The sequence below is a fragment of the Streptomyces sp. NPDC090077 genome, assembly GCF_044747545.1.
Taxonomy (GTDB): domain Bacteria; phylum Actinomycetota; class Actinomycetes; order Streptomycetales; family Streptomycetaceae; genus Streptomyces.
Genome location: NZ_JBIVEG010000040.1, coordinates 1 through 55,988, shown reverse-complemented (window position 1 = coordinate 55,988; position 55,988 = coordinate 1). Strand labels below are relative to the sequence as shown.

The 55,988-nt window shown below is 72.7% G+C and carries 55 protein-coding genes (1 of these 55 running past the window's edge); 37 read left to right on the top strand and 18 right to left on the bottom strand.

From position 1 onward, the window contains the following. Together ACIPW5_RS36350 and ACIPW5_RS36345 are read left to right on the top strand one after the other, a co-directional pair. Positions 1 to 1,779: the 3' portion of an FUSC family protein gene (locus ACIPW5_RS36350; RefSeq protein ID WP_401254667.1), read on the top strand. Its footprint begins 267 nt before the window's first position; the window shows 1,779 of its 2,046 coding nt (coding positions 268-2,046); its start codon lies off the left edge, out of view; it ends in the stop codon at positions 1,777 to 1,779. Between the two features lie 151 nt (positions 1,780 to 1,930). Next, positions 1,931 to 2,176, top strand: coding sequence for a DUF397 domain-containing protein (locus tag ACIPW5_RS36345; protein WP_125818357.1), 246 nt, complete (start codon positions 1,931 to 1,933; stop codon positions 2,174 to 2,176). Positions 2,177 to 2,284: 108 nt separating this feature from the next. Here the strand turns inward: ACIPW5_RS36345 and ACIPW5_RS36340 are convergent, their stop codons facing one another. Then, positions 2,285 to 2,770 carry an ATP-binding protein gene (locus ACIPW5_RS36340; RefSeq protein WP_401254664.1) on the bottom strand — a complete coding sequence of 162 codons (486 nt, stop codon included), beginning with the start codon at positions 2,768 to 2,770 and terminating at the stop codon, positions 2,285 to 2,287. A gap of 361 nt (positions 2,771 to 3,131) precedes the next feature. On the opposite strand from ACIPW5_RS36340, the gene ACIPW5_RS36335 reads away from it, so the two are divergent. The 5 genes from ACIPW5_RS36335 (at position 3,132) to ACIPW5_RS36315 (ending at position 7,935) form a co-directional block, all read left to right on the top strand. Continuing rightward, positions 3,132 to 4,010 carry a helix-turn-helix domain-containing protein gene (locus ACIPW5_RS36335; RefSeq protein ID WP_401254661.1) on the top strand — a complete coding sequence of 293 codons (879 nt, stop codon included), beginning with the start codon at positions 3,132 to 3,134 and terminating at the stop codon, positions 4,008 to 4,010. Between the two features lie 92 nt (positions 4,011 to 4,102). Beyond that, a complete protein-coding gene (locus ACIPW5_RS36330) occupies positions 4,103 to 5,560 on the top strand; it encodes an aldehyde dehydrogenase family protein (protein ID WP_401254658.1) in 1,458 nt (485 codons plus the stop codon). A 140-nt stretch (positions 5,561 to 5,700) separates the two neighbouring features. Then, entirely contained in the window at positions 5,701 to 6,213 is a 513-nt protein-coding gene (locus ACIPW5_RS36325) for a DinB family protein (RefSeq protein WP_401254655.1), read from the top strand. A gap of 97 nt (positions 6,214 to 6,310) precedes the next feature. Further along, on the top strand, positions 6,311 to 7,069 hold the full coding sequence (locus tag ACIPW5_RS36320) for a MerR family transcriptional regulator (RefSeq protein ID WP_401254652.1): 759 nt from the start codon (positions 6,311 to 6,313) through the stop codon (positions 7,067 to 7,069). Positions 7,070 to 7,212: 143 nt separating this feature from the next. Continuing rightward, entirely contained in the window at positions 7,213 to 7,935 is a 723-nt protein-coding gene (locus ACIPW5_RS36315; RefSeq protein ID WP_401254649.1) for a DedA family protein, read from the top strand. 96 nt (positions 7,936 to 8,031) lie between these two features. Here ACIPW5_RS36315 and ACIPW5_RS36310 read toward each other — a convergent pair whose 3' ends face one another. Both ACIPW5_RS36310 and ACIPW5_RS36305 read right to left on the bottom strand, forming a co-directional pair. Then, positions 8,032 to 9,669, bottom strand: coding sequence for a threonine/serine exporter family protein (locus ACIPW5_RS36310; protein ID WP_401254647.1), 1,638 nt, complete (start codon positions 9,667 to 9,669; stop codon positions 8,032 to 8,034). Positions 9,670 to 9,850: 181 nt separating this feature from the next. Beyond that, positions 9,851 to 10,345 (bottom strand): inorganic diphosphatase, encoded by a 495-nt coding sequence (locus ACIPW5_RS36305; protein ID WP_045946146.1) that lies wholly within the window; start codon positions 10,343 to 10,345, stop codon positions 9,851 to 9,853. A 152-nt stretch (positions 10,346 to 10,497) separates the two neighbouring features. On the opposite strand from ACIPW5_RS36305, the gene dacB reads away from it, so the two are divergent. The 7 genes from dacB (at position 10,498) to ACIPW5_RS36270 (ending at position 18,338) form a co-directional block, all read left to right on the top strand. Next, positions 10,498 to 11,943: a D-alanyl-D-alanine carboxypeptidase/D-alanyl-D-alanine-endopeptidase gene (gene dacB, locus ACIPW5_RS36300; RefSeq protein WP_401254644.1), complete on the top strand. Its 1,446-nt coding sequence runs from the start codon at positions 10,498 to 10,500 to the stop codon at positions 11,941 to 11,943. 83 nt (positions 11,944 to 12,026) lie between these two features. Continuing rightward, a complete protein-coding gene (locus tag ACIPW5_RS36295; protein ID WP_401254642.1) occupies positions 12,027 to 13,163 on the top strand; it encodes a zinc-dependent metalloprotease in 1,137 nt (378 codons plus the stop codon). A gap of 205 nt (positions 13,164 to 13,368) precedes the next feature. Further along, complete coding sequence (gene tilS / locus ACIPW5_RS36290; protein ID WP_401254639.1) at positions 13,369 to 14,397, top strand: tRNA lysidine(34) synthetase TilS; 1,029 nt, start codon at positions 13,369 to 13,371, stop codon at positions 14,395 to 14,397. A gap of 64 nt (positions 14,398 to 14,461) precedes the next feature. After that, complete coding sequence (gene hpt, locus ACIPW5_RS36285) at positions 14,462 to 15,022, top strand: hypoxanthine phosphoribosyltransferase (protein WP_007264874.1); 561 nt, start codon at positions 14,462 to 14,464, stop codon at positions 15,020 to 15,022. Between the two features lie 193 nt (positions 15,023 to 15,215). After that, the gene (gene ftsH, locus ACIPW5_RS36280) at positions 15,216 to 17,243 is read left to right on the top strand and encodes an ATP-dependent zinc metalloprotease FtsH (RefSeq protein WP_401254635.1); all 2,028 of its coding nucleotides are present in this window, start codon (positions 15,216 to 15,218) and stop codon (positions 17,241 to 17,243) included. A 95-nt stretch (positions 17,244 to 17,338) separates the two neighbouring features. Further along, positions 17,339 to 17,947, top strand: coding sequence for a GTP cyclohydrolase I FolE (gene folE / locus ACIPW5_RS36275; RefSeq protein WP_007264872.1), 609 nt, complete (start codon positions 17,339 to 17,341; stop codon positions 17,945 to 17,947). 4 nt (positions 17,948 to 17,951) lie between these two features. Next, the gene (locus ACIPW5_RS36270; RefSeq protein ID WP_401254632.1) at positions 17,952 to 18,338 is read left to right on the top strand and encodes a hypothetical protein; all 387 of its coding nucleotides are present in this window, start codon (positions 17,952 to 17,954) and stop codon (positions 18,336 to 18,338) included. A 12-nt stretch (positions 18,339 to 18,350) separates the two neighbouring features. Here ACIPW5_RS36270 and ACIPW5_RS36265 read toward each other — a convergent pair whose 3' ends face one another. From ACIPW5_RS36265 to ACIPW5_RS36240, 6 genes are all read right to left on the bottom strand, one after another. Further along, positions 18,351 to 18,836: a DUF3180 domain-containing protein gene (locus tag ACIPW5_RS36265; protein WP_401254629.1), complete on the bottom strand. Its 486-nt coding sequence runs from the start codon at positions 18,834 to 18,836 to the stop codon at positions 18,351 to 18,353. Positions 18,837 to 18,881: 45 nt separating this feature from the next. Continuing rightward, positions 18,882 to 19,490: a 2-amino-4-hydroxy-6-hydroxymethyldihydropteridine diphosphokinase gene (gene folK / locus ACIPW5_RS36260; protein WP_401254626.1), complete on the bottom strand. Its 609-nt coding sequence runs from the start codon at positions 19,488 to 19,490 to the stop codon at positions 18,882 to 18,884. Beyond that, positions 19,487 to 19,846, bottom strand: coding sequence for a dihydroneopterin aldolase (folB, locus tag ACIPW5_RS36255; RefSeq protein ID WP_030010912.1), 360 nt, complete (start codon positions 19,844 to 19,846; stop codon positions 19,487 to 19,489). Before folB ends, folK begins: the two co-directional genes overlap by 4 nt. Positions 19,847 to 19,977: 131 nt before the next feature. After that, on the bottom strand, positions 19,978 to 20,421 hold the full coding sequence (locus ACIPW5_RS36250; protein WP_007264866.1) for a nuclear transport factor 2 family protein: 444 nt from the start codon (positions 20,419 to 20,421) through the stop codon (positions 19,978 to 19,980). 43 nt (positions 20,422 to 20,464) lie between these two features. Then, positions 20,465 to 21,337: a dihydropteroate synthase gene (gene folP / locus ACIPW5_RS36245; protein ID WP_401254622.1), complete on the bottom strand. Its 873-nt coding sequence runs from the start codon at positions 21,335 to 21,337 to the stop codon at positions 20,465 to 20,467. A gap of 449 nt (positions 21,338 to 21,786) precedes the next feature. After that, on the bottom strand, positions 21,787 to 23,640 hold the full coding sequence (locus ACIPW5_RS36240; protein ID WP_401254619.1) for a phosphatidylglycerol lysyltransferase domain-containing protein: 1,854 nt from the start codon (positions 23,638 to 23,640) through the stop codon (positions 21,787 to 21,789). Between the two features lie 152 nt (positions 23,641 to 23,792). Between ACIPW5_RS36240 and ACIPW5_RS36235 the strand changes: the two genes are divergently transcribed. Continuing rightward, positions 23,793 to 24,902, top strand: coding sequence for an alpha/beta hydrolase (locus ACIPW5_RS36235; RefSeq protein WP_401254616.1), 1,110 nt, complete (start codon positions 23,793 to 23,795; stop codon positions 24,900 to 24,902). Between the two features lie 71 nt (positions 24,903 to 24,973). Here the strand turns inward: ACIPW5_RS36235 and ACIPW5_RS36230 are convergent, their stop codons facing one another. Further along, positions 24,974 to 25,939 carry an ABC transporter ATP-binding protein gene (locus ACIPW5_RS36230; RefSeq protein WP_401254614.1) on the bottom strand — a complete coding sequence of 322 codons (966 nt, stop codon included), beginning with the start codon at positions 25,937 to 25,939 and terminating at the stop codon, positions 24,974 to 24,976. A gap of 162 nt (positions 25,940 to 26,101) precedes the next feature. Between ACIPW5_RS36230 and ACIPW5_RS36225 the strand changes: the two genes are divergently transcribed. The 5 genes from ACIPW5_RS36225 (at position 26,102) to ACIPW5_RS36205 (ending at position 29,955) form a co-directional block, all read left to right on the top strand. Continuing rightward, positions 26,102 to 26,830 carry an ABC transporter permease gene (locus ACIPW5_RS36225; RefSeq protein WP_401254611.1) on the top strand — a complete coding sequence of 243 codons (729 nt, stop codon included), beginning with the start codon at positions 26,102 to 26,104 and terminating at the stop codon, positions 26,828 to 26,830. Positions 26,831 to 26,834: 4 nt separating this feature from the next. Next, positions 26,835 to 27,500: an ABC transporter permease gene (locus ACIPW5_RS36220; RefSeq protein ID WP_401254608.1), complete on the top strand. Its 666-nt coding sequence runs from the start codon at positions 26,835 to 26,837 to the stop codon at positions 27,498 to 27,500. 52 nt (positions 27,501 to 27,552) lie between these two features. Then, positions 27,553 to 28,539: an ABC transporter substrate-binding protein gene (locus ACIPW5_RS36215; protein WP_401254605.1), complete on the top strand. Its 987-nt coding sequence runs from the start codon at positions 27,553 to 27,555 to the stop codon at positions 28,537 to 28,539. Between the two features lie 95 nt (positions 28,540 to 28,634). After that, entirely contained in the window at positions 28,635 to 29,621 is a 987-nt protein-coding gene (locus tag ACIPW5_RS36210) for a hypothetical protein (RefSeq protein WP_401254602.1), read from the top strand. A 10-nt stretch (positions 29,622 to 29,631) separates the two neighbouring features. Beyond that, the gene (locus ACIPW5_RS36205; RefSeq protein WP_401254599.1) at positions 29,632 to 29,955 is read left to right on the top strand and encodes a CPCC family cysteine-rich protein; all 324 of its coding nucleotides are present in this window, start codon (positions 29,632 to 29,634) and stop codon (positions 29,953 to 29,955) included. Positions 29,956 to 30,048: 93 nt separating this feature from the next. On the opposite strand, the gene ACIPW5_RS36200 is transcribed toward ACIPW5_RS36205, so the two are convergent. The 4 genes from ACIPW5_RS36200 to ACIPW5_RS36185 all read right to left on the bottom strand — a co-directional run bounded on the left by ACIPW5_RS36200 (position 30,049) and on the right by ACIPW5_RS36185 (position 32,782). Next, the gene (locus ACIPW5_RS36200) at positions 30,049 to 30,366 is read right to left on the bottom strand and encodes a hypothetical protein (RefSeq protein WP_401254596.1); all 318 of its coding nucleotides are present in this window, start codon (positions 30,364 to 30,366) and stop codon (positions 30,049 to 30,051) included. 92 nt (positions 30,367 to 30,458) lie between these two features. Then, positions 30,459 to 30,674 carry a hypothetical protein gene (locus tag ACIPW5_RS36195; protein ID WP_401254593.1) on the bottom strand — a complete coding sequence of 72 codons (216 nt, stop codon included), beginning with the start codon at positions 30,672 to 30,674 and terminating at the stop codon, positions 30,459 to 30,461. A 37-nt stretch (positions 30,675 to 30,711) separates the two neighbouring features. Next, positions 30,712 to 31,560, bottom strand: coding sequence for an arylamine N-acetyltransferase (locus ACIPW5_RS36190; protein WP_401254590.1), 849 nt, complete (start codon positions 31,558 to 31,560; stop codon positions 30,712 to 30,714). A gap of 79 nt (positions 31,561 to 31,639) precedes the next feature. Continuing rightward, on the bottom strand, positions 31,640 to 32,782 hold the full coding sequence (locus ACIPW5_RS36185; protein ID WP_401254587.1) for an NADH-quinone oxidoreductase subunit D: 1,143 nt from the start codon (positions 32,780 to 32,782) through the stop codon (positions 31,640 to 31,642). A 31-nt stretch (positions 32,783 to 32,813) separates the two neighbouring features. Here ACIPW5_RS36185 and ACIPW5_RS36180 point away from each other — a divergent pair, with 31 nt between their 5' ends. From ACIPW5_RS36180 to ACIPW5_RS36110, 15 genes are all read left to right on the top strand, one after another. After that, positions 32,814 to 33,305 (top strand): PH domain-containing protein, encoded by a 492-nt coding sequence (locus tag ACIPW5_RS36180; protein ID WP_401254584.1) that lies wholly within the window; start codon positions 32,814 to 32,816, stop codon positions 33,303 to 33,305. Then, a complete protein-coding gene (locus ACIPW5_RS36175) occupies positions 33,302 to 34,639 on the top strand; it encodes a PH domain-containing protein (protein ID WP_401254581.1) in 1,338 nt (445 codons plus the stop codon). Before ACIPW5_RS36180 ends, ACIPW5_RS36175 begins: the two co-directional genes overlap by 4 nt. Before the next feature lies 1 nt (position 34,640). Next, complete coding sequence (locus tag ACIPW5_RS36170; RefSeq protein WP_401254578.1) at positions 34,641 to 35,450, top strand: hypothetical protein; 810 nt, start codon at positions 34,641 to 34,643, stop codon at positions 35,448 to 35,450. A gap of 80 nt (positions 35,451 to 35,530) precedes the next feature. After that, the gene (locus ACIPW5_RS36165; RefSeq protein ID WP_401254575.1) at positions 35,531 to 35,863 is read left to right on the top strand and encodes a hypothetical protein; all 333 of its coding nucleotides are present in this window, start codon (positions 35,531 to 35,533) and stop codon (positions 35,861 to 35,863) included. A gap of 20 nt (positions 35,864 to 35,883) precedes the next feature. Then, positions 35,884 to 36,192, top strand: a complete 309-nt coding sequence (locus ACIPW5_RS36160) for a pore-forming ESAT-6 family protein (protein ID WP_401254572.1) — start codon at positions 35,884 to 35,886, stop codon at positions 36,190 to 36,192. Positions 36,193 to 36,240: 48 nt separating this feature from the next. After that, entirely contained in the window at positions 36,241 to 36,621 is a 381-nt protein-coding gene (locus ACIPW5_RS36155; protein ID WP_401254568.1) for a DUF6507 family protein, read from the top strand. Then, entirely contained in the window at positions 36,618 to 38,804 is a 2,187-nt protein-coding gene (locus ACIPW5_RS36150; RefSeq protein WP_401254565.1) for a hypothetical protein, read from the top strand. The genes ACIPW5_RS36155 and ACIPW5_RS36150 overlap by 4 nt, the downstream gene beginning before the upstream one ends. A gap of 8 nt (positions 38,805 to 38,812) precedes the next feature. After that, a complete protein-coding gene (locus tag ACIPW5_RS36145) occupies positions 38,813 to 39,307 on the top strand; it encodes a hypothetical protein (RefSeq protein WP_401254562.1) in 495 nt (164 codons plus the stop codon). Between the two features lie 9 nt (positions 39,308 to 39,316). After that, positions 39,317 to 40,306, top strand: coding sequence for a hypothetical protein (locus ACIPW5_RS36140; protein ID WP_401254559.1), 990 nt, complete (start codon positions 39,317 to 39,319; stop codon positions 40,304 to 40,306). 2 nt (positions 40,307 to 40,308) lie between these two features. Beyond that, positions 40,309 to 41,031 (top strand): hypothetical protein, encoded by a 723-nt coding sequence (locus ACIPW5_RS36135; RefSeq protein WP_401254556.1) that lies wholly within the window; start codon positions 40,309 to 40,311, stop codon positions 41,029 to 41,031. Positions 41,032 to 41,235: 204 nt separating this feature from the next. Further along, a complete protein-coding gene (locus ACIPW5_RS36130; RefSeq protein ID WP_050779875.1) occupies positions 41,236 to 41,418 on the top strand; it encodes a hypothetical protein in 183 nt (60 codons plus the stop codon). Between the two features lie 22 nt (positions 41,419 to 41,440). Continuing rightward, entirely contained in the window at positions 41,441 to 42,781 is a 1,341-nt protein-coding gene (eccD, locus tag ACIPW5_RS36125; RefSeq protein WP_401254676.1) for a type VII secretion integral membrane protein EccD, read from the top strand. Positions 42,782 to 42,797: 16 nt separating this feature from the next. After that, positions 42,798 to 43,949 (top strand): MinD/ParA family protein, encoded by a 1,152-nt coding sequence (locus tag ACIPW5_RS36120; RefSeq protein WP_401254553.1) that lies wholly within the window; start codon positions 42,798 to 42,800, stop codon positions 43,947 to 43,949. Next, positions 43,946 to 47,956, top strand: coding sequence for a type VII secretion protein EccCb (gene eccCb / locus ACIPW5_RS36115; protein ID WP_401254550.1), 4,011 nt, complete (start codon positions 43,946 to 43,948; stop codon positions 47,954 to 47,956). Before ACIPW5_RS36120 ends, eccCb begins: the two co-directional genes overlap by 4 nt. Positions 47,957 to 47,960: 4 nt before the next feature. Next, on the top strand, positions 47,961 to 49,373 hold the full coding sequence (locus ACIPW5_RS36110; protein WP_401254547.1) for a DUF6177 family protein: 1,413 nt from the start codon (positions 47,961 to 47,963) through the stop codon (positions 49,371 to 49,373). A 25-nt stretch (positions 49,374 to 49,398) separates the two neighbouring features. Here ACIPW5_RS36110 and ACIPW5_RS36105 read toward each other — a convergent pair whose 3' ends face one another. Both ACIPW5_RS36105 and ACIPW5_RS36100 read right to left on the bottom strand, forming a co-directional pair. After that, positions 49,399 to 50,076 carry a response regulator gene (locus ACIPW5_RS36105; protein ID WP_401254544.1) on the bottom strand — a complete coding sequence of 226 codons (678 nt, stop codon included), beginning with the start codon at positions 50,074 to 50,076 and terminating at the stop codon, positions 49,399 to 49,401. Positions 50,077 to 50,131: 55 nt separating this feature from the next. Beyond that, positions 50,132 to 51,334, bottom strand: coding sequence for a sensor histidine kinase (locus tag ACIPW5_RS36100; protein WP_401254541.1), 1,203 nt, complete (start codon positions 51,332 to 51,334; stop codon positions 50,132 to 50,134). 107 nt (positions 51,335 to 51,441) lie between these two features. Here ACIPW5_RS36100 and ACIPW5_RS36095 point away from each other — a divergent pair, with 107 nt between their 5' ends. Then, entirely contained in the window at positions 51,442 to 52,434 is a 993-nt protein-coding gene (locus tag ACIPW5_RS36095) for an SAM-dependent methyltransferase (protein ID WP_401254538.1), read from the top strand. Between the two features lie 76 nt (positions 52,435 to 52,510). On the opposite strand, the gene ACIPW5_RS36090 is transcribed toward ACIPW5_RS36095, so the two are convergent. Both ACIPW5_RS36090 and ACIPW5_RS36085 read right to left on the bottom strand, forming a co-directional pair. Then, positions 52,511 to 54,061 carry a M28 family metallopeptidase gene (locus ACIPW5_RS36090; RefSeq protein ID WP_401254535.1) on the bottom strand — a complete coding sequence of 517 codons (1,551 nt, stop codon included), beginning with the start codon at positions 54,059 to 54,061 and terminating at the stop codon, positions 52,511 to 52,513. Between the two features lie 171 nt (positions 54,062 to 54,232). Next, positions 54,233 to 55,357, bottom strand: a complete 1,125-nt coding sequence (locus ACIPW5_RS36085) for a DUF5937 family protein (RefSeq protein ID WP_401254532.1) — start codon at positions 55,355 to 55,357, stop codon at positions 54,233 to 54,235. A 196-nt stretch (positions 55,358 to 55,553) separates the two neighbouring features. Between ACIPW5_RS36085 and ACIPW5_RS36080 the strand changes: the two genes are divergently transcribed. After that, positions 55,554 to 55,763 carry a hypothetical protein gene (locus ACIPW5_RS36080; RefSeq protein ID WP_401254529.1) on the top strand — a complete coding sequence of 70 codons (210 nt, stop codon included), beginning with the start codon at positions 55,554 to 55,556 and terminating at the stop codon, positions 55,761 to 55,763. Positions 55,764 to 55,988 lie beyond the last annotated feature (225 nt).

Below are 55,988 nucleotides of genomic sequence, written 5' to 3'. Positions count from 1 at the left end.
GGGTACCTGGTCGGGTCCGCCCACATCGGGCTGTTCCTGCCGATGCTCGCCGTCTGGACCTTCGCGGCGGGGCTGATGTGGGCGGCCGGGCCCACCGCCGGGATCATCGCCTCCGGCAACGTCGCGATCATGCTGGTCACCGTGACCCTGCCGACCTCCGTGGCGCAGGCGGCCGGGCACGCCGCGATGATCGCCGCCGGCGGGGTGGTGCAGGCGCTGCTCATCGTGCTGTTCCCGGTCCGCCGCTGGGGTGCCCAGCGCGACGCCCTGGCCGACGCCCTCGCCGCCGAGGCCGACTACGCCCGGCGGCTGCGGCACGACCCCGTCAGCGCCTTCGACCCCGCGCCGCTGATGAAGGCCCGGGACGCCGCCACCGTCACCGTCCGGCAGGCCCGGCGGCGGCCCGCCGAGCTGCACGGGGCGCGGGGGCTCGCGGAGCGGGTCCGGCCGGTGCTGGCCTCGCTGGCCGACCCCGCCGTCGGGGCCCCGGCCGAGGGGCCGGCCCGCGAACGGGTCCGGGGGCTGCTGGACGCCGCCGGGGCGGTGCTGGACGCGGCCGCGCACGCCATCCGCCACGGGGACCCCGTACGCCTGCCCGCGCCGGCGCTGGCCGTGCTGAAGGCGCCCGACCTGCCGGAGGTCTTCACCGGCGCGCCGCTGCGGGCCGCGCGCCGGCTCGCCGCCCTGCTGGACGACGTACTGGAGACGGCCGAGCCGGGCTCCGGGCGCACCGCGGACCCCGCCGAGGCCATGCTGCGGCCCACCGTGCCCGCCCTGGTGCCGCTGGTGCTGAAGTCCGTACGGGCCGAGCTGCGGCCCGGTACGCCCGTGCTGCGGCACGCCGTCCGGGTGACGGCGGCGGCCTGCGCGGGCTACCTGATCGGGCAGGTCCTGCCGTTCGGACACGGCTACTGGGCGCCGATGACCTCGGTGATGGTGATGCGGCCCGACTTCACCCAGACCTGGTCCCGGGCCTTCGCCCGCTTCGCCGGCACCCTGGTCGGGGTGGGGGTCGCCACCGCGGTCGTGCAGCTGGCGCAGCCGGGGATGTACCTGTCGGGGCTGCTGGCCGTGGTCAGCGCGGGCCTGATGTACGTGCTGATGCGCACCGGGTACGCCGTCGCGCAGCTCTTCGTCTCCGCCTACGTGGTCTTCCTGCTCGGCATGGGCGGCGTCCGCTGGGACCAGACGGTGCCCGACCGGATCGCCCTCACCCTCGTCGGCGGGGTCCTCGCGATGCTCGCCTACGCCGTCTACCCGGCCTGGGAGACCCCGCGGCTGCGCACCCGGCTCGCCGACTGGCTCGCCGCCGACGGGCGGTACGCGGCCGCCGTGCTGGGGCAGTACGCCGACCCGGCCGGGGCCCGGCGCGCGGACGTGCGGGAGGCGCTGCTCGCGGCCCGGGACGCGCGGATCGCCTGGCACGAGGCCCTCGCGCGGGCGGAGGGGGAGCCGGTGCGCCACCGGGGGCTGTCCCGGGCGGCCGCCGCGGGCGCGGGGGACGCGCTGGCGGCGCTGGGCCGCAACGCGATGCTGCTGGAGGCCCACCTGCCCGAACGCCACCGTGACCCGGTGCCGGGGGCCGCGGAGCTGGCGGCGGCGCTGCGGGAGGCGACCGGGGCGGGCGCGCGGGCGGTCCGGGAGCGGCGGGTCCCGCGGTGGGACGGGGTCCGGGAGCTCCTGGCGGACTGGGACGCGCCCGAGCGGGGCGTGCTGCGCGGGGCGGCCGAGCAGCTGCTGGAGTCGCTGGACGAGGTGTCGGAGGCGCTGCGGCCCTGAACGCCGCCCGTGGTACCGCCCGCGGCCCCGCCCGTGGTGATCAACAGTGATGGGTGGAACACCGCGCGTGCACGTGCATCTGCCCATGCATGCGGTGGTGAACACAGCTATGATCCGGTGGAGTTGACATCTGCACTATCGGGGGCTTCCTGTGGACCACGCGTACAACGGGATGGCAGCTGCAGAACTCACTTCCCTGTACCAGCTGACCTGGCAGAAGAGCAGACACAGCAACTCGCAGGGATCCTGCGTGGAGTTCGCCAGACTGCCCGGCGGCGACGTCGCCATGCGCAATTCGCGCTTTCCCGACGGACCGGCGCTCGTCTACACGCCGGCCGAGATAGAGGCGCTGCTGGCGGGCGTCAAGGACGGCGAGTTCGACCACCTGGTCGGCTGACGGAACGGCGCAAAGATCACGCCATGCACGTGCACCGGCCGGGACCGATCGCAGTGATCGGGCCCGGCCGGTCGTCCGAGGACGCGGTGCACGTGCGGCGGCGGCAGGTCAGTCCGTGAGCATGAACAGCGCCCAGACCACCTTGCCGGTGAGCCGCCCCGCGAGCGGGTGCCAGCCCCAGCTGTCGCTGTAGGCGTCCACCAGGAACAGCCCCCGCCCCGACTCCAGGTCGCAGTTCTCGTCCGTGCGCTCCGGCGCGAAAGATCCGCCCGGCCGGTCCTCGCTGGGGTCCCGCACCGCGCACACCAGCCGCGTGCTCCACCGCATCAGGTGCAGCCGCACCGCCGCCTCCGGCTCGCCGGACGGCCGCGCCTCGTCCGGCAGGGCGTGGCGCAGGGCGTTGGTGACGAGTTCGGAGACGACGAGGGAGACGTCGTCGAAGCGGTCGTCCAGGCCCCACTGGGAAAGGGTCGACCGGGTGAAGGAGCGGGCGCCGCGCACCGCGTCGAAGCGGGCCGGCAGGGCGCAGGAGGCGGATCCGGAGACAGCCGTGGGATCGACCGGGGGCAGACCCTGCCGTAACGGCTCGAGCATGACCGATCCATTCGTCCCCATGCGAGGCACTCCCGGGATTCGCGGACGAAGCGGGCGGCTTCGTCCAAAGAGAACTGCGGGGTGGGTCCCGCGCCGGCGCGAAGAGCACGCAGGTGCGCGGCACCATCGTTCCGAATGCCGAAGCCGTATGCAAGGGCAGATGCACGTGCACGCGCCCGACCCGTCCACTCCCGTGACGGTTCTTGCTCATTTCTTCCTACGCATACTTACGGACTTCTTTTCCGGGACGCCGGATTCCGTTACAGAACGAGTACGGGCCGATGCGTTTTGGTGGCAGACTGCGGCACCGGGGTACGGGGGCTCCGACGAGGCACGCGCACACCACGCGCACACCATTGCGATGGGGAGGGCAGGACTAGTGACCGCAGAAGCCAGCGGTTCTGTGGTGCGCCGCATCCTCCTGGGCTCACAGCTCAGGCGACTCCGAGAATCCCGCGGCATCACCCGTGAGGCGGCCGGCTACTCGATCCGCGCATCCGAATCGAAGATCAGCCGCTTGGAGTTGGGAAGGGTGAGCTTCAAGGCCAGGGACGTGGAGGACCTCCTCACGCTCTACGGGGTCACCGACGGCACCGAGCGGGAGTCCCTGCTCGGCCTGGTCCGCGAAGCCAATGCGGCGGGCTGGTGGCACAGCTACGGCGACGTGCTGCCCGGGTGGTTCCAGACGTACGTCGGACTGGAGGGGGCGGCGTCCCTCATCCGCATCTACGAGGTGCAGTTCGTCCACGGACTGCTCCAGACCGAGGCGTACGCCCAGGCCGTCGTGCGCCGCGGCATGCCCGGCGCCACCGCCGCCGAGATCGACCGCCGCGTCGCGCTGCGCCTGGAGCGCCAGAAGGTCCTGGTGTCGGAGAACGCGCCGGTCTTCCACGCCGTCCTCGACGAGGCCGCGCTGCGCCGCCCGTACGGCGACCGGGACGTGATGCGCGGCCAGCTCGAGCACCTCATCGAGATCAGCCAGCGGCCCAACGTGCGGCTCCAGGTGATGCCCTTCTCCTTCGGCGGCCACGCGGGCGAGAGCGGAGCCTTCACCCTGCTGCGCTTCCCCGAGTCCGACCTCCAGGACATCGTCTATCTGGAACAGCTGACCAGCGCCCTCTACCTGGACAAGGAAGAGGAAGTGGCCCAGTACGCGCGGGCGATGGAACGGCTCCAGGCGGACTGCCCCGATCCCGACCGGACCCGCGATCTCCTGCGCGGACTCCTCCAACTGTCTTGAAGCACACGTACTATGACGTCTGATCAGTGCATGAAGATGACCGATCGGTCTCCGGTGCAGCGCAAGGGTGCGCGCTCGCAGTAAGGGATGGCATGTCCATATTCACCGACCTGGCTCACCAGTACATCGACGGCGAATGGCTGGCCGGCACCGGTTCGTGGGACATCATCGACGTCAACCCGTACAACGGGGAGAAGCTCGCGGCCATCACCGTGGCCACCGTCGAGCAGGTCGACCGTGCCTACCGTGCCGCCGAGCGGGCCCAGCGCGACTGGGCGGCCACCGGCCCCTACGCGAGACGCACGGTCCTGGAGCGCGCCCTGCGGATCACCGAGGAGCGCCACAAGGAGATCGTCGAGGCGATGATCGACGAGCTCGGCGGGACCCGCCCCAAGGCCGAGTACGAGGTCCACCTCGCGATGGAGTTCCTGCGCGAGGCGATCCAGCTGGCCGTCCGCCCCGAGGGCCGCATCCTGCCCTCGCCGGTCGCGGGCAAGGAGAACCGGGTCCAGCGCCTGCCGGTCGGCGTGGTGGCCGTGATCAGCCCCTTCAACTTCCCCTTCCTGGTGACGCTGAAGTCGGTCGCCCCGGCGCTGGCCCTGGGCAACGCGGTCGTGATCAAGCCGAACCAGAACGCCCCGGTGGCCGGCGGCGGGATCATCGCCAAGATCTTCGAGGACGCGGGCCTGCCGGCCGGACTGCTGAACGTGCTGGTCACGGACATCGCGGAGATAGGCGACGCGATCCTCACCCACCCCGTCCCCAAGGTCATCTCCTTCGCCGGCTCCGACCGCACCGGCCGGCACGTCGGCTCGGTCGCCGCCCGCCACTTCAAGCGGACCGTCCTCGAACTGAGCGGCAACAGCGCCCTGGTCGTCCTCGACGACGCCGACGTCGACTACGCGGTGGACGCGGCCGTCTTCAGCCGCTTCGTCTTCCAGGGCCAGGTCTGCATGGCCGCCAACCGGATCCTCGTCGACGCGAGCGTGGCCGAGGAGTTCACCGAGAAGTTCACCGCCCGCGTGCGCGCCCTGAAGACCGGCGACCCCCGCGAGGCCGACACCCACATCGGCCCGCTGATCAACTCCTTCCAGGCGGACGCGCTCACCGCGCTCGTGGACCGGGCCGTGGAGTCCGGGGCCCGGGCCCTCGTACGGGGATCTACGCGCGGCAACCTGGTCGAGCCGACCGTCCTCACCGACCTCCCCGCGGACTCCCCGCTGCTGGGGCAGGAGATCTTCGGGCCGGTCGCCCTGCTGGTGGTCTTCGACGGGGAGGAGGAGGCCGTGCGCCTGGCCAACGCCACCCCCTACGGGCTCAGCGGCGCGGTGCACACCCGCGACGTGGAGCGCGGGGTGCGCTTCGCCCGGCGCATCGAGACCGGCATGATCCACGTCAACGACTCCACCATCGGGGACGAGCCCCTCGCGGCCTTCGGCGGCGAGAAGGCCTCCGGGCTGGGCCGCCTCGGCGGCGAGGCCACCGTGGAGGCCTTCACCACCCAGAAGTGGATCTCGGTCCAGCACGGCCGCACCCAGTTCCCCTTCTGACCTTCCGGTTCCGACCTTCCGACCTTCCGACCTTCCGGCCTTCCCGCGGAGTTGCGGACAGCACCTGACCGCAAGCCTCCGTAGCGTGGTCCTTGTCAGCGGGGGAGGGCCCCGCTGAGGGGACGAAGAGGTGGTTGGTCATGGCGGAGATTTCCGGTGAGGTCCTGGGCGACGAGCGCGGCACCCTGCTCGCCTTCATCGAGTCGCAGCGCGCCGCGGTCCGCGAGGCGGTGGCCGGGCTGACCGAGGAGCAGGCCGCGAGCCGCCCGAGCGCCAGCGAGCTGTCCCTGTCCGGCCTGCTCAAGCACGTGGCCGAGGTGGAGCTGGGCTGGCTGCGGATGGCGCAGCAGCGGGACAACGAGGTCACCGCCGGCCGGGAGGACTACAAGGAGGGCTTCCGGCTGACCGGCGGGGAGACCGTTCCGGCCGTCCAGGCCTTCTGGGACGGGGTGAGCGGGGAGCTGGCCGCCTTCGTCGCGGACCTGCCCAGCCTGGACGAGACCTTCCCGCTGCCGCCGGCCCCCTGGTTCCCCGAGAACCACAAGGTCTCCATGCGCTGGATGCTCCTGCACCTGATCGAGGAGTTCGCCCGGCACGCGGGCCACGCGGACGTCATCCGGGAGTCCCTGGACGGCACGAAGGCGATGGGCTGACCCCCGCCCGCCCGCTCCCCCGGAGAATGGGGCTTGCACCTCACGCGGCGTGAGGAACCACAGTGGAGGGCGTACCCAACCGAAGGAGCGGAAGGCAATGGGCTACTCCGTGGGCCAGGTCGCCGGTTTCGCCGGAGTCACGGTGCGCACCCTGCACCACTACGACGAGATCGGGCTGCTCTCCCCGAGCGGCCGCAGCGGTGCGGGGCACCGGCGTTACGACGACGCCGACCTCGACCGGCTGCAGCAGATCCTGTTCTACCGGGAGCTCGGCTTCCCGCTCGACGAGGTCGCGGTCCTGCTGGACGATCCGCAATCGGACCCGAGGGAGCACCTGCGCCGGCAGCACGCCCTCCTGTCCGAGCGGATCGCCCGGCTCCAGCAGATGGCCAAGGCCGTTGAGCACGCCATGGAGGCGAAGAAGATGGGCATCAACCTCACGCCCGAGGAGCGGTTCGAGGTCTTCGGGGACAAGGACCCCGAGCAGTACGCGGAGGAGGCCGAGCAGCGCTGGGGTGGCACGGAGGCCTACGCGGAGTCGCAGCGCAGGGCCGCGACCTACACGAAGGACGACTGGAAGCGGATCCAGGACGAGACGGCCGACTGGGGCACCCGTTACGCGGCCCTGGTGGCGGCCGGCGAGCCCGCGGAGGGCGAGGCGGCCATGGACATGGCGGAGGAGCACCGGCTGCACATCGGCAGGTGGTTCTACGACTGCCCGTACGAGATGCACACCTGCCTCGGTGACATGTACGTCGCGGACGAGCGCTTCAAGGCCTTCTACGACGCGATGGGTCCCGGGGTCGCCGAGCACCTGCGGGACGCGATCACGGCGAACGCCGTGCGCAAGGTGTAGCGCCGCGTAGCGGAACCCTCACCCGTACCGCCCCCTCCGGTCCCTGGAACCCGGTGGGGGCGGTGTGCGTTCATAATTGAGACCGCCTGCCAAGTCGCGTCCCCCACCGCAGACGTCCCCCTGATCCAGGAGAGCCCGGAAACGTGGAACCCCTCTACACGCTTGCCCTCGGCCCCGAGTGGCTGTCCCCGGAGTACCTGATCGGGCACTTCGGCCTGATCGGCATCCTGGTCATCGTCTTCGCGGAATCGGGCTTCTTCGCGTTCCTGCCCGGCGACTCCCTGCTGTTCACGGCGGGTCTCTTCGTCGCCAGCGGCGACATCAGCCAGCCCCTGTGGGCGGTCTGCACGATGATCGCGGCCGCCGCGATCATCGGTGACCAGGTCGGCTACCTGCTCGGCAAGTTCTTCGGCCCCAAGCTGTTCAACCGGCCGAACAGCAAGGTCTTCAAGAAGGAGAACCTGGACGCCGCGCACGACTTCATGGAGAAGCACGGCCCCAAGGCGATCGTGCTGGCCCGTTTCGTGCCGATCATCCGCACGTTCGCGCCGATGGTCGCCGGCGCCAGCGCGATGAAGTACCGCACCTTCCTGACCTTCAACATCGTCGGCGGCATCCTCTGGGGCGCGGGCGTCACGGTCCTCGGCTACCAGCTGGGCCAGTTCGAGGTCATCAAGAAGAACGTCGAGCCGATCTTCATCGGCATCGTGCTGATCTCCGTGATCCCGGTGGTCTTCGAGGTGCTGAAGGCCCGCAAGGCCAAGAAGGCCGAGGCGCCCGCCGCCCCGGCGCAGCCCGGCCACCCGCAGCAGGACCAGCAGCAGCCCCCGGCCCCCGGCCAGCGCGGCCGCCACGCCAAGCGCTGACCGCCGGGCGCCCAGGCGCCGCGCGCAGCCCCGTACGCCCCGGAGACGGCCCGTCTCCGGGGTGTACGCGTACCCGGGACGGGCGCCCCCGGGGCCTCAGAAGCCTCGGGTCCGCTTCGCCGCGGCCCGCTTGGCCGCGCTGCGGGACCCCGGGATCCGCATGAAGAGCCGTGAGCCCTCGGAGCCGAGGTTCACTCCGATCGCGATCGCGAGCGCGATGGCGGCGGCGTTGACGAGCGAGGCGAGCCCCGCGTCGAGCCGGTTCTCGGCGATCGAGAGCAGCCCGTAGTACGTGGCCGAACCCGGCAGCAGCGGGCCGATCGCGGCCGTTACGTACGGCAGTGCGGAGGCGAACCGGTAGCGCGAGAAGAGCTGGCCGAACAGGCCGACCAGGCCGGCCGCGATGGCCGTGGACGGCACCGGCGGCAGCTCGGCGGCGCGCAGCGCGCCGAAGGTCGCCCAGGCGACCCCGCCGTTGAGGGTCACGATCCACACCGTGGAGCGCTCCTGCTGGAGCAGGATCGCGAACGTGAACACCAGGACCATGGAGGCGAGGATCTGGAGCACGGGGCGGTGCGGGATCTGGAGGACCTCGTCCGGGTTGGGCGAGGCGCCGAACTGGAGGCCCACGTAGATCACCACCAGGACGCCGACGATGATGCCGATGAAGAGGTACATGACCTCCAGCAGGCGGGCCGAGGCGGTGATGTAGTAGCCGGTGAGCCCGTCCTGCACGGCCGCGACCAGGGCCCGTCCGGGCAGCAGGGCGAAGAGCCCGCCGGTGATCACGGCGGAGGCGCGGACGTCGAACTCGGCGAGCTTCAGGGCCACGCCGATGGCGGCCGGCGGCATCGCGGCCACGACGAACTGGTAGAACTCGGGCAGCCCGCGGTCGGCGAAGTACCAGGCGAGGCGGTCGCCGAGGACGGCTCCGAGGGCGGCGCAGAAGAAGACCGTGACCCCGCCGCCGACCAGGGTGGAGGCGGCCCCGGCGAGCAGCCCGGCGGCGGCGGTGAGCACCCAGGTGGGGTACGGGTGGCGGTTGCGCCGGATCACGGCGAGGCGGCGGTAGGCCTCCTCCAGGGAGACCTCGACCTCGTGGGCGCTGATGTCGTCGACCAGCCGGAAGACGGCGGCGAGGCGGGTGTAGTCGGTGCCGCGGCGGCGCACGGTGCGGTTCGCCGAGACCGGGTTGCCGACCAGGGAGGGCTGGTGGGTGATCGACAGCAGGGTGAAGGTGACGGTGGGCTCGCAGCGGTCGAGCCCGTAGGAGCGGGCCACCGCGAACATCGCGGCCTCCACGTCCTCGGCGCCCTCGCCGCCCGCGAGCAGCAGCTCGCCGATGCGCAGGGTGAGGTCGAGGACGCGGCCCACGGCGGGGCCGGACTCGCTCTGGCGCTGGAGCGCCTCGGGGACCGGCCGGACGTCCACCGGCATGCGCAGCATCGTGCGCATCCGGTCCTGCCAGGGGGAGGAGGCGGGGAAGGCGGGCGCCGGGAGGGGGGTGTAGGCGGGCGGGGACTGGCTGGCGCTGTAGGTGGCCGGGGCGGCGAAGGCGGAGCCCTCGGCTTCGGCGGGGGGCGGGGCGGTGCCCTCCGGCAGGGCGAACTCGGACGTGGCCTGGTCCTCGACCGGAACCTCAGGCTCCATCCCGGGGGGCGGGGTGAAGGCGCTGCGCGCCTCGTCGGACTTCGGCTTCCGGTCTTCGGGACCGGGCCCTTCGGCCTCCGCCACGCATCCTCCCACCCTTGATCACTTGGCGGTATCAGTATGCGGAATCGTTTCGTCCGTGGCGAAGCGAGGCGGTGCCGGCCCCGTGCAGCGGCCCGCGCCGCGCGGCCCGGGAACGCCGCAGCGGGCGGCACCCCGGCATGGGGGTGCCGCCCGCTGCGGTTCAGGCGTTACCGAGCGGAGCTCAGTGGTGGCCGCCCTGGGCCTCCAGGCGCTTGAACGAGGCCTCGATCTCGGCCTCGGCCTCGGCGCGGCCGACCCAGTTCGCGCCCTCGACGGACTTGCCCGGCTCCAGGTCCTTGTAGACCTCGAAGAAGTGCTGGATCTCCAGGCGGTCGAACTCGGAGATGTGGTGGATGTCGCGCAGGTGCTCGACGCGCGGGTCCGAGGCCGGCACGCACAGCAGCTTGGCGTCGCCGCCCGCCTCGTCGGTCATGTTGAACATGCCGATCGCGCGGCACTTGATCAGGCAGCCCGGGAAGGTCGGCTCGTCCAGGATGACCAGCGCGTCCAGCGGGTCGCCGTCCTCGCCGAGGGTGTTCTCGACGAAGCCGTAGTCCGTCGGGTAGCTGGTCGAGGTGAAGAGGCGACGGTCCAGACGGATCCGGCCGGTCTCGTGGTCCACCTCGTACTTGTTCCGCGAACCCTTGGGGATCTCGATGGTGACGTCGAACTCCACGTCCTGCTCCTCCATGATCAGCTCCGGCCCTGTGCCGAAGCTTGTCTGCTTCGAGACGGCATTCGATTCAAATGCGCGCGCGTCCGGCCCCGCCCTACGGGTGGGGTGCCATGCTCGCGGCAAGACGCAGTGGTTAAGTGTCCCTCACGCATATGTGTGATCGCGAAAGGGGCTGGTCCGAGGTGCCATTGGTCAAGACGTGGCAGCTCATCGCGGGGTCGGCCGTCGCCGGCCTCGCCCTCTCGGCTGCGGTGGTGGCCACCAGCGGTCCTTGGGACTCCGGCCAGCGTAAGGCCGAGCGGGACAGGGCCGCCTCCTGGACCCGGACGGGTGGCGCAGATCACGCCGCCGGCGGGCTCCCGCAGGCCGCACCCAGCGCCCCCGGAGTGCTGGGCGTGCTCGCCCCGCGGCCGGACGCCGGCGCCGGCGCGCTCGCCGGGGCCCTGGCGCCGCTGCTGGCGGACCCCGCGCTGGGCACCGCACGGGGGGCCTCCGTGATCGACGTCGCGACGGGCCGGGTGCTCTACGAGTCCGGGGCGGCCGACCCCATGAAGCCGGCCTCCACCGTCAAGATCGTCACCGCGAGCGCCGCCCTGGCCGCGCTCGGCCCCGAACACCGCATCCGGACCACCGTGGCCCCCGGAGCCGGCCCCGGGGAGATCGTCCTGGTCGGCGGCGGCGACCCCTCCCTCACCGCCAAGAAGAAGAGCCCCGCCGGCTCCGGCGGCAGCCTCGTCGCCCTCGCCGCCGACACCGCCCAGGCCCTCAAGGCGGCCGGGACCGACACCGTGACCCTCGGCTACGACGACTCCCTCTACACCGGGCCCGTCCTCCACCCCAACGACGTCGGCCGCGCCGGCAACATCGCACCCGTCACCGCCCTCACCGCCGACGAGGGCCGCCGCGACGACTCCACCGCCGGGACCGCCGCGCGCACCGATGACCCCTCCGGGGACACCGCCCGGGCCTTCGCCGCCCTGCTGCGCGACCGCGGCATCAAGGTCAACGGGGAACCCGGGAAGGCGAAGGCCCCCGCCGGCGCCCAGCCGCTGGCCACCACCCTCTCCACCCCCCTCGCCGGGCTCGTCGAGCGGATGCTGACCAACAGCGACAACGACATCGCCGAGGCCCTCGCCCGCCAGACCGCCCTCGCCGCCGGCAAGCCCGCCAGCTTCGAGGGCGGCGAGCAGGCCGTCACCGAGAAGCTGGCCTCCCTCGGCGTCGACCTCAAGGGCACCCGCTTCCTCGACGGCAGCGGCCTCAACCACGAGGACCGGGTCACCACCCGCCTCCTGACCGCCCTCCTGGCCAAGGCCGCCGACCCCGCCCGCCCCGAGCTGCGGCCCGTCCTCACCGGGCTGCCCGTCGCCGGCTTCACCGGCACCCTGAGCGGCCGCAACTCCGGCACCTCGCCGGCCGCCGGCCTGCTCCGGGCCAAGACCGGCACCCTCACCGGGGCGAACGGCCTCGCCGGGACCGTCGTCGACCCGTCCGGGCGCCTGCTCGCCTTCGCCTTCCTGGCCGGGAACGCCCCCGTCAAGGAGAGCGCGGAGAAGGGCCTCGACAAACTGGCCGCCGCCGTCGCCGCCACTTCGTAGCGCATCGGGCCGCAGAGGGGGATCCTCCCCCAAACTCCGTCCGGGGGGACCCCCAGCGGCGCGGGTCCACGTACGGTTGACGCATGACGAGCATCGGTGGTGCGGAGATGGTCGACTGGAACCTCGCGGTGGCCACCGCGACCCGGCTGGTGAGGCCGGGTCCGGAGGTCAGCCGCGACGAGGCCCGGGCCGTGGTGGCGGAACTCCGCCGGCACGCCAGGACCTCCGAGGAGCACGTGCGCGCGTTCACCCGGATGATCCCCGAGGGCTCCCCCCTCCCCGACACCCCCGTCCTCGTCGTCGACCGGGCCGGCTGGGTCAAGGCCAACGTCGCGGGCTTCCGCGAACTGCTGGGCCCACTGCTCGGCAAGATGCAGGACCGCCGCTCCGCCGCCCCCGGCGGAGCCGTCATCGGCGCCGTCGGCGGCAAGGTCACCGGCGTCGAGCTGGGCATGCTGCTCAGCTTCCTGGCCTCCCGGGTGCTCGGCCAGTACGAGACCTTCGCGCCCGCCGGCCCCGACCTGCCCGGCGGCCGCGCCGCCGGCGGCAGGCTGCTGCTCGTCGCGCCGAACATCGTGCACGTGGAGCGCGAGCTGGAGGTGCACCCGCACGACTTCCGGCTCTGGGTCTGCCTGCACGAGGAGGCCCACCGCACCCAGTTCACCGCCGTCCCCTGGCTGCGCGCCCACCTGGAGGGCGAGATCCAGACCTTCCTCGGCGCCACCGAGATGGAGCCCGGAGCCGTCCTGGAGCGGCTGCGCGAGGCCGTCCAGTCCTTCGCCGGAGCCCGCGCCGAGGGCGAACGCGGCGACGAGGGCCCCTCCCTGGTCGAGCTCGTCCAGACCCCCGAACAGCGCGAGGTCCTCGCCCGCCTCACCGCCGTCATGTCCCTGCTGGAGGGCCACGCCGACTTCGTCATGGACGGTGTCGGACCCGAGGTCGTGCCCTCCGTCGCCGAGATCCGCGAGAAGTTCCAGCAGCGCCGGGCCAGCGGCGCGGGCCGCCTCGACGCCGCCCTGCGCAAGCTGCTCGGCCTCGACGCCAAGCTGCGCCAGTACCGCGACGGCGAGCGCTTCGTACGGGCCGTCGTCGGCCAGGTCGGCATGGACGGCTTCAACCGGGTGTGGACCTCGCCCAACACCCTGCCGACCAAGAGCGAGATCGCCCGCCCCGCGGACTGGGTGGCCCGGGTCCACCGCAAGGGGGGCCCGCAGGCCTGAGAAAGGTGAAGCAGGAGGCGTAAACATGTCCCACTGGGGGAAGCAGCATCACCCTTCCGAGGGACCGTGAGCCGTGGAAGGGCGTGCGATGCTCGGGGAACGGCTCGGTTCTGTCACCATCGACGCACTCTGAGTGACATTCCGCATCTCCCCCGCGCAACACCCGAAGCCTCCGAGCATCCGAACTCCACGAAGGGCACCGGACATGGGTCCCCATCCTGCGGTCGCGGCGATACGCCTGGCGGTCCGCCGCGTACTCCACGACGTCCTCACCGACCTCACCGACATCCCCCGCCCCCGCGCGGCCGGCGGCCGGCCCCTCGTCCTCGTCGCCTGCTCCGGCGGCGCGGACTCCATGGCCCTCGCCTCCGCCCTCGCCTTCGAGGCCCCCAAGCTCGGCATCCGGGCGGGCGGCATCACCGTCGACCACGGCCTCCAGGTCGGCTCCGACCTGCGCGCCGCGGAGGTCGTGACCCGCATGACCGCACTCCGCCTCGACCCGGTGGAGTCCATCGCCGTGCGCGTCGGCCGCGAGGGCGGACCCGAGGCGGCCGCCCGCGACGCCCGCTACGCCGCCCTGGACGAGGCCGCGGACCGGCTCGGAGCATGCGCCGTGCTGCTCGGCCACACCCGCGACGACCAGGCCGAAACCGTCCTGCTCGGCCTCGCCCGCGGCTCCGGCACCCGCTCGCTCTCCGGCATGGCCGAAGTCTCCGGCGGCCCCGGGCGCACCAACCGCTACCGGCGGCCCTTCCTCCAGGTCGACCGGCAGACCGCCCGCAAGGCCTGCATGGTCCAGTCCCTGCCCGTCTGGGACGACCCGCACAACCTCGACCCCGCCTACACCCGCTCCCGGCTGCGCCACGAGGGCCTGCCCGCCCTGGAGAAGGCGCTCGGCAAGGGGGTCGTGGAAGCGCTCGCCCGCACCGCCCAGCTCTCCCGCGACGACGCCGACGCCCTCGACGCCTGGGCCGCCGACGCCGAGGCCGGGGTGCGCGACGAGGACGGCCGCCTGGAGTGCGCCAAGCTGTACGCGCTGCCGCCCGCCGTCCGCCGCCGGGTGCTGCGCCGGGCCGTGGTGGCGGCGGGCTCCCCCGCCGGTTCGCTCTTCGCCCGCCACATCGAGGAAGTCGACCGCCTCATCACCGGATGGCGGGGCCAGGGCGCCATCAACCTGCCCGGCCGCGTCGAGGCCCAGCGGCAGGGTGGCAGACTTGTCATCCGGCAGGGCTGATTGGTGCTCAAACACGGCTGAGTCCTCCGGGGAACCCCCGGAGCCCCGGCCGACAACGAAAGTGATGCGGGTGGACGAGAAGGACATGGGCAACGACCTCCAGTCGGTGCTCATCACCAAGGAAGAGATCGACGCGAAGCTGGCCGAGCTGGCCGCGAAGATCGACGCGGAGTACGCGGGCAAGGACCTGCTCATCGTCGGTGTGCTCAAGGGCGCCGTGATGGTGATGGCGGACCTGGCGCGCGCCTTGTCCACCCCGCTCACCATGGACTGGATGGCGGTGTCCTCGTACGGCGCCGGGACCCAGTCCTCGGGCGTGGTGCGGATCCTCAAGGACCTCGACACCGACATCAAGGACAAGCACGTCCTGATCGTCGAGGACATCATCGACTCGGGCCTGACCCTGTCCTGGCTGCTGTCGAACCTCGGCTCCCGCCAGCCGGCCTCCCTCAAGGTCGTCACGCTGCTGCGCAAGCCCGAGGCCGCGAAGGTCGCGATCGACGTCGAGTGGGTCGGCTTCGACATCCCGAACGAGTTCGTCGTCGGCTACGGCCTCGACTACGCGGAGAAGTACCGCAACCTGCCGTTCGTCGGCACGCTCGCCCCGCACGTGTACGGCGGCTGAACCCCGGTCGTCACCGCGATCGCCCCCAGGGGAACCTGGGGGCGATTCCCGCCGTTGGAGGAGAAGGCGGGTCTGTCAGCCGTCCCACGGGGCCGCGGGTGACAATACAGGGGTACATTCCGAAGAACAGTCTTTACTCACAGCAGCATTTACCTACGGGCAGGAGGGACGGGGTGCCTGGCACCCCGTATGGATGGACGTGAAGCGATACTTCCGTGGGCCGGTCATGTGGATCGTGCTGGCCGTCCTCGCCGTGGTCGTGTTGATGAACGTCGTCGGCTCCGGCGGCGGCTACAAGTCGGTGGAGACCAGCGAGGTCATCAAGGCGATCAACAGTGGCCAGGTGGACAGCGCCAAGCTGACCACCGGTGACAGCCAGATGATCAAGATCGAGCTGAAGAAGGGCCAGAAGCTCGGCAACAACAGCGGCACCAAGTTCCAGGCCAACTACATCGGGGACCAGGGCGTCCAGCTCGCCCAGAACCTCCAGAACAAGTACGAAGCCGGTCAGATCCCGGACGGCTACTCCGTCACGCCGGACAAGACCAGCCCGTTCCTGAGCGTGCTGCTCTCGCTCCTGCCCTTCGTGCTCATCGTCGTCGTCTTCCTGTTCCTGATGAACCAGATGCAGGGCGGCGGCTCCCGGGTCATGAACTTCGGCAAGTCCAAGGCGAAGCTCATCACCAAGGACACCCCGAAGACGACGTTCGCCGACGTCGCGGGCTCGGACGAGGCCGTCGAGGAGCTCCACGAGATCAAGGAGTTCCTCCAGGAGCCGGCGAAGTTCCAGGCCGTCGGTGCCAAGATCCCCAAGGGCGTGCTGCTCTACGGCCCGCCCGGCACCGGCAAGACCCTGCTCGCGCGTGCCGTCGCGGGCGAGGCCGGCGTTCCCTTCTACTCGATCTCCGGTTCCGACTTCGTCGAGATGTTCGTCGGCGTCGGCGCCTCGCGCGTCCGTGACCTGTTCGAGCAGGCCAAGGCCAACGCGCCGGCGATCGTCTTCGTCGACGAGATCGACGCCGTCGGCCGGCACCGCGGTGCGGGCCTCGGCGGCGGCCACGACGAGCGCGAGCAGACCCTCAACCAGCTCCTGGTCGAGATGGACGGCTTCGACGTGAAGGGCGGCGTCATCCTGATCGCCGCCACGAACCGCCCCGACATCCTCGACCCGGCACTGCTGCGCCCGGGCCGCTTCGACCGGCAGATCGCGGTCGACCGTCCCGACATGCAGGGCCGTCTGGAGATCCTCAAGGTCCACCAGAAGGGCAAGCCGGTCGCTCCGGACGTCGACCTCTCGGCCGTCGCCCGCCGCACCCCCGGCTTCACCGGTGCCGATCTCTCCAACGTCCTGAACGAGGCCGCGCTCCTCACGGCCCGCTCGGACAAGAAGCTGATCGACAACCACATGCTGGACGAGGCGATCGACCGCGTCGTGGCGGGCCCGCAGAAGCGGACCCGGATCATGTCGGACAAGGAAAAGAAGATCACCGCGTACCACGAGGGCGGACACGCCCTGGTCGCGGCGGCCTCCCCGAACTCCGACCCGGTCCACAAGATCACGATCCTGTCCCGCGGACGGGCCCTGGGCTACACCATGGTCCTGCCCGACGAGGACAAGTACTCGACCACGCGCAACGAGATGCTCGACCAGCTCGCCTACATGCTGGGCGGGCGCGCGGCGGAGGAACTGGTCTTCCACGACCCGACCACCGGCGCGGCGAACGACATCGAGAAGGCCACGGCGACGGCCCGCGCGATGGTCACCCAGTACGGCATGACCGAGCGCCTCGGCGCGATCAAGTTCGGCGGGGACAACACCGAGCCGTTCCTGGGCCGCGAGATGTCGCACCCGCGGGACTACTCGGAAGAGGTCGCGGCGCTGGTCGACGAAGAGGTCAAGAAGCTCATCGAGACCGCGCACAACGAGGCCTGGGAGATCCTGGTCGAGAACCGGGACGTCCTGGACAACCTCGTCCTCGCGCTCCTGGAGAAGGAGACGCTGGGCAAGGAGGAGATCGCCGAGATCTTCTCCACGATCGTGAAGCGCCCGGCCCGCCCGGCGTGGACCGGTTCCTCCCGCCGTACCCCCTCCACCCGCCCGCCGGTGCTCTCTCCCAAGGAGCTCCAGCTGACGAACTCCGCGAACGGCACCTCGGCCCCGGCCGCCGTGTCTGTGGAGAAGGCCCCGGAGCCCTCCCCGGAGGAGCGTCCGGAGGCCTGAGCAGGTCCGGAATGGATGCCGCGCCCCCCAGGTTCTAGCCTGGGGGGCGCGGCACATTTGTACGAGCCGCGTGCGCACACAGGAACGAGGATGAGATGACCGACCCAGTGACCCTGACCGGTGGCGAGGGCACGATCGGCGAGTTCGACGAGAAGCGCGCCGAGGCGGCCGTCCGCGAGCTCCTGATCGCGGTCGGCGAGGACCCGGACCGCGAAGGCCTCCTGGAGACCCCGGCGCGCGTGGCGCGGGCGTACAAGGAGATATTCGCCGGCCTGTACCAGAAGCCCGAAGAGGTCCTCACCACGACGTTCGACCTCGGCCACGACGAGATGGTCCTCGTGAAGGACATCGAAGTCATGTCGAGCTGTGAACACCATCTGGTCCCGTTCCACGGCGTGGCCCACGTCGGCTACATCCCGTCGACCGACGGGAAGATCACCGGCCTGTCCAAGCTGGCCCGCCTGGTGGACGTCTTCGCCCGCCGCCCCCAGGTCCAGGAGCGCCTGACCACGCAGATCGCGGACTCCCTGATGGAGATCCTGGACCCGCGGGGCTGCATCGTGGTCATCGAGTGCGAGCACATGTGCATGACCATGCGCGGCGTCCGCAAGCCCGGTGCCAAGACCATCACCTCGGCGGTCCGCGGCCAGCTCCGCGACCCCGCCACCCGCAACGAGGCCATGAGCCTGATCATGGCGCGCTGACCCCGTGCCGGAGGGGGCGGCCGGGGAGGCCGCCTGGGAGCCGCTGAGCGAGGACGTCAGGCGCACCCTCGAGCTGCTGCTCGGAGGCGCGTCCGACGTCCACCGCGCCCTGCGGGCGCAGATCCCGTACGCCGAGATGCGCGACAGCGGCTGCTCCTGCCCCTGCGTGTACCTGCGGGTGGACATGGACGCCGTGGCGGCCGCGCCGACGGGCCGGCGCCTCGGCCCCGTGGCGGGGGCCTCCCTGATCGGCCCGGACGGCGGCTACGACGGCGAGGCGACGCTGTTCGCGTACGACGGCGTCCTGGAGGACCTCCAGTTCTGCGACTGGGAGGACCGGGGCCCCGGCCGGCGCCCGCTCTGGGAGTGGCTGGGGCACCTCTACACGTAGCCCCGGGCGGGCTCAGGCCGTGGCGCGGGCCTTGCCCGGGTCGTCGTCCTCGGGGAGCTTCAGGACGCGCTCCAGGAACAGGGCGGCGGCGACCACGGCCGCCCCGGCGAGGACCGAGGCGCCCGCGTACCAGGCCTGGTCGCGGCGGGCGGGGACGTCCAGGGCGTCGGTCAGCAGGAAGACGCCGACGCCCCCGTACATGCCCGCCACCAGGGCCGCGACCAGGGCGCTCGCCTGGCCGAAGACCACCGCCCGGGCCGCCATCAGCGGCTCCACGCCCTTCGCCCCCGGGCGGCGCTCCCGCTGGGCCTTGAGGCGGGCGCGCATCGACAGGGCCGTCGCCAGCAGGACGACGGCGATCACCGCCAGCACGATCGGCGCGGCCAGCGGAACGCCCGGCAGGGTGCCGTACGCGTTCCACAGGCGGGCGCCCGCCCAGGACAGCACCCCGGCGATCGCGAAGATGCCCGCCAGGACCGCCGGCCTCAGTTGCTTCACTTGCCCGTCCCCTGTTCAGTGACTGCTACCTGAACACGCTAACGGCTACTCCGGCAGGCGGAGTTCCAGGTCGGGGCGCGCCGTGACACCGGTGAGGCCGATCGCGGCCAGCAGTTCGGCGACGGGGCCGCGGCCGGGCAGCTGGGCCGCGGGGTCGATGTCGTGCCAGGGGGCCAGCACGAAGGACCGCAGGTGCGCCCGGGGGTGCGGGAGGGTGAGGACGGGGTCGTCGGAGACCACGTCGGCGTACGTCACGATGTCGACGTCGATCGTGCGCGGCCCCCAGCGCTCCTCGCGGACGCGGTCGAAGGCCTCCTCGATCGCGTGGGCCCGCTCCAGCAGGGAGGAGGGCGGCAGCGTGGTCTTCAGCGCGACGACGGCGTTCAGGTACGAGGGCTGCGAGCCGGGCTCGACGCCCCACGGCTCCGTCTCGTAGACCGGGGAGACGGCCTTGACCCGCAGCCCCGGGGTGTCGCCGAGGGCGTCGATGGCGCCCTGGAGGGTGTCCAGGCGGTTGCCGAGGTTCGCGCCGAGCGCGACGACGGCCCACTTGGGGTTGGACAGGGTGGTGTCCGCCGCGTCGACCGCCTCGACGACGGAGGCGGGTACCGGCTGGACGGTGGGGTCGCTCTGGGCGCTCAGTCCGTTGTTCATGCGCGGCTCCGGGTGATCGTGATGGTCACGTCGTCGAAGGGGACGGTGATCGGCGCGTCCGGCTTGTGGACGACGACCTCCACCTGTGCGACCGCCTCGTGCTTGAGGCACTGCTGGGCGATCCGCTCGGCGAGGGTCTCGATCAGGTCCACGGGCTCGCCCTGGACCACGTCCACGACCTCCTCGGCCACGACCCCGTAGTGCACGGTCTTGGCCAGGTCGTCCCCGGCGGCGGCCGGGCGGGTGTCCAGGTGCAGCACGAGGTCGACGATGAAGGTCTGGCCCTCTTCGCGTTCCCGGGGGAAGACGCCGTGGTGCCCGCGAGCCTTGAGGCCGCGCAGCGCGACACGATCCACGCGAATCACTCCTGCTTTCGTAGGTGCTTCCGGTCCCGGGGCTCCCCGGGGCCATGGGCCCACGCCGAGTGCGGTCGGCGTCGTCCGCCTTCGAATTTACCTGCGATATACCCCGGGCCCCGCCCTTGGGGTCAGCCGGAGCCCTCTTCTTCCTCGTCATCGGAGTCCGTGAGCACCGGAGAACCGTGGTGGGACCAGAGGCGCCAGCCCTCCGGTGTGCGTCGGAACACATTCGTGGCGACGACCAGCTGGCCGACCAGCGGGCCCAGCTCCCCGGCCTCGGGGGAGGGGCCCCCGCTGAGGATGTTCTCCGTGCAGGTGACCAGGGCGGTGTCACCTATGAGGGCCACCTTGGTGTCGGTCAGGAAGAACTGGATGTACTCCGTGTGGGACATGATCAGCGCGTACGAGCGCAGGACCTCGCCCCGCCCCGAGAGCACCGGCCACCCGGGGTGGACGCAGGAGATCTCGTCCTCGAGCCAGAGCGCCGACAGCGTGTCGAAGTCCCCCTGCTCCATGGCCGCGTAGAACGCCGTGTTGGCCTCTTCGACGGCTTCGATGTCGGTACGGCTCACCGTGCCCCTTCCCTGTACGTCCGGCGGGTGTGCGTCGGGCGGGTCACAGAGCCCCTTCCACGGCACGGGCCACCCGAACCGCGTCGGCGGTCGCCCGTACCTCGTGCACCCGTACGGCCCAGGCGCCCTGGTGCGCGGCGATGGCCGAGACGGCGGCCGTGGCGGCGTCCCGCTCGCGGGCCGGCGGCGGGGCGGTGTCGGCGGTGCCGGCCAGGACCCGGCCGAGGAAGCGCTTGCGGGAGGCGGCGACGAGCAGCGGGAAGCCGAGGGCGCGCAGCTCGGGGAGGCGGGCGACGAGGGCGAGGTCGTGCTCGGCGTTCTTGGCGAAGCCGAGGCCGGGGTCGACGACGATCCGCTCGGGGGCGATGCCGCCGGAGACGACGGCGTCGATGCGGGTGCGGAGCTCGGCGGCGACCTCGCCGAGGACGTCGTCGTAGACGGCGAGGCTGTTCATGTTGTCGCTGAAGCCGCGCCAGTGCATGACCACGAAGGGGACCTCGGCGGCGGCGACGGCCGGGATCATCCCGGGGTCGGCGAGGCCGCCGCTGACGTCGTTGACGAGGCGGGCGCCGGCGGCGACGGCCTGCGCGGCGACGGCCGCGCGCATGGTGTCCACGGAGACGGTGACGCCCTCGGAGGCCAGGCCCCGGACGACCGGCACGACCCGGCGGAGCTCTTCCTCGGCGTCGACGCGGGTGGCTCCGGGGCGGGTGGACTCGCCGCCGACGTCGACGAGGTCGGCGCCCTGGGCGACGAGCTCGAGGCCGCGCTTGACGGCCGCGGTGGTGTCGAACCACCGGCCGCCGTCGGAGAAGGAGTCCGGGGTGACGTTGACGACGCCCATGACCGCGCAGCGGTCCCAGTCGGGCAGCCCTGCGACGTTGCCCCTGGGGGCCGGCCCGAGGTTGCTGTTCATGGGCCCAGGGTAGAGCCCCTGCCCTGGCCGGGCGGTTCTGAGGCTTGGCCGCTGCCCTGGCCGGGCCGTCTGCGGGTGGTCGGCCGCTGCGCGGGCTGGGTCCCCTACCCGCCCTTCCACCGTTCCCAGGGGCTCCGCCCCTGACCCCGGTACCGGACGCTCCGCGCCCGGTGCGCTCAAACGCCGCGCGGGCTGGATTGCCCGCAGGGCAATTCCAGCCCCGCCGGCGTTTGAGGCGCGGGGGTCTGGGGGCGGAGCCCCCAGGGAACGGTGGAAGGGCGGGTAGGGGACCCCGGCTCCGCGCAGCGGCATCGCACCCGCACCCGACCCACCGGCCCCGCAACGCGAACCGGCCCCGCCCCGCATCCGACAGCCGGAGGCTGTCGCAGCGGCGCGAAGCCGGGGAGGCCCCCAGGGGCCGAGCCGCGCGAGCGGCGCGTCAAGAAGGGCTACGCGGCCTGGACCTCGCGGTCCTGCTGGGACGGGACCTTGGCCGGGTGGACCGCATGCGTGCAGGTGCGCACCGGCTTCGGCCGTCGCCGGCTGGCGAAGAGGCGGGGGAGGGCCAGGGTGACGAAGCCCTCCGCCTGCATCACGGCGAAGCCGATGCGCGGCAGGTCGCGGTGGTGCCGGTAGACCATGAAGCGCGGCTCCCAGCGGGGGCGGAACTTCTCGTTGAACTTGTACAGCGACTCGATCTGGAACCAGCGCGAGAGGAAGACGAGCAGGCCGCGCCAGGCCCGCAGCACCGGTCCGGCGCCGATCTTCTCGCCGCGGGCCAGGGCCGCGCGGAACATCGCGAAGTTCAGGGAGACCTTCTCGATCTTCAGCTCGGGGGCCTGCTGGAGGGAGGCGACGATCAGCAGCTCGTTCATGCCGGGGTCGGCCCCGCGGTCGCGGCGCATCATCTCCAGCGACATGCCGTCCTTGCCCCACGGCACGAAGTGCTGGATGGCCTTGAGGTCGCCGAAGGGGCTGGTGTCGCCCTCCTCCACGCGGTGCGCGGTGGCGATGATGCAGTCGCCGTCGCCCGGGTCGCCGACGCGGCCCAGGGCCATGGAGAAGCCGCGCTCGGTGTCGGTGCCGCGCCAGGCCTCGGCGGCGCCGCGCACGGCGGTCAGCTCTTCCTCGGTGAGCTCGCTGACCCGGCGGACCTTGGTGGTGTAGCCGTTGCGCTCGATGCGCTTGACCATCTGGCGGACGTTGCGCATCGGGCGGCCCGCGAGGGAGAAGTCTTTGACGTCGACGATGGCCTCGTCACCGAGTTCCAGGGCGTCCAGGCCGGTCTCACGGGTCCAGACCTCGCCGCCGGTCTCGCTGCAGCCGACGACGGCGGGGGTCCAGGAGTGGGCCTTGGCCTCTTCCATGAACCGCTCGATGGCGCCGGGCCAGGCCTCGACGTCGCCGACCGGGTCGCCGGAGGCGAGCATCACGCCGGAGACCACGCGGTAGGTGACGGCGGCCTTGCCGCTGGGGGAGAAGACGACGGCCTTGTCGCGGCGGAGCGCGAAGTGGCCGAGGGAGTCGCGGCCGCCGTGCCGGGCGAGCAGCTCGCGCAGCTTGTCCTCGTCGTCGGAGGTGAGCTGCGCGGCCGGGTGCTCGGGGCGGAAGGCCAGGTAGATGGTGGTGACGGCGGTCAGCATGCCGAGGGCGCCGAGGGAGTAGCCGACGGTCCAGGAGACCCGCCCGGCGTAGTCGACGGGGCCCTCGAAGCCGAAGAGGCCGTAGACGACGTGGGTGATCTGCTCGTACAGGCTGGGGCGGCCGACGACCTTGCCCGGGTGCACGTTGACGATGACGAGGCCGAGGCCGATGGAGCCGGCGCTCATCAGGACGAAGTTGGCGAGGGCCTTCCAGCGGCTGCGCGGGTCCGGCAGGGCCTTGAATTCGGCCTGGTGGCGGATGAGCAGGGCGAGGAGGACGGCCGAGATGACCACGCCGATGACCGAGTGGCGGTACGCGAACTGCGCGACGGCGCCGGCGGGCAGCAGGACCACGGCGGCCCGCCAGGCGCGGCGCTTGCGGCGCTTGAGACCGTGCGCGAGCAGCAGGATGAGCACGCCCGCGCTGATGGAGAGGGCCGCGGCGAAGGGGCCCAGGGAGCCGGGCAGCACCTCGGTGACCGCGTGGATCCGGCTGTGGCGGAATCGCGGGAAGACGCCCGCCGCGATGTCCAGAAGGCCGACGATCATGACGGCCGTACCTACGAGACCGGGCACCGACTCCGGTCGTGGTCCGCGGAAGATTCGCCGGACCGTACTCGGAACCTGTCCCGACTTATCGCCATCTATCCTGCTAGACATCGCTTCCCGTTGCTCCGCGAGAGATCATGTGGCCGAAGGCCGCGACAGCCTCCGGAGTGTGGTGCGTCCACTAGGACGACATCGGCGGGTGGCGGGTTCACTCTTCCGTCGGAAAAATCCAGTCCTGCCATCAGAAAGTCGACTGACTGCTCATGGGTCTCACCAGTAATACGGTTCTGGTCCTGGCCATCATCGCGGGCGTGGCCCTGTTCGCGGTCACGGTCTGGGCCTGGCCGAAGCTCTCGGGGCGCGGTGTGCGCGCGGTCCTCGGCCGGATCGGCCTGCTGCTCGCGACCCAGCTGGCGCTGTTCTCGGCAGTCGGTCTCGCGGCGAACAAGTCGTTCCTCTTCTACGGATCGTGGGCCGACCTGTTCGGGCAGGAGACGGCCGTCGGCAAGGTCGTCGACCACTCGATGAGCAGCAAGGACATCAAGGTCGTCGACAAGCAGCACCTGGACGTGCCGGGCGGGTCCAAGCCGCAGGTCGGCGGGCAGATCCTGAAAGTGGCCATAACCGGGCAGAAGTCGAAGATAACGAGCCCCGGCTACGTGTGGCTGCCGCCGGAGTACTTCCAGCCGCAGCACAAGGACCAGAACTTTCCGGCTTCGATCGTCCTGACGGGCTACCCGGGCACCGCCGAGAACCTGATCAAAGGGCTGAACTACCCGATGACGGCCTTCAAGCAGGCCAAGGCGGGCAAGATGAAGCCGATGATCCTGGTCATGCTGCGGCCGACCATCGCGCCGCCGCGCGACACCGAGTGCGTGGACATACCCGATGGCCCGCAGACCGAGACCTTCTTCGCGCAGGACCTGCCGCAGGCCATCCAGTCCACCTTCCGGGTGGGCAAGAAGCCGCAGAACATGGGCTTCATCGGCAACTCCACGGGCGGCTACTGCGCCCTGAAGATCGCCGCGCACCACCCGCAGACCTTCGGTGCGGGCGTGGGCCTGTCCGCCTACTACAAGGCGGCGGACGACGCGACGACCGGTGACCTGTTCCACGGAGACGCCAAGCTGAAGGCCCGCGCGGACGTCCTGCAGAGCATGCAGGACAAGAAGCCGGCCGGCACGTCCTTCCTGGTCACGACCAGTGAGAAGGGCGAGGACAACCTGAACGACACGAAGAAGTTCATCAAGCTGGTCAAGGGCCCGGACCGGGTCTCCTCGATCGTGCTCGACAGCGGCGGCCACAACTTCAACACCTGGCGCCGCGAGATCCCGCCGATGCTGGTGTGGCTGAGCGGCCGCATCCAGGCCTGATCCCCCGCGGGGGCGGTACGTACGCGAAGGGCCCGGCTCCGGCCAGGCCCTTCCTGCGTGTCCGGGGCCGCTCAGGCGTCCGGGAGGCCGGCCCGGCGCAGGGCCCGGTGCACGTCCGTGGGGGTCAGTACGCCGGCCAGCGCGCCGGAGTCCGGGTCGGTGACCCCGATCCGGCCGGAGTCCTCCTGGAGGAGGGCGGCGAGGGCCTCGCGCAGGGAGGCGCCCAGGGGCACCGTCGCGGCGGGGGCCGGGCCGCCGTCGGGGGCGGTCAGGTCGGCCGCCGCGACGGGGGTGACCGCGAGCCGCCTGAGCCCGCGGTCGGCGCCGACGAAGGAGGCGACGTACTCGGTGGCGGGCGCGGCGAGCACGGCGGCCGGGCGGGCGAACTGCTCGATGGTGCCGTGTCCGTAGACCGCGATCCGGTCGCCGAGCCGGACGGCCTCCTCCAGGTCGTGCGTGACCAGCAGGATCGTCTTGCGGACGGTCTTCTGGAGGGTGAGGAACTCGTTCTGGAGCCGCTCGCGCACCACCGGGTCCACCGCGCCGAACGGCTCGTCCATCAGCAGCACCGGCGGGTCGGCGGCGAGCGCGCGGGCCACGCCGACGCGCTGGCGCTGCCCGCCCGACAGCTGCTGCGGGTACCGGCCCCCGTAGACGGCCGGATCCAGCCCCACGAGTTCGAGGAGTTCGGCGGCCCGGGCGCGGGCCTTCGCCTTGGGGGTGCCGATCAGCTGGGGCACGGTCGCCGTGTTCTCCAGGACCGTCTTGTGGGGGAACAGCCCGACCTGCTGGATGACGTACCCGATGCGGCGGCGCAGTTCGACCGGGTCGGCGGCGGCGATGTCCTCGCCGTCCAGCAGGATCCGCCCGGAGGTCGGCTCGATCAGCCGGTTGACCATCTTCATAGTGGTCGTCTTGCCGCAGCCGGACGGGCCCACCAGCGTGACCAGCTCGCCCTCCGCGACCTCGAAGGACAGCTCCTCGACGGCCGTCGTCCCGTCGGGGTAGCGCTTGGTCACTCGCTCGAATCGGATCACCCGGCCATCCTCCCCCAACGGTCTGCCCGGATGGGCGAAGGGTTTGTCAGGGGAGTGTTGCAGCTGTGCGAATGAATCCGGCCATCACGGGCACCGGGGGTTATGGTCGCTCGGAGGCCGGTCTGCGGCACGCGCGTGCGAGTGGGGGAAGGGGTGGGCGGGATGGCCGGGCAGGGCTGCCTGGTGGCGAACGACTGGATCTGCTGGGAGTACGTCACCTCCCGCTCCGCCGAACTCGCCGACGCCACCGTCGAACACGTCTGGATCACCGCCGCGTCGGTGCTGATCGGCGTGGCCGTGGCCGTGCCGCTGGCCCTGCTGGCCCGCCGCGGCCGCCGCTGGGCGGCGCCCGTGCTGGGCCTGACCACCCTGCTCTACACGATCCCCTCGCTCGCCATGTTCTCCCTGCTGCTGCCCTTCTTCGGGCTGTCGGCGGCGCTCGTGGTGACCGGTCTGGTGCTGTACTCGCTGACCATCCTGGTCCGCAACGTGCTGGCCGGTCTGGAGGCCGTCCCCGAGGACGTGCGGGAGGCCGCGCGCGGCATGGGTTACGGCCCGGCCCGGCTGCTGTGGCAGGTCGAACTCCCGCTGGCGCTGCCCGCGCTGCTCGCCGGGGTGCGGATCGCCACCGTGTCGACGGTGGCGCTGACCACCGTCGGATCGATCGTCGGCAAGGGCGGGCTGGGCAACCTGATCGCCCCCGCCGTGAACAGCTCCTTCAAGGCCCAGGTGCTCACGGCCTCCGTGCTGTGCGTGCTGCTCGCGCTCGTCGCCGACCTGCTGCTGCTCGGCGTGCAGCGGCTGCTGACCCCGTGGACGCGGCCCGGCCGCCGTTCCACGGGGGCGAAGGCGGCGCCGGTGGCGGCCACCGCGACGGCGAAGGGGGCGTGAGGGCGTGGGCGTGATGACGCAGGCCTGGGACTGGCTGGCCGACGGGGCCAACTGGTCCGGCGAGGCGGGCGTGTGGCACCGGCTCGGCGAGCACGTCTACGTCAGCGGGATCGCCCTGGCCGTCGCCTGCGCGGTGGCCCTGCCGGTCGGGCTGTGGCTCGGCCACCTCGGCAAGGGCGGCACCCTCGCGGTGAACGTCTCCAACGCCGGGCGGGCCGTGCCGGTGTTCGCGGTGCTGGCCCTGTTCATGGTCTCGCCGCTGCGCAGCGCGGGCTACCTGCCCACCATCGTCGCGCTGGTGCTGTTCGCGGTGCCCCCGCTGCTGACCAACGCGTACGTGGGCATGCGCGAGGTGGACCGCTCGGTGGTCGAGGCGGCCCGGGGCATGGGCATGTCCGGGCGCCAGCTGTTCCTGCGCGTGGAACTGCCCCTCGCGCGCCCGCTGGTGATGACCGGGCTGCGCTCGGCCGCCGTGCAGGTCGTCGCCACCGCCACGATCGCGGCGATGGTCGGCCAGGGCGGCCTGGGCCGGATCATCACCGCCGGATTCAACACGTACAACACCCCGCAGGTGGTGGCGGGCGCCGTGCTGGTGGCGCTGCTGGCCCTGGTGGTGGAGGGCGCGCTGGTGGCGGCGGACCGGCTGCTGCCGGGGGCCCCGTCGCGCTGAGGCGCGGCGGGCCGCGGGCCGTCCTCCTTCTCGTCGATCCCTAAGGAGCATCATGAGCAAGTCCACGCGCGTCCTCGGCGCGACCCTGGGCGCGGTGGCCCTGACCGTCTCGCTCGCCGCGTGCGGCGGCGAGAGCCTGGAGAAGGCGAAGGACGGCGGCTCCGCCTCGGCCCCCGCCGGGGGCGGCGGCAAGGGGAAGCTGGTGGTCGGCGCGGCGGGCTTCACCGAGTCCAACGTGCTGGCGGAGCTGTACGCGCAGGTCCTGCGCGGGGCCGGCTACGACACCTCGATCACCACCGTCAACAACCGCGAGCTGTACGAGCCGTCGCTGGAGAAGGGCGAGATCGACGTCGTCCCGGAGTACGCGGCCACGCTCGCGGAGTTCCTGAACGCCAAGGTGAACGGTCCGAACGCGCCCAAGGAGAAGCCGGTCGCCTCCAGCGACGCGGCGGCGACCGTCGCGGCGCTGGAGAAGCTCGCGGCGCCGCTCGGGCTGAAGGCCCTCCCGGCGGGCTCGGCGGTCGACCAGAACGCCTTCGCGGTCAGCAGGGAATTCGCGCAGAAGAACAACCTCAAGTCCCTTTCCGATCTTGGAAAGTCGGGGCTGAAGGTGAAGATCGCGGCGGGTGACGAATGCGCCGTCCGCCCCTTCTGCGCACCGGGGCTGGAGAAGGCGTACGGAATCTCCGTTTCCGGTATTGATCCCAAGGGCGTCGGCACCCCGCAGGCCAAGCAGGCCGTCAAGGACGGGGTCGACCAGCTGGTGCTGACCACCACCACCGACGCCACCCTCGACGCCTACGGCCTGGTCCTGCTGGAGGACGACAAGAAGCTCCAGAACGCGGACAACGTGCTGCCCGTCGTCAACGCCAAGGACGCCGGGGCCCCGGAGGTCGCCGCCGCCCTCGACGGGCTCACCAAGGTGCTGACGACCGCCGACCTCGTCGAGCTGAACCGCAAGGTGGACGCGGAGCGGGCCAAGCCCGCCGACGTCGCGAAGGCCTATCTGGACTCCAAGGGCCTTCTGAAGAAGCAGTAGTTACGTGTTTGATGGCCAATTGTGGGGTAACTGCCCGGGAACAGATTGCCGGGCGGGTACCCCACGCGCCGCCCACGCCCTGTAAATTTCAGGCCATGCCCCGTGGACGCCACCGCAATCCCGAGCCCCTGCACCGACTTCTCACGCCGACGGCCGTCGCCGGGGTTTCCGTGGCCAGCGCCGGTGCGGCCTGGTTCCTCGCGGAACCCCTCGCGCTGCGCCTGCTCGTGGCCCTCACGGCGGCCGCGGGCGTGGGCGGTGCCGTCCTCATGCGCTCCTGGGACCGGGCGGCCGGCCGCCGGGTCGCGGAGCTGGCCCGCGAGCGGGTCAAGGACGAGTGGAAGACGGACGAGCGGATAGCCGAGCTCGAATCCGACATCGAGGAAGCCCGCCTGCTGCGCGCCCGCCTCGACGCCAAGCTGCGCGCCAAGCGCGTCGAACTGGCGGGCCTGCGCGGGGAGCACGCCGCGCTCCTGCGCCGGTACGCGACCGCCGAGACCGAGCGCGCCACCGCCCTGGAGAAGCGCCGGCTGCTGGCCCTCGAAGCCGCCGCGGCCCCGGCGTCCGGCCCCAAGGAGCTGCCCGCCGTCTCCGAGGAGCGCACCGGCGCCGGAGCGCCCACCCCGGTCGGCTACGCCCGGGCCCACGCCGCGATGTCCGCCCTGGCGCGCAAGGCGCAGGAGCAGTCCGCCGCGGCGGCCGAGCACGCCCGCCCGGCCGCCCCCGCCCCCGCCCCCGCGCAGGTGGCGGTCCCGGCCCGCCGGCCGGCCGCGCCGGTGTCCCCGTACGCGGCCCAGCGCCGCACCGCCTCCCGGGTCGAGGGCGGCTTCGACTTCTTCGGCACCAAGAACGCCGCGCAGGCCCGCGCCGTGATCGAGTCCGTGCAGAACGAGGACCTCGCGGACGTGGTCGGCGCCGAGGCCCTGGCCGTCCACAAGGCGGAGACCGCGGGCGGCGCGGCCGAGCCGGAGTTCAAGGCCCCCACCCCCGAACAGGAGGCGGTGGGCCAGGTCATCGACCTGACGGCCCACGACGAGACCGAGCCCATCGACGTGGTCCGGCTCCGCACGGCCATCTCCTAGGCGGGGCCCGGTGCGCGAGCGCCGCACGGGCGGCCCCGGCGAGGTCTTCGACTGCCCGTGCTGCTTCCTGCCGACCCTGGAGTCGAGCGCCTGCTTCGAGATCTGCGGCGAGTGCGGCTGGGAGGACGACGGCCAGGACGACGGGGACGCCGACCGGGTCTGGGGCGGCCCCAACGGCGACCAGAGCCTCACCGACGCCCGGCGCGAGTACCGGGAGTGGGCGGCCGAGGACCCGGACGAGAGCTCGGTGGGCCGGGGCGGGGACGGGGCGTGGCGGACCGCGGCCCGTGAAGTCCTGCGGGAGCGCGGCGGGGACCCAGAGGGTCCGGCGTAGCGGTCGCCGGTCGTCCACAGCCTGTGCACGAGCGGTGCGCGGCGGGTTCAGGTCCAGGGGCTCAAGGGCTCAAGGGCTCAGGGGCCCGAGGGCTCAGGGGAAGACGAGCACCAGGCCCACCGCGAGCAGCTCCAGCAGCAGCTGGGCCGTCAGAGCCTTGCCGCGGAGCCTCTCCGGCGCGGCCAGAGCCGCCACCAGCGCCAGTGCCGCCGCACCGCACAACACCAGGAAGAAGACCCCGGGGAAGGGTGCGCAGCCGCCCTTCACCAGGCAGCGGGAGCCCTCCTCGGTGGTCAGGACCAGGATCTTCGCCGCCACCAGCGCGGGCACGAACAGCCCGGCGGCGATCAGCGCGCGCACGTGCGCGCGGGAGCCGGTGGTGGCGGTCGGGGGCTGCGGGGTCCAGGTCATGCGGCCATCCTGGCCCGGCGGGCCGGCCCGGGGATCCGTACGCGTACTCAGGCCGTCCGGCCCCCGTACCCAGGGGGCGTGGACCGGGCGGCTCAGAACAGCGGCAGCTGGCCCGGGTTCGGGCCGAGGACGAAGCCGTCCAGGGTCGGCGCGGAGGCGCCCAGCACCACCCGGGCCCGGGAGCCGGGGCAGGACACCATGTCGGCCCGGCCGCGCCCGGCGGGAGGGTCGTGGCGGGCGATCCGGCCGGCCGTCACCGCGCAGTCGCGGCCGCAGGCGGGGCAGGCCCGGCGGGGGGAGTGGGACATGCCCCCAGTCTGCCCTGCCGCACCGACAGCGAAGCCGTCAGGCCCGGGACGCCCGCCACCGCCGGTGCGCCTCGTCCACGCGGGCCCACAGGGCGTCCCGGTCGGCGGCCGTCAGATCGGCGAGGCTCCGTCGGAACACGCGCTCCATGACCTCGAAGAACTCCTGCTGCCCGGCCACTTCCCGCTTCTCGGCCGTCTTCCCGGCGGAGACCCGGCTCAGGACGCGGCCGCGCATGACGTCGATGCCGTCGGCGTCCCGCCGGAGCAGCGCGAGGGTCCGTACGAAGGGGGAGTCGGGGGAGGTCGTCAGCCAGGTGTGCATCTCCTCGAAGTCGGCCGTCGTGGCGGGCGCGTCGCGGAAGTTGACCCGCGGCGTGCTGCTGCCGGGGGAGAGGTAGCTCCAGCCCGGGCCCTCGCCCTCCAGGGGGTCCAGCCGCTCCAGCGCGCAGTGGAAGCCGCCCTGCTCGTACGGGCCCTCGCGCAGCGGCAGCGGCTCGTAAGGGCCGTCCCCGAGACCGGCGTCCACCCAGTACGCCGCCCCGTCCACGCGGACCGTCAGGGTCAGGTGCTGGCCGTTGACCACGCGCGAGGCGGCGTCGTCCTCGACACCACCGAGGTGGCGGGTCACGTCGTACCCCAGGTGCTCCAGGAGCGCGGCGAAGGCGCCGTTGAGGTGGAAGCAGTAACCGCCGAACCCCGCGCCCAGCCGCCGCACCGACAGCGCGGGGTCGATCCCGGGCGGCCGGCCCACATGGATGTCGACGTTGTCGTAGGCGATGCGCTCCAGGTGGGCGCGCTGGAGCGCGAACAGCCCCTCGGCGGAGGGGGCGCCGGGGTCGGCCAGGCCGAGGCGGCGCAGGTAGTCCGGGTACGTGCCAGTGGTCATGGGGGCACCCTAGGAGGCCCCACGGACAGGCCGGGGCGGATTCCCGCCGGCCTGTCAGGTCGCCCCGCCCGCCGCCGTCCTACTTGTCGATGTCGCCGACCACGAAGAAGAGCGACCCGAGGATCGACACCATGTCCGCTACCAGCTGCCCCGGCAGCAGCACGGCCAGCGCCTGGATGTTGTTGAAGGAGGCGCTGCGCAGCTTCAGCCGGTACGGGGTCTTCTCGCCCTTCGAGACCAGGTAGTAGCCGTTGATGCCGAGCGGGTTCTCCGTCCAGGCGTACGTGGCCCCCTCGGGCGCCTTCAGCACCTTCGGCAGCCGCTGGTTGACCGGCCCCGGCGGCAGCTCCGCCATCCGGTCCAGGCAGGCCACGGCCAGGTCGAGGGCGTTGTGCGTCTGGTCGAGCAGCACCTCGAAGCGGGCCAGGCAGTCGCCCTCGGTACGGGTGACGACCTTCAGCACGTCGGCCAGCTCGCCGTACGCCAGGTACGGCTCGTCGCGGCGCAGGTCGAAGTCCACGCCGGAGGCGCGGGCGATCGGGCCGGACACCCCGTACGCGTGCACCGCCTCGGCGGACAGGACGCCCACCCCGCGGGTGCGGGCCCGGAAGATCTCGTTGCCGTGGACCAGCTTGTCGTAGACGTCCATGCGGGTGCGGACGTCGGCGATGGCCGCACGGGCCCGGCCCAGCCAGCCGGCCGGGAGGTCCTCCTTGAGGCCGCCGACCCGGTTGAACATGTAGTGCATGCGGCCGCCGGAGATCTCCTCCATCACGGCCTGGAGCTCCTCGCGCTCGCGGAACGCGTGGAAGATCGGGGTGATGCCGCCCAGCTCCAGGGGGTAGGACCCGAGGAACATCAGGTGGTTCAGGACCCGGTTCAGCTCGGCCAGCAGCGTCCGCATCCACACCGCGCGCTCGGGGACCTCCATGCCGAGCATCCGCTCGACGGCCATGACCACGCCGAGCTCGTTGGAGAACGCCGACAGCCAGTCGTGGCGGTTCGCGAGCATCACGATCTGGCGGTAGTCGCGCGCCTCGAAGAGCTTCTCGGCACCCCGGTGCATGTAGCCGACCACCGGCTCGGCGCTGGCGATCCGCTCGCCGTCCAGGACGAGCCGCAGGCGCAGCACGCCGTGGGTGGAAGGGTGCTGGGGTCCGATGTTGAGCACCATGTCGGTGCTCTCCGCCGCACCGCCGATGCCGACCGTGGTCTCCGTCATGGGCGCATTGTCTCAGTCCTAGGCTGGGCGCATGGATACGGGGACGAAGGGTGAGACGGGCCGCCCGGAGTGGGTGGGCCTGCCGGAGGGGCTGCGCGGGGTCCGCAGGCTGCTGCTGGTGATCTGGATGGCGGTGCTCACGGTGGCGACCGGCGTGTCGCTGGGGCTGGCGTTCGGTCCGGGCTGGGCGGCCCTCGCCGCGTTCTGGCCCGCCGTGCTGGTCTGGGGATGGGTGCTGATCGGACGGAACTGGCGGTCCTGGCGGTACGCGGAGCGCGCGGACGACCTGCTGATCAGCCGGGGCGTGCTGTGGCGGGAGGAGACCGTGGTCCCGTACGGGCGGATGCAGCTGGTGGAGGTCACCTCGGGCCCGCTGGAGCGCCGCTTCGGCCTGGCCTCGGTCCAGCTCCACACGGCGGCCGCGGCGACCGACGCCAAGATCCCGGGCCTGGCCCCCGCCGAGGCCGAACGCCTCCGTGACCGGCTGACCGCCCTGGGCGAAGCCAGGTCGGCGGGGCTGTGACGCCGAACCCCTCCGTGGAGGACCCCGGAACCGCGCCCCCGGCCGGCGGCGAGCGGCGGCTGCACGTGCTGACCCCGCTGCGCCGGGCCTGGGTGCCGATCGCCGCCCTCGGCGGGGCCGTCGTCCAGCAGGGCGAGCGGGCCCAGGAATGGGTCACCGGCCTCACCCCCGGCGTACGCCTGCTCGTACTGGCCGGGGTGGTGCTCTTCTTCGGCACGTACGGCTTCCTCAGCTGGTGGTTCACCCGCTACGCCGTCACCGACACCGAGCTCCGCATCCGCACCGGCCTGATCTTCCGCCGCACCGCCCACATCCGCCTCGACCGCATCCAGGCCGTGGACGTCACCCGCCCGATGCTGGCCCGGATCGCCGGGGTCGCCAAACTCCGGCTCGACGTCATCGGCACCGCGGACAAGGACGAGCTGGCCTTCCTCGACGAACGCGAAGCCGTCGCCCTGCGCGCCGAGCTGCTGGCCCGCGCGGCCGGATTCGCGCCCGCCGACGCCGTCACCGTCGGCCAGGCCCCCGCGCGGGAGCTGCTGCGGGTGTCCGTACGGGACCTGGTGGTCTCGCTGCTGCTCGGCCTCGACACCTGGGCGGCGCTCGTCGGCGGGATCGTCGCCCCGCTGGTCGTGTGGCGGGTCAGCGACAACCTCTGGGCGGCCGCGGTCATCCTGCTGCCGATGCTCGGCGCGGCCTGGAGCGGCACCGTCGGCCGCTTCCTCACCGGGTACGACTGGACCGTCGCCGAGTCCCCCGACGGGCTGCGCCTGGACCACGGACTGCTGGACCGGGCCCACGAGACGGTCCCGCCGGGGCGCGTGCAGGCCGTACGGATCGTGGAGCCGCTGCTGTGGCGGCGGCGCGGCTGGGTCCGGGTGGAGCTGGCCGTGGCCGGCTCCAAGAACGGGGTGCTGGTCCCGGTGGCCACCCGGGCCGCCGCCCACGCCCTGATCGCCCGCGTCCTGCCGGGCGCGGACCCGGCCGGCCTGGAGTTCAGCCCCTCCCCGCGCACCGGCTCGCGCTGGGTGGTCCCGGTGTGGTGGAAGGGGTACGGCCTGGCCGTCTCGGAGCAGGTCTTCGCCGCCCGGCGGGGCCGCCTGTGCCGGCGCACGGAGATCGTTCCGCATGCGAAGGTACAGAGCGTGCGCCGCTCCCAGGGCCCCTGGGAGCGCGCCCGGGGGGTGGCCGACGTCCACGTGGACACCGGCGCGAACACCACCGTCACCGCCCGGCTGCGCCCCGCCGCCGAGGCCGACCGGCTGCTGCACGACCAGGCGGTCCGCTCCCGCACCTCCCGCGCCGCGGCCCGCCCCGACCGATGGATGACCTGACATGACGACGGCCTACGAGCGGCTGCTCGGCACCGACTTCGAGGGCGCGCCCACCGGCGACCCGTACGAGGTGATCTGGGAGGGTGAGGACCACCCCGCCCACCGTGACCGGGTACCCGGCCTCACCGCCCTCCTCGACGATCCGGACGCGGGCTGCGGCGAACGCCTCATGGCCCTGATCGCCCTGGTCCACTGGGCCGAACCCGCCGGATACGGAGCGGTCCTGGAGGCCGCCGCCACCGACCCCCGGGCCGCCTTCTGGTACGGCTGGGAGACCGACCGGTGGTTCTCGGCGGACCGCAGCTACGGCCTCTTCTGCGAAGCCGCCGTCCGCAGTGCGGAGTTGGCGGCGGAGAAGGGCACTTCGGAGCTGCGTGCCGCCACCCTGCGCGCCCTGGTCGGCCTCGCCGACCGGGAGGGCTTCGACGACCGGCTCGGCGACTGCCTCGACACCGCATCCGTACGCGACTGCCTGCCCGGGATCCGCGCGGCCGTCGACCGGGGCCTCGCCGGGATGCGGGCCGGCGAGCGCTACCACTTCGACGTGGAGACCCAACTCGTCGGCCTGGCCGGAGCGGTGACCCTCGTCGACGAGGAACTCGCCGTGGAACTGCTGCGGACGCTGCTCGACAACGCCCCCTCCGGCCGGGCCCTCCGGCATGCCGCGGGCCCCGTCTCCCGGTGCCAGGGCCCGTCCGGCCGGGCCCTGGCGGACCGGCTGCGGGACGCCGGGGACGACTACGTACGGGAGGTCCTGGGGGACCGGGAACCCGCGGGGGGTGTTTTTCGGACAGACGTTCAGGCTGAATGAAACCGTGTTTGTGTTCGCAACGTCCCTTCGGTAGACAGGTACGCACGCAAGTGACGGAACAACACGTCAGGGGTGGGTGAATGAAGTTCGACATGGGCAGCACGACGCTGTCCGAGCTGGGCAAGGCCACGAGCGGCTCCAGTGACGACCTCGGCACGCTGATCAAGCTGCTGATCGCCGCGGCGGACCCGCTGGAGGGCAAGTTCAACGGCGTCGGCCGGGCCGCGTTCGACTCGTTCAAGCAGCGCTCCGACGCGATCACCGGCGAGCTGAACGCCTCGCTGCGCGCCATCCTCGGCGGTCAGGCGGGGATGGACACCTCGTTCACGACCGGTGACCAGGAACAGGGCGACAACGCCCACCAGAACATGGGCTCCGCGAACTTCGACGCCGCTCGCTTCGGCGCGCGCTGACACCCGGGGGACTGACAGACATGGCGAACCAGGACCGCACCTCGTACGACATCGCCGCCTCCGTGGAGGTCCAGGGCGGACTCGACGGGATCATCGGCCGGCTGGAGCAGGTGCTCGGCGACCGCGAGAACGCGGTGAAGGCCGCGATGCTCGAGTTCCAGGCCGACGGCGTCTCCGACGAGTACCACGGCAAGGAACTCCGCTGGAACAAGGCGGCGAACGAGGTGCGCAACATCATCCGCCTCGTCCGCACCACGCTGGACCAGAACGACGCGACCGCACAGGCCACGCTGCAGAAGGCCAAGACGGCGGTCGCCAACATCGGCTGACGCCGGGACGCACGCCGGACGAGGGACGCGAGGACACGGGGGTAGGGCATGGACTGGGACATCAAGCCGTCCGGCGTGCAGGGGGTCGTCAACAAGACGATCACGGCCGCCGAGGGCTTCCAGAAGGCGGGCAAGTCGCTCCAGACGGAGCTGCCGGAGGCCGCGAAGCACGCGGGCACCATCACGCCGGGCGGCGGCAGCTCCGGCGAGGGCGGCGGCATGGGCCCGATCGCCGGCGCGCTGGGTGAGCTCATGCAGTCCCACGACTACCGGCTCGCGTACATCGGCAAGCGCACGGAGGCCTCCATCAACGGGGCGATCAATGCCACGACGGCCTACGTGCAGGGCAACATCGAGCAGGCGCAGAACGCGCAGAACGAAGCCCTGAAGGAGCCCAAGATCGACCTTCCGGGGGCTGGTCAGAAGTGACCGACCACGTACCGATCAATCCGTGCACGATCCCGCAGTTCACGGGTGACCTGGACGCGTTGGAGCAGGACCACGCGGCGATCACGGCGGCCGCGGGGACGTTCCGCGACGCGGGGTCGAACGTGGACTCCGAGTTCCAGGGCCTCTCGGCCTTCTACGCCGCCCCGGAAGCGGCCCAGCTGTTCGCGACGACCAAGCCGGTGAAGACGGACAGCGACTTCTTCGCCGACCAGCTCGAATCCGCGGCCAAAGCGCTGGGCGAGTACGTCACCGAGGCCCGTCCGATCGTCGCCCGCCTGAAGGAGCTCCAGGCGAAGGCGACGACCTTCACGAGCAAGATCGCCGGGGACGAGCACTGGAAGGACGACGGGAAGAAGATCGACGAGAACAACGATCTGATCCACGACGTCAACGCGGCCGCCGAAGCCTTCTGGGCGGCCGAGCGGACCTGCGCGAACAAGATCCGCGCCCTGTACTGCGCCCCGCCCCTGACCGTCAACGACGGGTCCAACGGCGCGAACATGTACGGCTACAAGGCCGATGACCTGAACAAGGTCCAGGACCTGCCGTGGGGTTCGCAGCTGGAGGAAACGCACCGCTGGTACGAGATCGGACACTGGGCGAAGTCGTTCGTGTGGGACGGGCTCATCGTCGACGGGATCTGGGGCACGATCCGCGGCCTCGGCACCCTCGTCGGCGTCGACGGCTGGGACGCCGCCGGCCAGGCCTGGACCGGCCTGGCGAAACTCGCCACCGGCCTCGCCATCACGTCGATGCCGGGTGTGGGTGCGGCGTTCTGGGCGGCGGACGACAAGCAGCTGCCCGGCTGGCTGAAGGACTCCCGCACGGCGATGAAGGAGACCGGCAAGGCCCTGGTGGCGTGGGACGAGTGGGGCAAGAACCCCGCCCGCGCGGCGGGTGCGGTCACGTTCAACGTCCTGACGACCGTCTTCACCGGCGGCGCCGGCACCGCCGCCAAGACCGGCGCGGTCGCCAAGGTCCTCAGCGTGGCCGGCAAGGCCGGCCGCCTGATCGACCCGATCACCTACATCGGCAAGGCCGGCTCCCTCGCGAAGCTGAAGATCGGCGACCTGTTCGCGAACCTCGGCAAGGCCGACGGGGCGTTCCCGAAGGTCGACGACGTCATCTGGCGAGACCTCCCGAAGGCCGACGCGCCGGGGGTGAAGTTCCCGCACCCGGACGACACCGTGCAGCTCACCGACGACGCCCTCGGGCGGCCGCAGTACTTCGACAAGGTCACCAACCAGCTCCTGGACCACAAGGGCCTCCCGAAGCAGGACCTCACCTCGGTCCCCAAGGGCCCCGACCACCCCCTCGCCGAAGTCCCGGTACGTCAGGAAGTTCCGGTCGGCGTCGGCGCCCACACCGCGGACGTCACCTCCCACACCCCCGCCGGCACCGCCACCCACACCCCGGGCGGAGCCGCGTCCCACACCCCGGGCGGCACCGCCGACAACCTGCCGCACAACAGCCACACCGAACCCGGCGGCAACGGCGGCACGGGCGGCCACGGCAACACCGACACCACCCCCACCGGCGGCCACACGGACACCCCCTCCACCGGCGGCCACGGCGACGGCCCCACCACGGGCGGCGGCGGCCACGGCGACGGCCCCACCATCCCGCACCAGGGCGAGGGCCCCGGTGGCGGCACTCCAGGGCACGGCGGCGATGAGGGTGTCGGCAACGGCGGCGGGCACGAGAACCCGGTCAACGAGCATCCTCTGGGCAGCCCCGAGAACCCGCACCCGATCAGCGACACCCAGCAAGCCGACTTCATGAAGAGCCAGGCCGAACTGGACGCGCTCAGCAGGAAGAAGCAAGTCGACCTGGTCGGCCGTGGCGTCGAGTTCAACGGTCAGAAGTTCAAGCCGGAGGCACCGCTGCTGAAGGGTGCGAAGCATGGAATTGACTGGACCGAGGGTCCGGCGCGTGCGAGTAAGGAAATGAAGCCGCAAGGAAAGTTCGGGACTCCTGCGGATGTCCACTACGCTACGGTGCGCGCCGCTGAACTGGGGCCCGGAAAGACCGGATTCTTCAAGCTTCCGGAGGGTCACGGCTGCATCGAGTACATGCCCGACGGTACGACGCGAACGCCGAATGCTCTCTTTGTCAAGGTGTACCCGAATGGCAAGGTGCACGCTTACCCGACCATGCGATAGGAACGACGATGAGTTTCTCGATCCAGGCAGGCTGCCCCGCTATTCGGAGGTGTGAGTCCGCAGCAGACATGGCCGACGCGGTCGGTGAGCTGTATTCCTCCGAGGTGGAGGACGCCATCCTGGTATGGAACCTGGTGCCGATCCGGGTTCCCTACGGATACGACCTCGCCGCTCTCGTCGATGACCTGGTCCCCCTCCTGGAGGATGTCAGGCGGCCGGAATTTTCGGAGACCGATGTCTTCTGGGGGTCCGACACGTTCTCGGCCGAATGGCGAATCGTCCGCGAGGGGGATTCCCTCAGGATCGGGGCGCGCTGGCACAGCACGCTCGGGAACTATGAGTCGCTGCTGGCCGAGCGCGGCGATTCGGTGGTCCCTGTGGAGGAGTTCGTCAGCGAGTGGGCGAAGGTGCTGCGGCGGATCGTGGCCGATATCGAGGCGGAATCGGTGGAGTTGGAGGATGACGACATCTTTCTCCGCGCCAAGGCGCTGCTGGCGGCCTGAGCTACAGCGGTGATCACGACCGAGCCGGTCGGGGAGTGGTTCTGGGAGCCCTCCCCCGTGCTCGATGCTGCCGGGAGCGGGGCTTCGCGGGCGGTCGCGCTGGTGGGGGAGGTCAGGGACGTCCTGGCTTCCCTCGGGCTGGTCGGTGACGGCGGGACGGGCTCGATCGAGCTCTGTGAGCTGTCGGCCATGGGCCGGCCGCTGTTCGGGCGGTGCGATGTGCCGCTCGACGTGCTGGCCGGGCAGGCGGCCGCCGTGCGGCTGCTGCCCGACCAACTCCTGACGGTGGTCCTCCGGCTCCCCGGCGAGTGGGTGGAGGCCGGGGTGCGACGGCGGGCCGAGGAGCTGTTCGTCGTACGGGTCCACCTGTGGGGCCAGGGGGGCGTGGTGCTCGGGATGGGCGTCTACGCCGACCCGTGGCTCACCCAGGACCTCCGGGAGCGGCCGCAGCCCGAGGTGGCCGCCGACAACGCGCCCCGGCTCGCCGCCGCGCTGAGGCGGATCTCCGCGCTGACGCGGTCGGAGGTCGACCCGGGCGACGAGACCCGGCACGCCCGCCCCACGCCGGACGGGTTCGCCGACCTGCTGGCGGAGGGAGCGGCGTACGCGGACTCCTGGGGCACGTTCGAGGTGCCCGCGCGCTGGCAGCGGCTCATGAAGCTCCTCCCCGGCGGATACGGGGAAGGGGACTACGAAGCCACCACCGAGGAACCCGTCCGGTACGCCGAAGTGCGGTGCGGGGAGCGGCTGCTCGGGTTCCTCTGGGCGTCCGCCGACGGCGCGGCCGGCTACGAGCCGCGCAGTGCGGCGGGGGACGCGGCCTTCGGGGCGGGCGTGCCCTGGCTGTTGCGGTTCCGCGCCGCGCGCAGGGGTGGGGCCCGGGCGTCGGAGGCGCTGGACGGCTGCCTCGGCCGGACCGAGGCGGGAGTCACCGTCGGAGCGGTCGTACACCGGGCGCCGTCGCCGGACGCGCTCGCGGAGCTTTCGGGGAGGGGCTGAGGATGTCGGCGTCGCGGATGCTGGAGCGGCTGCGGGCCGTGGACTGGGACATGCGGTGGGACCTGGCGTACGAGCGCTGCGGGTCCCGGCAGGTGCTGATGTGGGAGTACCTGCGGCGGGCCGCCGTGTGGGCGAAGGCCTGCGGGGCGGAGGCGGCGTGGCCGTTCTACGACGTCACGCCCTACGTGGATGCCGAGTTCGAGCTGCCGTCCGCGCAGGCGGCCGAACTGGAGGAACTCCAGCGCACGGTCTTCTGGGAGGAGCTCCGCAAGACCTGTGCCGGGGCCGTGCGTCTGGCGGGCCTGCGGGAGCGGGATCCGGACGCGGTGGCCGGGCTTCCCGACCCGTACGAGCCGCTCGTGCTGTTCTTCGAGCGCGGCGGGTCCTTCAGCCGTGACTGCTCCGGGGTGTTCATCGACCTCGTCGGGGTGATGTGCCGGCCCGGGAAGCCGGCCGGGTACCTCGGCAGCCGGCCCGTCGACGTGCTCGACGGGGCCGTGCTCGACGCGCTGGAGGGCGAGGGGCGCATCACGTACCACCAGGACGAGTACGCAGCGGGGCCGTTGTTCCGGAGTCGAGTGCAGCAGGACGTGCGGGCCGACGAGGTGCTGGGGCCCGATCTGCGCTGGGAGCCGGCGGAACTGCCGGGCGGGACGGCGGGTCTGGTCGAGGTGTCGCAGCTGGAGGCCGCCCGGCGGATCGGGCGGCTCGGCGCGGCCCGGTGATCCGGGCCGGGGTGGCTCGACGGCTTCGTCGAGTGCCCGGTGCGACGGGGACGTGGCAGGAACATGGCGGAACCGACGCCACCGGTTTCGGCGTCGTGAGGGGGCGTACTAGCGTCTGGGGCGACAGGGAGAAGGGAGGCCGGGGTGGCGGCTGAGGACTACGACAGCCAGTTGCTGGAGTCCGTCGCGGTGCGGCGGCGGCGGATGCGCGACGCCGTGCTGTTCGGTGCGCAGCGCGGACGGCGGGTGGCCGACGAGCGGATCGGGAAGGCCGTCGCCGGGCTGGTCATCGCGGCGGTGCTGTGCGCCGGCTGCGTCGGCTGGTCGTTCATCTCCCACCGCCTCATCGGCAAGGTCGGGACGCCCGGGCAGGTCAGTACTCGGTGATAGGTTCGAGCGCGTGGTGAGCATGGGGGCAGTGAGCGGTACGGCCTTGAGCCGGGTCACCCTGGTCGGTGAGCGGCGGCGGATGGATCTCGTACTGCCCTCCCGGGAGCCCGTCGGGCGGCTGCTGCCCGACGTCATACGGATGCTGGACGACCGGGTGGCCGCGCAGCCGATGCTGCGTCATCTGGTCACCGCCGACGGGTCCGTGATCGAGCACGGCGTCTCCCTGGAGGACGCCGGCATCGCCGACGGGGCCGTACTGAGGCTCGTGCGGGTCCAGGACGTGCCGTCCGCGCCCGTGGTGCACGACGTCACCGACGAGGCCGCCGAGGACCTGGACGTACGCGCCTGGCGCTGGCGTCCCTCCGCGCGGCGGGTCACCGCCGGTGCGGGGCTCGTGCTGTGGGCGCTGGTCGCCGGCTGGTTCGCCCGGCGGGAGTTCGCGCCGGGTGCCGTGGCCGGGGTGCTGCTCGGGACCGCCGCCCTGAGCGGGGTCGTCGGCGCGCTGGCCGGCCGGCTCAAGCGGTCCGGGCTGGCGGCGGCGCTGCTGGCCTGTGCCGCCGCGGTCGGGGTGCTCGGGGCGTGGACCCTGGGCGACGCGCAGCGCTGGGGCGCCATGGGCCGGCTCGCCGCCGTCGCGGGTGCGCTGGCCGTCGGGCTCGCGCTGCTGGGGTGGTTCACGCCGCTCGGGCGGGGCGGGCTGGTGGGCGCCGCCGCCGTGCTGGGCCTGACGGTGGCCTGGGAGGCGACCGCGCTGGCGCAGGGCCAGGCGGGCGCCCGTACCGGGGCCGTCCTCGCCGTGTTCTCGGTGGTCCTGCTCGGGCTGCTGCCGCGCCTCGCGCTGGCGGCGGCCGGACTGACCGGCCTGGACGACCGGCGGGCGCTCGGGGCTTCGGTCAGCCGGTACAAGGTCGCCACCGCCCTCGGCGCCACCCACCGGGGCATGGCGCTGGCCACCCTCGCCACCGCCGTCTCGGCGGGCGCGGCCGGCGTGGTCGCCCTGCGGGAGCCCGACGTCTGGACGGTGTCCCTCGCCTCGGCCGTCGCCGTCGTGCTGTGGCTGCGCGCGCGGGCGTTCCCGCTCGTCGCGGAGGTCGTCGCGCTGCTGCTGGCCGGGGCCGCCGTCACCGTGGCGGCGCTGCTGGTGTGGGCCGGCCGGTCCGGTGCGGCCGGGCCGCTGGCGGTCCTGCTGGTGCTCGCCCTCGCGGCGCTCGGCGTCCTCGCCGTCCAGCCGCCCGAGCACGTCCGGGTCCGGCTGCGCCGGGTCGGGGACACCGCCGAGTCGATCGGCGTCATCGTGCTGTTCCCGCTGCTCATCGGGGTGTTCGGCGTGTACGGGCGGCTGCTCGGCACCTTCGCTTAAGGGTTGCTACTCAGACATGTCAGACATGAGCATGAACCAGCGGCGTGACGACTGGCAGGCCGGGGTCCTCGGCGATCTGACCGGTACCCCGCAGACCGGTACCCCGCAGCCGCAGCACGCCCCCCAGGGGCCCCTGCCGGTCCAGCCGCACGCCCCCCTCCCGCAGCAGCCGGCCCCCGCACCCCCGCAGCAGGCGCCCGCCCGGCCGTACGCCCCGCAGGCGGCGCAGGCCCGCGCGCCCGAGACCGTCCCGGTCCCCGGCGCGGACGCCCCCGCCGGCCGCCCCCGCCACGGCGACCCGCTGACCCGCCGCACCCTGCGCACCCTGCGCGGAGCGCTCGGCTCCTCCGTCGCCAAGGCCGTCGCCGCCGAGACGGAACTCGCCACCCAGGTCCAGCAGCCCGTCACCACCGGCCGCCAGATCGTCGTCACCAGCATCCGCGGCGGCTCCGGCAAGACCACCGTCACCGCCCTCCTCAGCCGCACCTACAACCACTTCCGCCACGACCCGGTGCTCACCCTGGAGGCCGACGCCGCCCTCGGCACCCTCCCGGTCCGGCTCGGCGTGCCGTCCCTGCGGTGGACCTGCGCGGACCTCGCACAGATCCTCCGCCCCTCCATGCAGCTCACCGACGTCACGGGCTACCTCGTCCCGCTCGCCGACGGCGGCTGGCTGCTGCCCGGCAGCCAGGGCCGCATCGGCGCCCAGGTCGACGTCGCCACCTACCGGACCGTGATGGTCGCGCTGCGCCGCTACTTCGGCGTCACCGTCGTCGACTGCGAGACCCTCCCCGGCGAGGTCGCCCGCACCGCCCTCGACACCGCCCACGCCCGCGTGCTCACCGCCCCCGCCACCGCCGAGGGGCTCGTCTCCACCCACGCCGTCCTGGACTGGCTCGGCTCCCTCCCGGTGCCCGTGCTGCCCCGGACCGTGGTCGTGCTCACCGTCCAGTCCCCGAACCCCGCCGTCGACCTCGGCAGGGCCGCCGAGAAGCTGCGCGCCACCGGCGCGGGGGTCGTCGTCCTGCCCTACGACCGCCACCTCGCCTCCGGCGGCGCCGTCAGGTCCGAACTCCTCGGCTTCCAGACCCGGGAGGCGGCCATGCGGCTCGCCGCCGACGTGCTCCAGCGGGCCGTCGCCCTCCCCGCCTCCGGTGCCGCCCGGTGACCCAGCAGCTGATCCACCGCCCGGCCCGCGGCACCCTGCCCCCGGCCCCCGCCCGGCCCCACTCCGTCGAAGCCCCGCCCAACTTGCCCGAGGGCAAGATCGGCAGCCCGGCCACCGCGCTGCTGCCGATGGCCGGCGTCATGGGCTCGGTCGTGATGATGACCGTCATCCGCAACAGCCAGTTCGCCGCCGTCGGCGCGATCGTGCTGGTCTTCGCACTGATCGGCGCCATCGCCCTCTTCTGGTCCCAGCGCGGCAAGGCCCAGCGCACCCGCCGCGCCCAGCGCGAGCGCTACCTCGAATACCTGGAGGAGCAGCGCGAGGAGCTCGGCACCCGCGAGAAGGCCCTGCGCGACGAGGCCCGCCGCCTCAACCCGCCCCCGGAAGCCCTCTACGACCTCGTGCGCGACCCCGCACGCCTGTGGGAGCGCCGCCGCACCGACCCCGACTTCCTGCGCCCCCGCCTGGGCACCGGCGCCGTCGCCGTGCAGGAGCTGTCCCTCGCCGCGGGCGCCGGCGGCGTCCTCACCCCGCCCGACCGGTTCATGCTCAACGAGGCCGGCGCGCTCATGGCCCGCTTCGGCCGCGCCAGCGACTTCCCGCTGACCGTCCCCCTCGACCGGGCCGGCAACATCAGCATCGTCGGCGACCGCGAGGGCGTGCTGCGCGTCGCCCGCGCCCTGCTCACCCACACCGCCGTCCTGCACGCCCCCGACGACGTGGCCGTCGCCCTCGGCGTGCCCGGCGACCGGCTCGGCGACTGGGAGTGGGCCAAGTGGCTGCCCCACGTCCTCGACCAGCAGGAACAGGACGGCCCCGTCGCCGCCCGGCGCATCGCCCCCAGCCTGCCCCAGCTCGCCGCCGGGGTCCTCGCCCCCGACCTGCGCCGCAGGGCCTCGTACGCGGCGGAGGTGCGCCGCGGCCTCTCCGACAAGCGGGCCCTGCGGCTGGCCGGCCGGCTCCTCGTCGTCAGCGACGAGTACGGCGAGAACGCCGTCGAACTGCCCCGCCCCGACACCGCCGTGGGCCTGGCCGACATGAACACCACCGTGCTGCACCTGCTCGCCGAGCAGGTCCACGAGCCCGACGAGGTGACCATACGGATCACCGTCGACGGCAGCCACGTCACCGTCCGGGACCTGCGCACCCCCGAGGCCCCCGACGCCGAGGGCCTCAGCGACGCCCTCGGCCCGGCCACCGCCGAGGGCCTGGCCCGCATGCTGGCCCCGCTGCGGCTGTCCGCCGAATCCGTCGCCGAGGGCACCCCCGTCTCCGGACCCGTCGACTTCATGGGCCTCCTCGGCATCGACGACCCCGCCGCCCTCGACGTCAAGCGGATGTGGGCACCGCGCGGGGAGCGGGACTTCCTGCGCGTCCCCATCGGCATCGACGACCGGCACGGCCCCGTCCTCCTCGACCTCAAGGAGTCCTCGCAGCTCGGCATGGGCCCGCACGGCCTGTGCGTCGGCGCGACCGGCTCCGGCAAGAGCGAGCTGCTCCGTACGCTCGTCCTCGCCCTCGTCGCCACCCACTCGCCCGAGGACCTCGCCATGGTCCTCGTCGACTACAAGGGCGGCGCGACCTTCGCCCCCTTCGAGAAGCTCCCGCACGTCGCCGGCGTCATCACCAACCTGGAGAACCAGGCCGGGCTCGTCGAACGCGTCCACACCAGCCTCGCCGGCGAGGTCAAGCGCCGCCAGCAGGTCCTCAAGGACGCCGGGAACGTCGCCGACATCGGCCACTACGCGGTGCTCCGCGCCGAGAAGCCCGAACTGGAGCCGCTGCCGCACCTGTTCGTCGTCATCGACGAGTTCGGCGAACTCCTCACCGCCAAGCCCGACTTCATCGACCTGTTCCTGTCCATCGGCCGCATCGGCCGCTCCATCGGCGTGCACCTGCTGCTCTCCAGCCAGCGCATCGAGGGCGGCAAGCTCAAGGGCCTGGACACCTACCTGTCGTACCGGCTCGGCCTGCGCACCTTCTCCGCCGACGAGTCCCGCACCGTCCTCGACACCACCGACGCCTTCCAGCTGCCGCCCCTGCCCGGCTTCGGCTACCTCAAGGTGGACACCTCCACCTACACCCGCTTCAAGGCCGGATACGTCTCCGGCCGCTACCGGGGCCCCGCCGCCGCCCTCGACGACACCGAACGCGGCCCGCTCGCCCTGCCCTACCCCGTCTTCAACACCCTCCAGGACAGCACCGGCCCGGCCGAGCCCGCCGAGGAGAAGCCCACCGCCACCGCCCGCGAGACCGGGCCCAGCGTGCTCTCCGTCATCGTCGGCCAGCTCGCCGACGCCGCCCCGCCCGTCCGCCGCATCTGGCTGCCGCCGCTGCCCGCCGCGACCCCCCTGGACGCCGCCGCCGGACCCCTGGCCGTCACCGGGAGCGGACTCCGGCTGGGCACCGGCCCGCGACCCCCGCTCAGGGTGCCCCTCGGCGTCCTCGACGACCCGGCCCGCCAGTGGCGCGGCCCCTGGGAACTGGACCTGACCGTCGCCGGCGGGCACACCGCCGTCACCGGCGGACCCCAGTCCGGCAAGACCACCCTGCTGCGCACCCTGGCCCTGTCGCTCGCGCTGACCCACACCCCGCAGGAGGTCGCCGTCTACGGCCTCGACCTCGCCGGGGGCGGCCTCGCCGCGCTCGCCGGGCTCCCGCACGTCGGCGGGATCGCCGGCCGGGCCGACCGGGAACGGGCCGCCCGCACGGTCGCCGAGGTCCGCGCCATGCTCGCCGCCCGCGAGGAACTGTTCCGCGAGCACTCCATCGACTCCGTCGACCAGCTCCGCCGGCTCCGCTCCCAGGGCCGGCTGCCCGAACTCGCCTCCACCGACATCGTCCTCCTCGTCGACGGCTACGGGGCCCTGCGCGAGGAGTTCTCCGAACTCGACGACGCCGTCACCGACCTGCTCAAGCGGGGCGGCGGCTACGGCATCCACGTCGTCGCGGGCATGCTCCGCTGGAACGACGTCCGGATCGCCAACCAGTCCCTCTTCGGCGGCCGCGTCGAACTCCGCCTCGGCGACCCCTCCGACTCGGCGATCGACCGCAAACTGTCCGAGACGATCTCCCCGGACACCCCCGGCCGCGTCCTCACCGACGCCAAGCTGTTCGCACAGACCGCCCTGCCCCGCATCGACTCCCGGGCCGGCAACACCGACCTGGCCGCCGCCCTGGAAGAGGCCGCCGGCACCGTCCGCGCCACCTGGCACGGCGAACTCGCCTCCCCCGTACGGGTCCTGCCCGCACGACTGCCGGCCGACCGGCTGCCCACCGCCGACGAAGAGCCGTACCGGATCCCCGTCGGCGTCGACCAGGACGTCCTCGCACCGGTCCTCCTCGACCTCTTCGGCCAGGACCAGCACCTGCTGATCCTCGGCGACAACGAGTGCGGCAAGACCAACCTGCTCGCCCTCGTCGCCCGCCAGCTCATCGCCCGCTACGGAGACGACGAACTGGTCTTCGCCGTCTACGACCCGAGGCGCGGGCTGCGCGGCGTGGTCCCCGAGCCCTACCGGGGCGGCTACGCGCACAACGCGAAGATCGCCGGGGCCCTGTCGGCGGGCATCGCCAAGGAACTCGACAAGCGGCTCCCCGAGGACGGCATCGACCCCGACGCCGAACCGGGCGAGGGCCCCGGCTTCGCCGGCCCGCGCATCGTGGTCCTCGTCGACGACTACGACATCCTCACCACCGCCGGACAGCAGCCGCTCCAGCCGTTCGTCCCCTACCTGCCCTCCGCCCAGGACATCGGCCTGCACTTCGTCATCGCCCGGCGCGTCGCCGGCTCCTCCCGGGCCCTGTACGAGCCGCTGCTGACCACCCTGCGCGAATCCGGCACCACCACCCTCGTGATGAGCGGCGAACGCTCCGAAGGCCAGCTGTTCCCGCAGCTGTACGCGAGCACCCAGCCGCCCGGCCGCGGCACGCTGGTCCGGCGCGGCCGCCCGCACCAGATCGTGCAGACCGCCCTCGCCGACTCCCCGACCCAGGAAGCGCCCTGACACCGTGACCAAGGACGTCATCGCCCTCACCGCCAAGATGCCCGACACCACCGCCCTGATGGTGGCCCTGACGGCGGGCGGCGCGGACCTCGACGCCCAGGCCGTCGGGGACGGCGCCGTCATCCAGCTGCTGGGCGCCGCCGGCCGGCCGCTGGTCTCGGTCGAGGCACCCGTGCTCGTCCAGGTCCCCGGCGAGGTGGAACGGCTCCTCGGAACCCCCTGCGCCACCCCCGTCTGGTGGACCGAGACCCGCGCCTCCACCGCCGTACCCGAAGCGGCGCCCCTCGCCGGAGCCGTCGCCGGCCGCCTCGCCGAGGTCCTCGGCGGCGCCGTCTGGCCCGAGGGCGCCGGCCACCTCGCGGTCGTCCCCGTCACCTCCGAGGCCTCCGCGGCACCCGCGCCCGTCGGAGCGCTCCCGACCGTGGACGTGGTCACCGAATCCACCGCCGTGGTCCTCGCCGACCGGCCCGTGATCGGGCTGACGGCCTGGCTGTCGGACGTCCTGCGCACCACCGCCGGCTTCGGCGCGGCCCTGCACGTCGTCACCCCCGACCACTGCCGGCTCAGCCTGCCGCTGCGGCTCGCGCTGGCCGGGGCACCGAACCGGTGGGTGGTCCAGGACCCCGCCTGCGGGTACTACGACGGCCTGTCCGGCGCGGTGCTGTCCTGGCAGGACGGCACCTTCGCCCCCGCCCTGGACGAAGCGGGCCGGCCCGCCCTCGCCCCCGCGTTCCGGCGGGCCGAGGCCTCCGGGGAACGCCGGCTGACCCTGCAGTTCCGCACCGAACACCCCGCCGAGGAAGACCTGCTGGTCGGCCGCTCCCTGGAGGCCGCCTGGCGCACCCTGACCGGGGGCCCGCCCGCCGGCTGGGGCACCGCCGAGCCGGTGAACCTGCCCTGGTTGCCGCGCCAGCTCACCGACCTGGCCCGGAGCCGGGCACCCGAGCCGACCCTCGTCACCGCCGTCGGAACGCCGGAGCGGCCCGCACTGGCCACCGTACGGGTGACCCGCACGGCCACCGGCGTCGAGGAGGACATCACCCTGTCCCTCGGGTACGGGCCCGCCGAAGAGGTGCCGCTGGGCGCGCTCGCGCAGCTGGCCGGGGAACTGGTCACCGGGCACGGCCTGATCAGCATGCTGGCCTCCCTCGGCCCCGGCCGCCGGGACCTGAGCCTGACCCCGCGGGTGGCCGTGCCGGCCGTACCGGTGTCCTTCACCCTCGGCGGGCGCGGCGTGGCCGAGGCGACGCTGACCCAGGCGCGGCGGCCCCCGCTGGAGCTGACCCCCGTCCAGATCGGCCCGCAGCGCAGGCCCGGACTCCACTACCCGCTGGGCGACGGCACCGCCCCGGCGGCCTGGGAGTCCCTCTCGGTGCTCCTGACCCACCTGCGCACGGCGGTGCCGCCGCTGCCGTAGCCGCCCCGGAGGGCGGCGGGGCGGGTCAGCCCGTGCCGCCGCCCCCGGCGCGCACCAGGCCCGTCTCGTACGCCAGCACCACCACCTGCACCCGGTCGCGCAGGTCCAGCTTCGTCAGGATGCGGCCCACGTGCGTCTTGACCGTCGCCTCCGACAGCACCAGCCGGGCCGCGATCTCCCCGTTCGACAGGCCCTGCGCCACCAGCAGCATGACCTCCCGCTCGCGGTCCGTCAGCCGCTCGATCTCCTTGTTCTCCGGCTCCGCCGCCGTCGTCGGCAGCATCGGCGCGAACCGGTCCAGCAGCCGCCGCGTCGTCGAGGGGGCCACCACCGCGTCGCCGCTGTGCACCGACCGGATCGCGGCCAGCAGCTCCGCCGGCGGGACGTCCTTCAGCATGAAGCCGCTCGCGCCCGCCTTCAGGCCCGAGAACGCGTACTCGTCCAGGTCGAAGGTGGTCAGGATGATCACCTTCGGGTGCTCCTCCGGCTCACAGATCCGCCGCGTCGCCTCCACCCCGTCGAGCTTGGGCATGCGCACGTCCATCAGGACGACGTCGACCGCAGTGGCCCGCAGCACCTCCAGCGCCTCCAGGCCGTTGCCCGCCTCGGCGACGACCTCCATGTCCGGCTGCGCGGCCAGCACCATGCGGAAGCCGGTGCGCAGCAGCACCTGGTCGTCGACCAGCATCACTCGGATGGACATCCGTGACTACCTCTACCTGTTGTTGAGCGGTCCCGCCGGGCGGTCCCGTCGCGGGCTAACTCTTCTTGAGCGGGAGCAGGGCACTGATCCGGAAGCCCCCGCCGGGGCGCGGGCCCGCGTCCAGGGTCCCCCCGACCATACCGATCCGCTCCCGCATGCCGATCAGACCGTGTCCGGCGCCGTCCGCGCCGCCGTCCTCGTACAGTTCGTGCGCCGCGCCCCGCCCGTCGTCCTCGACCAGCAGGCCGAGCCCGTCGTCGAAGTAGACCAGCCGGACGCTCGCCCGCGCGTCGGGACCCCCGTGCTTGCGCGTGTTCGTCAGCGCCTCCTGCACGATCCGGTACGCGGTCAGCTCCACCCCGCTGGGCAGCTTGCGCGGCGCGCCCTCCACCTCGAAGTCGACCGTCAGCCCGGCCGCCCGGACCTGCTCGACCAGCACCTCGATCTGCTCCACGTCGGGCTGCGGCACGTAGTCCTCGGACTCCTGCGGCTCGCCCGTGCGCAGCACGCCCAGCAGCCGGCGCATCTCGGCCAGCGCCTGGCGGCCGGTCCCGGAGATGGTCTGGAGGGCCTCCTTGGCCTGCTCGGGCGCCACGTCCATGACGTACGCGGCCCCGTCGGCCTGGACCACCATCACCGACACGTTGTGGGCGACGACGTCGTGCAGCTCGCGGGCGATCCGGGCGCGCTCGGCGGCCACCGCCACCTTCGCCTGGGCCTCGCGCTCCTTCTCCAGCCGCTGGTTGCGCTCCACGAGCTGGGCGTAGTAGGCCCGGCGGGTGCGCAGGGAGTCGCCCATCACCCAGGCGAGGGCGAACGGCACCATCATGAAGAGGACGAACAGGACCTCCTCCGTGCCGCTCGCGTTCTTGTCCACGCCGAAGCGCAGGAAGTACAGCGGCGAGGCCAGCAGCCCGGAGGCCAGCGCGGTGCGCGACACCCAGCGCGGCACGTCGGCGGCGGCCACCGTGAACAGGACGACCAGCATCGCCACGTCGCAGAACTGTATGGGCGACCCGATGGCCAGCTGGTAGGCGCCCGCGCCCACGGTCAGCCAGTACATCTGCTGCGTCCACTTGCGGCGCAGTGCGAGCGCGGCCGTCAGCGCGGCCACGGCGGGCACCGTGGCCATGCGGAGGGAGGTGTCGGCCCCGTTGAGGTCGGCGACGTTCAGCATCGAGAACCCGAAGAAGAGGACAGCCCAGAAGCTGTCGACGCCCGTCGGGTGTCTGCGGATGAAGTCGTAGAGGCGCTGCACGTAACCCAGAGTAGGGAAAGGAAATAGGTGCTGGAGTCAACCACAGGTGCGATCCCTGCGACGGGGGAGTACTCCGCAAGGTGGAGGGTCGCCTTAACCTGTGGGTGATGAGCGCTGAGGTGGAGGTCAGGGGACCGGTCCGGTGGCGGGCCGCGATGGAGGCCGCGCTGTACGGGCCCGGCGGCTTCTACGTGCGTCCGGGCGGGCCGGGGCCTGCCGGGCACTTCCGGACCTCCGTGCACGCCTCCGCCCTGTACGCGGGGGCCGTGGCCCGGCTGCTGGAGTGGGTGGACGGCGAGCTGGGCCGGCCCGGACGGCTCGACCTGGTCGACGTGGGGGCCGGCCGGGGCGAACTCCTGACCGGGGTCCTCGCCGCCCTGCCCGCGGAGACGGCCGCGCGGGTGCGCCCGTACGCGGTCGAGCGCGCGGCGGAGCCCGAGGGGCTGGACCCCCGCATCCGCTGGGTGGCCGAGCCGCCCCGGGGGGCGACGGGGCTGCTGTTCGCGAACGAATGGCTGGACAACGTACCGCTGGAGATCGCCGAGGACGGCCGGTACGTCCTGGTCGCCCCCGACGGTACGGAGACCCCCGGCGGGCCCCTGGAGGACGCCGACCGGGCCTGGCTGGAGCGGTGGTGGCCCGGCGCGGCGGAGCCCGGCGGCGGCCGGGCGGAGATCGGCCGGGCCCGCGACGAGGCCTGGGCGGCGGCCGTCGCCACCCTGGAGCGGGGCCTCGCGGTGGCCGTGGACTACGCGCACACCCGCGAAGCCCGCCCCCCGTACGGCACCCTCACCGGCTTCCGCGAAGGCCGCGAGACCGCACCCGTCCCCGACGGCGGCTGCGACGTCACCGCGCACGTCGCGCTCGACGCCTGCGCGGGACCGGGCGCCGGCCTGCTCACCCAGCGCGCCGCCCTGACCGCCCTCGGCGTCTCGGGCGGCCGGCCGCCGCTGGCCCTGGCCTCCACCGATCCGGCGGGCTACGTCCGCGCGCTGTCGGCGGCGGGCGAGGCGGCGGAACTCACCGCGCGCGGGGGCCTGGGCGACTTCGGCTGGCTGGTCCAGCCGGTCGGCACGGGGCCCTGGCCGGGCACCCCCTAGGGCGGCTCTCCCCGGTCACGGCCGAGGGGCCGGCGTCCCGTGCGGGATGCCGGCCCCTCGTGTGTGCTGCCCGTGCTTACTCGGTGACGTCGTGGTCGTGGCCCGGGCGCAGACCGCCGCCGTTGCCGGAGCCGGTGGACGGCTTCGGGGTGACCGGCTGCGTCAGCGGGGCCAGGTCCCAGGCGTAGTGGCCGACCGCGTTCGCGATGACGTCGACGTTGATGTCGAGCGCCTTCTGGTCGATGTTGTTGATGTCGTCGCCCTTGCCGTGGTAGTTCGGGTCGTAGGCGACGCCCGCCTGACCGCCGAACTTCGCGGCCTGCGCGGCGGTCTTGATGCCCTCGGCGCCCGTGTCCGTACCACCGGAGGGGATGCCGGCCTCGATGAACGGGCCGTAGTCCGAGCGGCCGGTGAAGTCACTGCCCTCGTGCGGGATCTTCTGCGCGTCGAGGAAGTCGGTGATCTGCCGCTCCAGCTGCGCCGAACCCTCCGGGCCGGGGCCCGAGCCGACCTTGTCCGAGTCGTCGCCGTCGTAGACGAAGTAGGCGGCGTTCGGCGAGGCGATCATGTCGAAGTTCAGGTAGAGCTTGATCTGCTTCTTCTGCTCGGGCGTCAGCGAGGCCACGTACGCCTCCGAGCCGAGGAGGCCGAACTCCTCCGCCGACCACCAGGCGAACTTCACCTTGTTCTTGATCTTCTTCTGCTCGCTCGCGAGGCGCTGCGCGACCTGGAGGATGCCCGCCGAGCCGGAGCCGTTGTCGTTGATGCCCGGACCGGCCGCGACCGAGTCCAGGTGCGCGCCGAGGAAGACGGTGTTGTCCGCGTCGCCGCCCTTGGTCTCCGCGATGACGTTGTACGTCTTGCGGTTCTCGCGCAGCTCGCGGACGTCCAGGGTGAGCGAGACGGGACCGGCGGCCGCCTCGGCGGCGAGCTTCTCGCCGTCCTCCTGGGAGATGCCGCCGGTGGGGACCTTGCCGGCGTTCGCGTCGCCGAGGGTGCCGTTGAGGGAGCCCGCGGTGTTGTTGTAGATGACCGCGCCGACGGCGCCGGCCGCCGCCGCGTTCGCCTGCTTCGTGGCGAAGGTGCAGCCGCCGCGCTTGACGAGCGCGATCTTGCCGGTGAAGGCGCCGGCCGCGAAGTCCGTGGGCTCGCAGCCGTTGGTGCCGTCGGCGTCCACGGGGGCGACGGCGAGGGGCGCGGTGACGCCGCCCTCCGGGCCGCTGGCCGTGTACGTCATCAGCTTCAGGGGCACGTCACGGCCGGCCGCGCCGTTGACCTTCAGCGTCTCGGAGATGGTCTCGACGTACACGAAGTCGAACTCGTGGCGGGAGACCTGGTAGCCGGCGCCCTTCAGCACGGCCTCGACGTACTGCGCCGACTGGAGGTGGCCCTTGGAGCCGGCCACGCGGTTGCCGTTGTTGTAGTCGGCGATCGACTGGAAGACCTTGAGGTGGTTGTTGGCGCCCTTGCCCGTCGAGTCCTTGACCAGCTTCCTGGCCAGCGCGTCACCCCGGGCGGCGTCGCTCTGCGGACTCGTGGCTCCGGCGGGGCCGGCGAGCAGCAGCGGGGAGACGAGGGCCACGGCCGCGAGTGCGGCGGTCGCGGTGGCTATACGGCGAGAGGGCATGAAGGTCCTTTCACAGCAGGAAGCGCCTGAGGGGGTGTGGTGGACGCACGTTAGACACCAAGAGGCGCCCGTCGCCAGACTTTTCACTGCTTCCGGTTTGTGAAATCCGGATATCGGTACCTCTGGGGAGGGGCGAAAATCAGCCACCGTCCGGTGGGCGGGCGGATCCGCTCAGCGCAGGATTCCCTCGATGAAATCGGAACCTATCCGTGCGACCACGGACAGATCCAACTGGTGCTGCACATAACGCCCCTGACGCCGGGTGTGCATCAGCCCCGCCTTCTTCAGCACGGCCAGGTGCCGGGACACCTCCGGCGCGGATATCCCGTAGACGCGCGCCAGCTCGGTGGTCGTGTACGGGGCGCGCGCCAGACTGCGGCACAGCATCATCCGCATCGGGTGCGCCAGCGCCTCCATCCGCCGCTGGAGCAGCTCCACCGAACCCGGCTCGGAGGCCAGCTCCGGCGAGTCCAGCGGATAGTGCACCACCGGCCGCCAGCCCGGCGCGTGCAGCACCAGCAGGTGCGGCCAGCCGAAGTTCGTCGGCACGAACAGCAGCCCCGGCCCGACCTGCGGATCGGTGGCCGTGGCCTGGCCGTTGACCATCTTGTCGGCGGTGATCAGCGTCAGCGCCTCGTCGACGCTCAGCGCCGACGACACCTCGCGCAGCACCGCCCGCAGCCCCTTGTGCCGCAGCACCTCCGTCTTGTGCCGGGCGTCCGCCGTCTGCCGGGGCTCTATGCGCCGCCAGGTCTCCGCGAAGAAGGCCTCGTCACAGTCCTCCAGCAGCCGCCGCATCCACACGCGCACCCCCGCCGGATCGTCCAGCAGCCGGACCGAGAACTCCAGCTGCCGCGGCCCGCGCGCCGCCGCCGCCTCCAACGCCTTCGCCCGCGCCCCCGCGTCCTTCAACGGATGCGGCCCGCCGCCCTCGTTGTAGAGCGCCAGCCAGCAGTGCTCCAGCGCCGCCATCACGAACCGCTCGTCGTCCAGCCGGTCGAGCACGTCCAGCTCCTCGGCCAGCGTCGCCCCCGGCCGGCCGGTACCGCCGGGGATCCCGGCGAAGGCCATGAAGATGTCCGAGAACGAACTGCGCCACATGAAATCGGCCTCGAGGAGCCGGTCGGCGAGACCGGGGTCGAGCGAGGCTGTGGTGGCCCTCGTCCAGGACTGGAGCCCCGGGTGGTGGGCCGGCTGCGCGAGCGCGTGCAGGGTCATGCAGAGCTCGGCGAGGGGTGACGGCGCGAAACCGATCCGCTCCGCGGGGAGCCCGGCGATGTCGATGGTGACGCTCATCGCCCCATTGTCCATTTCCCGGCGCGACGCGGGGTGACGCGGGGTGACGCGGACGCCACGGCGGGTTCGGGTGGACGTGCGCCCGCACGAGGGGTCGTGAGGGCTCCGGCGGAGCATCACCGCAGGTGGGGGGCTTCGATTGACGGGGAACGTCAATCGGCGAGCGCGCCGCGCCCAACGGGGTGAGGGTGGATGCATGACAGCCATCGAGCAGTACCTCATAGACACCTACCGCGCGGCCCAGCACGGCACCCCGCCGCCCCCGCCCCCGGGCCGCGACGACCTCGCCACCCTGCGCTCCCTCCGCACCGAAGCCCAGTTCACCGCCGTCCTCGACGGCCGCCCGGCCACCCACCCCTGGCTCCACGCCCTGACCCGCCACCTCCACCGGCCCCGGGCGTGCTGAGGGGGCGGGGTACGCGGCTTGCGGCGCGGGCCCGCCATCTCCCCCTCGACCCCCACCGGCCGATCGGCGCCTGCCCACCCGCCTCCCGGGTGCGGGCCGACGTCCGGGGGCGGTACCCCCTCGGGCGGTCTCAGGGAGGGTTGGGGGCTTCCCGTCAGTCCCATCGTCCTTCCGGTTCGTGCCGGCCTGTCAAGGGCGCTCCCTTCGGTCGCGTCGCTACGCGAT

Coding starts and splice junctions, on each gene's coding strand:
- ACIPW5_RS36340 (WP_401254664.1), bottom strand. CDS start 2,770: ATGCTCGAGCCGTTACGGCAGGGTCTGCCCCCGGTCGATCCCACGGCT.
- ACIPW5_RS36335 (WP_401254661.1), top strand. CDS start 3,132: ATGGGGAGGGCAGGACTAGTGACCGCAGAAGCCAGCGGTTCTGTGGTG.
- ACIPW5_RS36330 (WP_401254658.1), top strand. CDS start 4,103: ATGTCCATATTCACCGACCTGGCTCACCAGTACATCGACGGCGAATGG.
- ACIPW5_RS36325 (WP_401254655.1), top strand. CDS start 5,701: ATGGCGGAGATTTCCGGTGAGGTCCTGGGCGACGAGCGCGGCACCCTG.
- ACIPW5_RS36320 (WP_401254652.1), top strand. CDS start 6,311: ATGGGCTACTCCGTGGGCCAGGTCGCCGGTTTCGCCGGAGTCACGGTG.
- dacB (WP_401254644.1), top strand. CDS start 10,498: ATGTGTGATCGCGAAAGGGGCTGGTCCGAGGTGCCATTGGTCAAGACG.
- ACIPW5_RS36295 (WP_401254642.1), top strand. CDS start 12,027: ATGACGAGCATCGGTGGTGCGGAGATGGTCGACTGGAACCTCGCGGTG.
- tilS (WP_401254639.1), top strand. CDS start 13,369: ATGGGTCCCCATCCTGCGGTCGCGGCGATACGCCTGGCGGTCCGCCGC.
- hpt (WP_007264874.1), top strand. CDS start 14,462: ATGCGGGTGGACGAGAAGGACATGGGCAACGACCTCCAGTCGGTGCTC.
- ftsH (WP_401254635.1), top strand. CDS start 15,216: ATGGACGTGAAGCGATACTTCCGTGGGCCGGTCATGTGGATCGTGCTG.
- folE (WP_007264872.1), top strand. CDS start 17,339: ATGACCGACCCAGTGACCCTGACCGGTGGCGAGGGCACGATCGGCGAG.
- folK (WP_401254626.1), bottom strand. CDS start 19,490: ATGAACAACGGACTGAGCGCCCAGAGCGACCCCACCGTCCAGCCGGTA.
- folP (WP_401254622.1), bottom strand. CDS start 21,337: ATGAACAGCAACCTCGGGCCGGCCCCCAGGGGCAACGTCGCAGGGCTG.
- ACIPW5_RS36240 (WP_401254619.1), bottom strand. CDS start 23,640: ATGTCTAGCAGGATAGATGGCGATAAGTCGGGACAGGTTCCGAGTACG.
- ACIPW5_RS36235 (WP_401254616.1), top strand. CDS start 23,793: ATGGGTCTCACCAGTAATACGGTTCTGGTCCTGGCCATCATCGCGGGC.
- ACIPW5_RS36225 (WP_401254611.1), top strand. CDS start 26,102: ATGGCCGGGCAGGGCTGCCTGGTGGCGAACGACTGGATCTGCTGGGAG.
- ACIPW5_RS36215 (WP_401254605.1), top strand. CDS start 27,553: ATGAGCAAGTCCACGCGCGTCCTCGGCGCGACCCTGGGCGCGGTGGCC.
- ACIPW5_RS36210 (WP_401254602.1), top strand. CDS start 28,635: ATGCCCCGTGGACGCCACCGCAATCCCGAGCCCCTGCACCGACTTCTC.
- ACIPW5_RS36200 (WP_401254596.1), bottom strand. CDS start 30,366: ATGACCTGGACCCCGCAGCCCCCGACCGCCACCACCGGCTCCCGCGCG.
- ACIPW5_RS36195 (WP_401254593.1), bottom strand. CDS start 30,674: ATGTCCCACTCCCCCCGCCGGGCCTGCCCCGCCTGCGGCCGCGACTGC.
- ACIPW5_RS36190 (WP_401254590.1), bottom strand. CDS start 31,560: ATGACCACTGGCACGTACCCGGACTACCTGCGCCGCCTCGGCCTGGCC.
- ACIPW5_RS36185 (WP_401254587.1), bottom strand. CDS start 32,782: ATGACGGAGACCACGGTCGGCATCGGCGGTGCGGCGGAGAGCACCGAC.
- ACIPW5_RS36180 (WP_401254584.1), top strand. CDS start 32,814: ATGGATACGGGGACGAAGGGTGAGACGGGCCGCCCGGAGTGGGTGGGC.
- ACIPW5_RS36170 (WP_401254578.1), top strand. CDS start 34,641: ATGACGACGGCCTACGAGCGGCTGCTCGGCACCGACTTCGAGGGCGCG.
- ACIPW5_RS36165 (WP_401254575.1), top strand. CDS start 35,531: ATGAAGTTCGACATGGGCAGCACGACGCTGTCCGAGCTGGGCAAGGCC.
- ACIPW5_RS36160 (WP_401254572.1), top strand. CDS start 35,884: ATGGCGAACCAGGACCGCACCTCGTACGACATCGCCGCCTCCGTGGAG.
- ACIPW5_RS36155 (WP_401254568.1), top strand. CDS start 36,241: ATGGACTGGGACATCAAGCCGTCCGGCGTGCAGGGGGTCGTCAACAAG.
- ACIPW5_RS36145 (WP_401254562.1), top strand. CDS start 38,813: ATGAGTTTCTCGATCCAGGCAGGCTGCCCCGCTATTCGGAGGTGTGAG.
- ACIPW5_RS36135 (WP_401254556.1), top strand. CDS start 40,309: ATGTCGGCGTCGCGGATGCTGGAGCGGCTGCGGGCCGTGGACTGGGAC.
- ACIPW5_RS36130 (WP_050779875.1), top strand. CDS start 41,236: ATGCGCGACGCCGTGCTGTTCGGTGCGCAGCGCGGACGGCGGGTGGCC.
- eccD (WP_401254676.1), top strand. CDS start 41,441: ATGGGGGCAGTGAGCGGTACGGCCTTGAGCCGGGTCACCCTGGTCGGT.
- ACIPW5_RS36120 (WP_401254553.1), top strand. CDS start 42,798: ATGTCAGACATGAGCATGAACCAGCGGCGTGACGACTGGCAGGCCGGG.
- ACIPW5_RS36105 (WP_401254544.1), bottom strand. CDS start 50,076: ATGTCCATCCGAGTGATGCTGGTCGACGACCAGGTGCTGCTGCGCACC.
- ACIPW5_RS36095 (WP_401254538.1), top strand. CDS start 51,442: ATGAGCGCTGAGGTGGAGGTCAGGGGACCGGTCCGGTGGCGGGCCGCG.
- ACIPW5_RS36090 (WP_401254535.1), bottom strand. CDS start 54,061: ATGCCCTCTCGCCGTATAGCCACCGCGACCGCCGCACTCGCGGCCGTG.
- ACIPW5_RS36085 (WP_401254532.1), bottom strand. CDS start 55,357: ATGAGCGTCACCATCGACATCGCCGGGCTCCCCGCGGAGCGGATCGGT.
- ACIPW5_RS36080 (WP_401254529.1), top strand. CDS start 55,554: ATGACAGCCATCGAGCAGTACCTCATAGACACCTACCGCGCGGCCCAG.